Source organism: Otariodibacter oris, from assembly GCF_009684715.1.
GTDB lineage: Bacteria > Pseudomonadota > Gammaproteobacteria > Enterobacterales > Pasteurellaceae > Otariodibacter > Otariodibacter oris.
Genome location: NZ_CP016604.1, coordinates 1,903,156 through 1,960,826, shown reverse-complemented (window position 1 = coordinate 1,960,826; position 57,671 = coordinate 1,903,156). Strand labels below are relative to the sequence as shown.

Genomic DNA, 57,671 nt, shown 5'->3' with positions numbered 1-57,671 from the left:
CAAGTTGCAGCAGAGCGTTGTGCTGAAGTTGTTAAAGAGTTTGGTTTAAAGAATTTAGAGGTTATGGTTAAGGGACCGGGTCCAGGTCGTGAATCAACAATCCGTGCATTAAGTGCAGCGGGTTTCCGTATCACGAACATTACTGATGTGACTCCGATTCCTCATAACGGTTGTCGTCCACCGAAAAAACGTCGTGTATAATTGACGTTAGAATAATTGGAGAAAGAAAATGGCAAGATATTTGGGTCCAAAGCTCAAGCTAAGCCGTCGTGAGGGTACTGATTTATTCCTTAAATCAGGCGTTCGAGCGATCGAGTCAAAATGTAAAATTGATACAGCGCCAGGTCAACATGGTGCTCGTAAACCTCGTTTATCTGACTATGGTAGTCAGCTTCGTGAGAAACAAAAAGTTCGCCGTATGTATGGTATTTTGGAACGTCAGTTCCGTAATTACTATAAAGAAGCTAACCGTTTAAAAGGTAATACCGGTGAGAACTTATTAGTCTTGTTAGAAGGACGTTTAGATAATGTTGTTTACCGTATGGGATTTGCTGCAACTAGAGCAGAAGCTCGTCAGTTAGTTAGTCACAAATCTATTGTGGTAAATGGTCGAGTAGTAAATATTCCTTCTTATCAAGTTTCTGTTGATGATGTGGTTGCTGTTCGTGAGAAATCAAAAAAACAAGCACGTATCAAAGCATCATTAGAATTAGCGACTCAACGTGAAAAACCAACTTGGTTAGAAGTTGATGCTACAAAGATGGAAGGTGTGTTTAAACGTACACCTGAACGTTCTGATCTATCAGCAGATATTAATGAACATCTGATCGTTGAGCTCTATTCTAAATAATAAGTAGTGCTTAAAAGCAAAGAGAGGATAAAATGCAGGGTTCTGTGACAGAATTTTTAAAGCCACACTTAGTGAATATTGAACAAATTAGTTCTACTCACGCAAAAGTGACCTTAGAACCGTTAGAGCGTGGTTTTGGCCACACATTAGGTAACGCACTTCGTCGCATTTTACTTTCGTCTATGCCTGGTTATGCAGTTACAGAAGTAGAAATTGATGGTGTATTACATGAATACAGCAGTAAAGAAGGCGTACAAGAAGATATTCTTGAAGTATTGTTAAACCTTAAAGGTCTAGCGGTAAAGGTGCAAAATAAAGATGATATTATTTTGACACTAACTAAATCTGGAATTGGCCCTGTGACTGCAGCAGACATTACGCACGATGGTGATGTTGAAATTGTGAATCCTGACCATGTTATCTGTCATTTGACAGATAAAAATGCGTCGATTAGCATGAGAATTCGAGTGCAACGTGGTCGTGGATATGTACCAGCTTCTGCTCGTGTACATTTACAAGATGATGATCGTCCAATTGGTCGCTTATTAGTTGATGCACGTTTTAGTCCAGTAGATCGCATTGCTTACAATGTAGAAGCTGCTCGTGTCGAACAACGTACAGACTTAGATAAGCTTATTATTGAGATGGAAACTAATGGAACATTAGATCCTGAAGATGCCATCCGTCGTGCTGCAACGATTTTAGCGGAGCAACTAGCCGCATTCGTTGATTTGCGTGATGTTCGTCAGCCTGAAGTAAAAGAAGAAAAACCGGAGTTTGATCCTATTCTTCTTCGTCCAGTCGATGATTTAGAGCTGACAGTTCGTTCTGCTAACTGTTTGAAAGCAGAGACAATTCACTATATCGGTGATTTAGTACAACGTACAGAAGTTGAGTTATTAAAAACTCCTAATTTAGGTAAGAAATCACTTACTGAGATCAAGGATGTGTTAGCTTCTCGTGGCTTATCACTGGGTATGCGCCTTGAAAATTGGCCTCCAGCAAGTATAGCTGAAGAATAATTTTAGGTATTAGATTTTCTAAGAAGGAATAAGGTTATGCGCCATCGTAAGAGTGGACGTCAATTAAACCGTAACAGCAGTCATCGCCAAGCGATGTTTCGTAATATGGCAAGTTCTTTGATTAATCATGAGATTATCAAAACAACTTTACCTAAAGCGAAAGAGTTACGTCGTGTAGTTGAGCCGTTAATTACTTTAGCAAAAGTTGATAGCGTAGCTAATCGTCGTTTAGCTTTTGCTCGTACACGCAACGTAGATACAGTTGCTAAGTTATTTAATGAATTAGGTCCACGTTTTTCTCAACGTGCTGGGGGTTATACTCGCATTTTGAAATGTGGTTTCCGTTCAGGAGATAATGCTCCAATGGCTTATATTGAGCTAGTTGAGCGTTCAGCGAATGCTGAAGCAGCTGAAGAGTAGTAGTGTAAATAAAATGATAAAGCCCGGAAGTTGTTTCGGGCTTTATTATTTATTAATAGTAAAAACTATTTTTACAATATTTCTATTTATTTCTTTTTTGATAAATAATACACTGCGATTGTAATTTTATTGTTAATTAATAAGAGGTTTCACATGAAAAAAGTATTAGTTTTAAAATCAAGTATTCTTTCGGGTTATTCACAATCTAACCAATTAAGTGATTATTTTGTGTCTAAAGTAAATGGAGATGTAACAACTCGTGATTTAGTTGCTCAACCATTACCATACTTTACTGGTGATGCAGCTGCTGCAACTCGTGGTGAAGCACAATCAGAAGAGCAAAAATCATTATTAGCATTATCAGATAGCTTAGTTGAAGAATTAAAAGGTACTGATGTTGTTGTTATCAATGCTCCTATGTATAACTTCAGTGTTCCTGCACAATTAAAAAGCTATTTTGATTTCGTTGCTCGTGCTGGTGTTACTTTCCAATATACAGCTGAAGGCCCAGAAGGTTTAGTAAAAGGTAAAAAAGCAGTTGTTATTTTAACAAGTGGTGGTATGCATAAAGATGGCCCAACAGATTTAGTTAAACCATTTGTACAAACTTTCCTAGGTTTCATCGGTATTACTGATGTTCAATTCGTTTATGCTCCAGGTTTAGCAATGGCAGACCATGCACCAAAAGCAATTGAAGCTGCAAAACAAGAATTAGATAGCATCGCTGCTGCTCTTTAATTTTAGTTAAAAGAGTATTTTTATATATTGACAAGGGACTTATGTCCCTTGTTTTTTTATTTAAAATAAGTATAATCCGACCGCTTGTTCTCTCTTTTTTATGAGTTCAAGTTTTCGTACCCTCACCTCGAACGAGGGTTTTATTTTTTACTATCAAAAATTAGAGGAAGGTTATGGTAACCATTCGTTTAACTCGTGGCGGAGCTAAAAAACGCCCATTTTATCAAATCGTGGTAGCAGATAGTCGCTCACCACGTGACGGTCGCTTCATTGAGCGTATCGGTTTTTTCAATCCAGTTGCAACAGGTAAAGCAGAACGTTTACGTTTAGATGTATCTAAAGTTGATGAGTGGGTTGCAAAAGGTGCATCACTTTCAGTACGTGTTGCTACTTTAGTTAAAGAAGCGCGTCAAGCAGCTTAATCTTTATTTTTGTTGTAGGTGAATAAATATGAATAAGCAAATTGAAGTTGTCGGAAAATTAGGATCAACCTATGGAATCCGAGGCTGGTTGCGTCTTTATTCATCGACAGAATATTCTGAAAGTATTTTTGACTATCAGCCTTGGTTTTTAAATATTAAAGGTCAATGGCAAGAAGTTGAACTAGAAACTTGGCGTTATCACAATAATGATTTGATTGTTAAATTAGTAGGGACAGATGACCGTGAGTCAGCTCAGCTACTAACTAATATGGAAATTGGTGTTGATTTAAGTTGTTTTCCTAAGCTAGAAGAAGGGGATTATTATTGGCATGATTTAATCGGTTGCGAAGTAATTAACCTTGATGGCTATAATATGGGTAAAGTGACTGAGTTAATGGAAACTGGATCAAATGATGTATTAGTTGTGCAAGCAAGTAGTAAGGATGCTTTTGGTAAACAGGAACGATTAATTCCGTTCTTATACGAACAAGTAGTTAAAAGAGTAGATCTCACCACTAAAATAATTGAAGTGGATTGGGACGCTGGTTTCTAACCTCAGGTATGCGGTTAGCTTTAGGTGTAGCATTTCAGAGAAAATAAAGTATGTGGATTGGTATCATTTCACTGTTTCCCGAAATGTTTAAAGCAATTACCGAATTCGGGGTTACAGGTAGAGCAGTAAAACATAATCTATTACAAGTATCATGTTGGAATCCAAGAGATTTTACGCATGATAAACATAAAACCGTGGATGATCGTCCTTATGGTGGTGGTCCAGGCATGTTGATGATGGTTCAGCCTCTTCGTGATGCAATTCGTGAAGCTAAACTGACCGCTTGTAAAGAAGATGGTGTGGAAGCAAAGGTGATTTATCTTTCTCCACAAGGTCGTAAATTAGATCAAAGTGGCGTGCAAGAACTTGCTACGAATCAGAAACTGATTTTAGTATGTGGACGCTATGAAGGCATTGATGAAAGATTAATTCAATCTGAAGTTGATGAGGAATGGTCAATAGGCGATTATGTTTTAACGGGTGGGGAATTGCCTGCAATGACATTAATTGATGCTGTTGCAAGATTTATTCCTGGTGTATTAGGCAAGCAAGCCTCTGCATTAGAAGATTCTTTTGTAGATGGATTATTAGATTGTCCTCATTACACTCGCCCAGAAGTATTAGATGAGATACCTGTGCCGTCGGTGCTGATGTCTGGACACCATGAGAAAATTCGTCAATGGCGATTAGAGCAATCGCTTGAGAGAACATGGTTAAGACGCCCTGAGCTATTGGATAGCCTAGCTCTGACTGACGAACAAAGGGTGTTGTTGGAAAAAATTAAGAAACAACACAAATCAGTTAATTCTAGGACATAGAAGGTTTTTAAAATGAGTAATATCATCAAACAAATCGAACAAGAACAGTTAAAACAAAACATACCTAGTTTCCGTCCAGGTGACACATTAGAAGTTAAGGTATGGGTAGTAGAAGGTAGTAAAAGACGTTTGCAAGCGTTCGAAGGCGTGGTTATTGCAATTCGTAACCGTGGCTTGCATTCAGCATTTACCCTACGTAAAATCTCAAATGGCGTAGGCGTTGAGCGTGTATTCCAAACTCACTCACCTGTTATTGACAGCATTGCTGTTAAACGTAAAGGTGCGGTACGTAAAGCTAAACTTTACTACTTACGTGAGCGTTCAGGTAAATCTGCACGTATTAAAGAGCGTCTCGGCAATTAATTTGCATTTAGGTAATATGCTAAAGGCTTGGAATTTTCCAAGCCTTTTTTCTTTTTGTGCTTTAAGAACATGCTTTTTCAAATAAAGCGGGCAGAATTGCAAATTTTTTAGTAATCTAAAGCAAGTTTACCTGCTGCTTTAACTGCAACGGAAATTGCTTTTTCTTCAGTACCTTTAATGGTTTCTTCATTAGGAATTTCTTGTTGTGTACGGTTCACTATAACACCTGACACCATACCTGCACGTAATCCTAATGCACCACACATCGTGAAGAGTGTTGCTGATTCCATTTCAAAGTTCATGACATTGAGTTCTTGCCATTGTTTTAATGAACCTTGGAAATGACGATAAACTTTACCTGAGTAAGTATCGTAACGTTCTTGACCAGGATAGAATGTATCAGATGAAGCGGTGATACCCACATAAGGTTTTACATTGTGTTCTAATGCTGAAGCATATAGAGCATTGGTTGCTTCAAAGTTTGCAACTGCTGGATATTCCATTGGTGCAAAGTGTAAGCTTGCACCATCTAAGCGTACTGCACCTGTTGTCACAAGTACATCACCCACGTTGATATGCGGTTGGATTGCACCTGTTGTACCGATACGTAGGAAGGTACGTACACCTAATTGAGCCAATTCTTCTACACAAATTGAGACAGAAGGACCACCGATCCCTGTTGAACATACCACGATAGGTTGACCATCTACATAACCTAACCATGAAGTAAATTCACGAGTGGATGCAAGAAATTCAGGATTATCCATTTTGGCTGCAATACGCTCACTACGAGCAGGATCTCCAGGAACGATAGCAACTTTTGCGCCTTTTAACATGGCTTTTGTTAAGCCTAAATGAAATACTTCTGACATAATTTTTCCCTCAAATATTAATTGTTATATGTAGTAACGCTATTCTACCAACCCATTGAGAGAATAGGCGACTTTTTTCGGTGATGAATCTGTAAATTTGTGAACAAGATCAAAGGGAAACGTTTGCTTATGGGTTGATATCTCGCAAGATTGGATTTTGCATTGAGATTAGCGTTTCCGTTGATTGAATTTCATCAATAAGCTGAATTTTGGTTGCAAGCACCTCATGAAGTTCTTCTATGGTATGCGTCATGACCTTAATAAAAATAGAGTAATTGCCCGTTGTATAGTAAGCCTCCACCACTTGATCAAATTCGCGTAGCTTCGCAATGACACCACCGTAATCTTTTGCACTTTTCAAAATAATACCAATGAAGCAACAAACGTCATAACCGAGTTTACGCTCATTAATACGAATTTTTGTGCCTTCAATAATGCCCGCTTGACGCATTTTTTCCACACGTACATGGATTGTTCCAGGGCTGACATTAAATTTTTTTGCCATTTCTGCATAAGATGTTCGAGCATCTCTGGTTAAGACGCGTAAAATCTGTTGATCGAGCTGGTCAATTTGTAATCGTAATTGGTGATTGGTCTGCAAATTATCCTCCAAATGATATTAAAAATAGATTTTATCTAAAATAATGGGGTATTTTTAGATATTATTTATCATAAATGCTTTTTGTTTGATTATCTATTGAATTTTTTGTGAAATGCTTTAGATTGTATTCATCTTTTGACGAATTAAAAAATTATTTAAGGTATTTATTATGCAAAAATCATTTATTTTACAACAACAAGAAATTAGCTTTGTTAAGAACACATTTACTCAAAACTTAATAGAACAATTAGATATTATTGAAGTGCAAGGCCCAATACTAAGTGAAGTGGGTAACGGGATGCAAGATAACCTTTCTGGCGTTGAAAAAGCGGTTCAAGTTCATGTTAAACAAATTCCAGATGCAACCTATGAAGTGGTTCATTCTCTCGCAAAATGGAAACGTCATACATTATCTCGTTTCCATTTTAAAGAAGGTGAAGGCTTATTTGTTCATATGAAAGCATTACGCCCAGATGAAGATTCTTTAGATCCAACTCACTCTGTTTATGTGGATCAATGGGATTGGGAAAAAGTGATTCCTGAAGGTCGTCGTAATTTCGAATATTTAAAAGAAACAGTAAGTTCGATTTATCGTGCGATTCGTTTAACTGAATTAGCAGTTGAAGCACGTTTTGATATTCCTTCAGAATTACCAAAACAAATTACGTTTGTTCACAGTGAAGATTTAGTAAAACGCTATCCAGATATGACAAGTAAACAACGTGAGAATGCAATCTGTAAAGAACACGGTGCAGTATTCTTAATTGGTATTGGTGGCGAATTATCAGATGGTAAAGCTCATGATGGACGTGCGCCAGACTACGATGACTGGACAACAGAATCTGAGAAAGGTTATAAAGGCTTAAACGGTGATATTTTAGTTTGGAATGAACAATTAGGTACAGCATTTGAATTATCATCAATGGGTATCCGTGTGGATGAGAAAGCATTACGCTTACAAGTTTCATTAACTGGTGATGAAGATCGTTTAGAAATGGATTGGCATAAAGATTTATTAGCAGGTCGTTTACCATTGTCTATCGGTGGTGGTATCGGTCAATCTCGTATGGCAATGTTCTTATTACATAAACGTCACATTGGTGAAGTACAATCTAGCGTATGGCCAAAAGCGATGTTAGAACAATACGAAAACATTTTATAATCGCGAATCGTAAGATAGTTTAGTGACAAGCGGTAAGATTTTTGCAAAATTTTGCAATGATCTTACCGCTTTGCTTTAGAGTTTTTGAGTGAAAATAAGAATTGCCCCACGATTATCTGAGCTTTCGCTATTATCTGTTGCAATATAGATTTTTTTCCCATCAGCGCTAACTAATACAGATTGATAATGGTTGTTAGAATAGAGATGAGCGACAGTATTTCCGTTTGCTTGAGATCTTTCTGGATTAAGTGGAATTTGATATAAAGTACCTGTTTTATGCCCTGTCACAAGTATCGAATTTTGTAGAGCGGTAATTCCCCCAGTCTTTGAATAATAGGCTAAACCACTAGGCTCAATAGTATCTGAAAATGTCTTAATTGGTAGTTGTGTCTGTGTTGAAGTATTTTTTATAGCTTGTTCAGCACAATTCATATTTTCAGAATAACCTAGCATTGTTGGCCAACCATAATTATTTCCTGCACCAATAATATTGATTTCATCATTGATTTGAGTACCTTGATCGACATTAAAAATACGATCCTGACTAAAGATCAGATTTTTAGGACGGTGAAAGCCGTACGCAAAAATATGGCTTTTTATGCCTTGTATTCTCGGATTATCTTCTGGAATCGTGCCATCGGTATTTAGGCGTAATATTTTCCCTCGATAATCACTAAAATCTTGAGTCACAATATCGTTTGCGGATGGAATTGTTTGGGCTACCGTATTTTCACATTGTTGAGCTGAAGTATGATCATCTAATGCGAGGTAAAGTTTTCCATCGGATCCAAAATGTAGTGATCCAAATGGATGATCGACATTTGATGGGATCTTATCGATCAACGTGATCTCATTAACGAATTGTTGCGTTGAACTATCATAAGTTAAACGGGTGATCTTTCCCCATATTTGAGTTTCTCCTTCCTCATTATTAGGTACAGTGTAGCTTTGATAGAGGTATAAATAATCAGATTGCTTATTTTTTAAGAATTCAGGGTGAAATGCAAAACTGAGTAGGGTTGGTCGTTTCGTTTCCGTAGAGATTAATGGCGGAGTATAAATGACATGATGTTCTCCCGTTTCTGGATTCACGGTTGATAACTGATTACTCTCATTTTCGATGAGCCAAATATTATTATCATATCCCCAATCCATATCAGTAGGGCTGTGTAGATTATCGATTAATACTTTAGCATCAAAGTGCTCATCCATAATATTAACAGTCGGGTTTTCTACAGCAGAATAGGCTACTGAGGCATAAAAACTCATTAGGATTGCTAACATTTTTCTTTTCATTACAAGTTCCTTCCTAGCACATTGAAAGCAAAGTTACGTTCTTTTACGTCAATTATTTTACGTCAAATATATAATAAAACAGTAATATTTATGATCAACGGATTATTTTTATTCTGATTAGTTCAGCCTATAGGATCTATTTGTTAAGAGTTACCTTGAGTTTATTGTAAGGTCAGCACAACTTCTATATAATCTATATCCTTTTAGAAATTAAAAATTTACAAAGTGGAGTAAATAATGGCTCGTGTAACAGTTCAAGATGCTGTAGAAAAAATTGGTAACCGTTTTGATTTAATTTTAACAGCAGCACGTCGTGCAAGACAATTGCAACTTCATACTCGTGAAGCGTTAGTGCCAGAAGAAGATGATAAGCCAACAGTCATTGCTTTACGTGAAATTGAAGAAGGTCTTATCGATAATAAAGTGATGGATCAACAAGAAAGTATCGATGCACTTCATCAAGAAGTTGCTGAGCGTGAGGCGATCTCTTTCCTTGCGGATGTTCAAGCAAACTCTTAATTTTATTTGGACAATCTAATTTGCAAGCGGTGAGATCATCACCTCATTTTGCATTTTATATTGTCCATTTTTGTATCTAAATTTAGGTCATTTTAAGTGGGGTATAGTGTGCATCTTTTTGAAAGTCTTCATACCATTATTCAAGAATATTTACCGCCAGACAAAATCGAGCTGGTAAAACGTGCTTTTGAGGTAGCGAAAGATGGTCATCAGGGGCAATTTCGCTCTAGTGGTGAACCCTATATCACGCATCCTGTTGCGGTTGCAGGCATTATTGCAAAGATGAAATTAGATCATGAAGCAGTAATGGCAGCGTTATTACATGATGTAATTGAAGATACTCCTTATACAGAAGAACAATTAGCTGAGGAATTTGGCACTAGCGTGGCAGAGATTGTTCAAGGCGTATCAAAATTAGATAAACTTAAATTTAGAACCCGCCAAGAAGCACAAGTCGAAAATTTTCGCAAAATGATTTTGGCGATGACCAAAGATGTTCGCGTAGTTTTGATTAAATTGGCGGATCGCACTCATAATATGCGGACATTAGGTGCATTACGCCCAGATAAACGTCAGCGTATTGCCAAAGAAACCTTAGAAATTTATACCCCATTAGCCCATCGTTTAGGGATGGAATCGCTCAAATCAGAATTAGAAGATCTTTGTTTTGAGGCAATGTATCCTTATCGCTATAAGGTGATTAAACGTGCAGTTGAAGCTGCTCGAGGTCATTTACAACCATTAATTCAGCGTATCACAGCAGATATGAAAGGTCGCTTAGATGAAGTGGGTATTCGCTCACGCATTTATGGTAAAGAGCGTCCACTTTTCTATCTTTATCAAAAGATGCGTGAGAAAGAGCAGTATTTTAATTCCATTTTAGATATTTATTCCTTTAGGGTTGTGGTGGAAAATATTGATAATTGCTACCGCACCTTAGGCTTAATGCACTCACTGTATAAACCTCGCCCAGGGCAAGTCAAAGACTATATCGCTGTACCCAAAACGAATGGCTATCAGTCGTTACATACTTCAATGATTGGACACAAAGGCGCACCAATTGACGTTTTAATTCGTACTGAAGAAATGGATGAAATGGCGAAATTGGGTGTGGCAGCACATTGGCGTTATCAAGATTATGTTAGTACAAGTGTACAGGTGCGTATTCAAAAATGGCTGAAAAGTATCGTTGAAATGCAACAAAGTGCAGGGAATTCCGCTGAATTTATCGAGAATGTTAAATCAGACCTATTTTCTAGCGATATTTATGTCTTTACGCCAAAAGGTCGAATTATTCAGTTACCTGCTAAAGCGACACCTGTCGATTTTGCTTATGCGTTGCATACTGATATTGGTGATAGATGTATTGGTGCAATCGTCGATCATCAACCTTACCCACTTTCCGAACCATTACAATCAGGGCAAACGGTAGAAATTCAAACGGCAGATTCTGTGCGTTTAAATGCCTTGTGGTTGAATTTTGTGGTGACGGCTAAAGCACGTTCAAGTATTCGCAATACCTTGAAAAACCAAAAACGTGATGCGGCAATTTCGTTAGGGAAACGCCAATTATTGCTTTCATTGAATGCAACTAATTTTTCAAATATCGATCCGACTATTCAGCAATCAGTATTGAAGGAATTAAAATTAGAAACCTTTGATGATTTGCTCGCGGAAATAGGATTAGGTAATCAAGTGAGCGGTATTGTTGCACAACGTTTATCAGGTGAAAAACTAGAAATTGATACAGATGGTAACCCAGAAAATAATCAACCTCTAGCGATTAAGGGCATCGAAAGTAGCTTAATCAGTTTTGCACAATGTTGTTTACCAGTACCCGGCGATGAAATCATAGCGCATATCAGTTCAGGTAAGGGCTTAACAATTCATAATGTGACTTGCCATAATGTGAAAGATCATTTGAATGATAAGCGTGATTACATGGCGGTAAATTGGGAAATCGCTAAAGAGAAAGCCGTTGAATTTGAATCGGCAATCTATATTGATACTTTAAATCAACAAGGCGTATTGGCGGATATAGCAGCAACCTTGGCGAAAATGAATAGCAATATTTTAAATATCAATGGTACACGTTTAGCGGGGGGGATTTATCAGCTTAAACTTGTGATTAGCGTGGTAGATAAATCCCATTTAGAAGCTATCTTACACAAATTATCGCACCTGAATGGCGTAGTCCAAGCGGCCAGATCCATTTAATTTTTTGCGATAAGTCGATTAAACATAAGGGTGTCATTGCGACACCCTTTTTTCTTCTATACAATTGTATTTTTATACAGTTAAGCGGTCAGTTCCTCAGAAAATTTTACGAATTATGAATTCACAACTATTAGACGGTATTCCATTAACAGCTTTATCAGGTGTTGGTGCGGCGATTTCAGAACGATTAAGTCGAATTGGGATCAATAACGTACAGGATCTGTTATTTCATTTGCCTATGCGTTATGAAGATCGTACACGGATCACGCCGATTATCGATTTGCGTCCAGAATCTTATGCAACGATCGAGGGAACGGTTTTAGTCACGGAAGTGCAATTTGGTAAACGCCCGATTCTTTCTACTACGTTGTCGGACGGTACAAGCAAAATAATGCTTAAGTTTTTTAACTTTAATGCAGGAATGAAAAATAGCTTGGTCGCTGGAGCGAGAGTCAAAGCCTTTGGTGAAATCAAACGTGGTCGCTACATGGCAGAAATTCATCATCCAGAATATCAAATTATTCGAGGGGACCAACCGCTTGTACTAGCAGAAACCTTAACTCCAATTTATTCTAAAACCGAAGGGCTAAAACAAGCCTCGCTGAGAAAATTAACGGATCAGGCATTGGGCGTTTTAGCGAATGTACAGGTACCTGAATTATTACCCGATGAATTTAATCCCCATAAATACAGTTTGAAAGAAGCTTTGCAATTCCTGCATCGTCCAACCCCCGATACCAGTATTGAACAATTAGAGAATGGTGAACACCCTGCGCAAAAACGACTCATTTTTGAAGAACTTTTAGCGCATAACTTAGCGATGCAGAAAATCAGAAAAGGGATTCAACAACACCATGCAGAGCCTTTGACCTATAAAACTGATTTAAAACAACGGTTTTTATCCACACTACCTTTTAAACCAACCAATGCACAATGGCGGGTTGCTCAAGAAATCGAACAAGATTTAGCAAAACCTTTTCCTATGATGCGATTAGTGCAAGGGGACGTTGGTTCGGGAAAAACATTGGTGGCGGCATTGGCTGCATTATTAGCAATTGATAATGGTAAACAAGTGGCATTAATGGCACCGACAGAAATTTTAGCGGAACAACACGCAAATAATTTCGCTAATTGGTTAAAACCCTTTGGTATTGAAGTTGGTTGGTTGGCGGGGAAGGTCAAGGGCAAAGCAAGACAAGCACAGTTAGAAGCGATTCAAACAGGGCAAGTGCAGATGATCATTGGGACGCATGCGTTGTTCCAAGATCAAGTTGAGTTTAATCAGCTTGCTTTAGTGATTATTGATGAACAACACCGCTTTGGTGTGCATCAACGTTTAAGCTTACGAGAAAAAGGGGTAAAGGAAGACATTTACCCTCATCAGCTTATTATGACAGCTACGCCTATTCCAAGAACATTAGCAATGACGGTTTATGCTGATTTAGATACGTCTATTATTGATGAATTGCCACCAGGACGCACACCAATTACCACCGTAGCGATTTCGGAAGAACGCCGAGATGAAATTGTTCAGCGGGTGTATCAAGCTTGTAAAAATGAGCATCGCCAAGCCTATTGGGTCTGTACCCTCATTGATGAATCAGAAGTGTTAGAAGCTCAAGCAGCGGAAGCAATAGCAGAAGATTTACAGCGAGCCTTGTCGGATTTACGTATTGGCTTAGTGCATGGCAGAATGAAACTACAAGAGAAACAAGCCATTATGGCGGAGTTTAAACAAGGTAATATTGATTTACTTGTGGCAACCACTGTAATCGAAGTGGGCGTTGATGTACCCAATGCCAGCTTGATGATTATCGAAAATTCAGAACGATTAGGGCTTGCGCAGTTACACCAATTACGAGGACGAGTTGGACGAGGCGCAACAGCATCTCATTGTGTCCTCATGTATAAACCCCCACTGGGAAAAATTTCCTCAAAGCGTTTGCAAGTATTGCGTGATAGCCAAGATGGCTTTGTTATAGCAGAAAAAGATCTTCAAATTCGAGGAATGGGCGAAATTCTAGGGACAAAACAGACAGGAATGGCGGAGTTAAAAATAGCGAATCTCATGCGTGATCGCAAAATGATCCCCTTAGTCCAATCTTACGCAAAACAATTAATCAATAAATACCCCGATATAGCCGAACAGCTGATTTATCGTTGGATTAGTGATAATGCAGAGTATAGTAATGCGTAGATTTTGAAGAAAAAAATAATAGTATGTGTTAGTCACATACTATTATTTTTATGAAATTAATTTGTTGATAAAAAACTTAAATACTATAAGGTGGCTTTATCAATTAAAATCTTACAAGTTCCTGTATGCATAATTGTTTCTAGATATCCCTTAATATTTATATTATTACCTCTTTTTAAACTATCTATATTTACTCCGGGATTTAATGATGCCCCAATGCTAACTCCTCTACCAGCACTTATAATTACGTTAGTGTCTCCCCATTCATCTTCATAAATGGATTCTATTTTTCCTTTAACAGAAACATAACTATTTATCCAATTTCTTTTGGCAACAACTTCATTGTCTAAAAAGTCTTCACATATTTGATTTGAATTAAGTACTTTTGCTTGAGGAGGTTGAGCCACTGAACTGATCGTTTTATTGACGGAATCTAAAGCGGAGTTTAGATCTGCACAAGAAGTAAGAAATAAGGTTGAACATACTAATGTTGCTAATTTTTTATTCATGATTCCTCCTAATGTTCCAATTTGTTCGTTTGAGATAGCACCATAATAGAAAAACGCTAATATTATATTCAGGATTAATGTAAAAACAATGTGTTATAAGTATGAATTTAATAACACTATTTGGATAGATATTCAGAGTATTGTACTAAATATCACTGATTAGGTATTTTGTGCAGTGTTATTAACACAAAAATTACAACAGTAAGCTGAAATATTGCAGATGGCATTAATCAAGCATCTTGGTAAGCGGTGAGTTTATCAAATTATTTTGCAATATATTCCGAGCAATAGACCGCTTGTAACAAAGAGATTCTATTGAAATGAAGAAGAAATACATGTGATGATTAACTATACTCGGAATAGGTGTTTACACAGAATATGGAATAGGTTTTGGATTATAATATAGTTTTTCTGCAACCGTTTGATTATTCTGTCTTTTTAATATTATTTTATAGGGTTGATCGGCAGTATAAGGGAAATCTTTTCTATAATGAGCACCTCTACTTTCATTCCATTAAATGAAATATAACTTCTTTTTGTAGGTACATTTAGATTTCTTTACTCCATAAATTTTATCATTTTTTTGTGGGGATCAATTTCAGTCTTGTGACTGTAATCAAAAAGTAGGCGATTAAAAGTAAAAGCGTGCTTAACCATATAAGTGTGAGAAGAAAGATTTTTTGCTTAAGTGAAGGGCGTTTATAGATGATGAATAAATTTTGAATTACAATGACACCCTATTTTCTTTAAAATAATTATAACTGCAAGCCAGTAGAGAGTTTGTTGTTATCTATACATAATAAAATGAACAAACTTAACTTGTACCGCAATATATTCAAAAACTCTGACTGGAAAACGACACAGAATAATGTCGCTTCAAACATTGCTGATTGGCTATTTCATACGGCATCATTGACCCAAAAATTACAGACTGTGAGCCAAAATATCTCTGTTGAAATTACGCAAGAAGATTGGCAAGCGGTCAGTTTATCCAATAATTTTGCAAAATATTCACAGGAACAGACCGCTTGGGTCAGAGAGATTGTATTAAAGGGAGATAGCTCGCCATGGATTTTTGCTCAAACCGTTTTTCCTCGAGCTACAATTGAAAATGTTGCACAAGAGATTCTTCAATTAGGGGAAAAACCAATAGGCTTATGGTTATTTCCACAAAATCCTATTCGTCAAAGTTTAGAATGGACTTTTGATTCAAAGACAGGGTTATACGCTAGACGCTCTTTATTATTGTTAAAAGATTATCCTTTAGAAATTTATGAACTGTTCTTAGCTGAATTTCCATTTGAACCAAATTCACGAAAAGAGTAGCATGCCGAAAGATTTTAGTAACTATTTATGATATGAAACCAACTATTCTGCTATACGATTCAGGTATGGGTGGATTAACCATCTATGATGCTATTCGCCAAAGTTTGCCTGATGCTCACTATTTATATTGTTTTGATAATGCTTATTTTCCCTATTCTGAAAAAACAGAGGATTTTTTAATTCAGCGAGCAGAATTGATTGTACAAACGATCGCTCGTAACTATCCGCTTGATATGGTCGTAGTGGCTTGTAATACAGCAAGTACGGTAGTTTTACCCACATTACGTGAAAAATTCTCTTTTCATGTAGTTGGCACAGTTCCTGCGATCAAACCTGCGGCAGCGATTTCTAAAACAGGTAAAATTGGATTATTAGCGACAAAGGGAACCGTGAATCGTCAATATGTTTCAGATCTTATCCAAACCTACGCTAGTCATCATCAAATTGAGAAAATCGGCACGACGGATTTAGTCGAACTTGTAGAAGAAAAGCAGCAAACTGGTTTTGTAGATATGCAACGCTTGAAAGAAATTATTCTACCTTGGCGAGATGAAATGGACTTGGATACCGTTATTCTAGGATGTACACACTTTCCATTAGTAAAAGAGGAGTTAATGCAATTGCTTCCTCAGGTAAAATATTTTATTGATCCTGGTAATGGTATTGCAAAAAGAGTGGTTACACTTCTTTCAAATGAATTGAAATTGAATAATAGTGAGAAAGTAGATAAATATAATCAAGCTTTTTGTACGAAGAGAACGGAAGATTTTGAACAAAGAAAGAATGTCATGAAAAATTGGCAGTTTGAGAATTTAACCGTATTAGACTTATAGTAGTAATTTGGATGAGAAATCGCCTGTTTTATAATAGGATTTCGTTTTGTTTTTCATCTTGTTGAGTAAATTTGAGACATTTAACGCAAAAATGAAATTTTTTTACAAAAAGGGCTTGTAAGAGTTTTATTTTACTCTATAATACGCCCCACACAACGACGCGCTGTTGTGAAAGATTTAATGCAGTGCGTCGTTATTTTTTGCTCTTTAACAACATATCAGACAATCTGTGTGGGCACTTGTTGATGATTGATTTTAAAATAAATTTAATTTTGAAGTCTTAATAAGTGTCTATAACTTGAAAATTCATAAAGAATAATAAAGCTAGAAAACAGTTATTGAGCGATTGAACTTTTAATTGAAGAGTTTGATCATGGCTCAGATTGAACGCTGGCGGCAGGCTTAACACATGCAAGTCGAACGGTAACAGGGAAAAGCTTGCTTTTCTGCTGACGAGTGGCGGACGGGTGAGTAATGCTTGGGAATCTGGCTTATGGAGGGGGATAACTACGGGAAACTGTAGCTAATACCGCGTAATATCTACGGATTAAAGTGTGGGACCGCAAGGCCACATGCCATAAGATGAGCCCAAGTGGGATTAGGTAGTTGGTGGGGTAAAGGCCTACCAAGCCGACGATCTCTAGCTGGTCTGAGAGGATGACCAGCCACACTGGAACTGAGACACGGTCCAGACTCCTACGGGAGGCAGCAGTGGGGAATATTGCACAATGGGGGGAACCCTGATGCAGCCATGCCGCGTGAATGAAGAAGGCCTTCGGGTTGTAAAGTTCTTTCGGTGATGAGGAAGGCTATTGTTTTAATAGAACAGTAGATTGACGTTAGTCACAGAAGAAGCACCGGCTAACTCCGTGCCAGCAGCCGCGGTAATACGGAGGGTGCGAGCGTTAATCGGAATGACTGGGCGTAAAGGGTACGCAGGCGGTGACTTAAGTGAGGTGTGAAATCCCTGGGCTCAACCTAGGAATTGCACTTCATACTGGGTCGCTAGAGTATTTTAGGGAGGGGTAGAATTCCACGTGTAGCGGTGAAATGCGTAGAGATGTGGAGGAATACCGAAGGCGAAGGCAGCCCCTTGGGAATATACTGACGCTCAAGTACGAAAGCGTGGGGAGCAAACAGGATTAGATACCCTGGTAGTCCACGCCGTAAACGATGTCGATTTGGGGATTGGGCTATAAGCTTGGTGCCCGTAGCTAACGTGATAAATCGACCGCCTGGGGAGTACGGCCGCAAGGTTAAAACTCAAATGAATTGACGGGGGCCCGCACAAGCGGTGGAGCATGTGGTTTAATTCGATGCAACGCGAAGAACCTTACCTACTCTTGACATCCATAGAAGAACGCAGAGATGTGTTTGTGCCTTCGGGAACTATGAGACAGGTGCTGCATGGCTGTCGTCAGCTCGTGTTGTGAAATGTTGGGTTAAGTCCCGCAACGAGCGCAACCCTTATCCTTTGTTGCTAGCAGGTAATGCTGAGAACTCAAAGGAGACTGCCAGTGATAAACTGGAGGAAGGTGGGGATGACGTCAAGTCATCATGGCCCTTACGAGTAGGGCTACACACGTGCTACAATGGCGTATACAGAGGGAAGCGATATAGCGATATGGAGCGAATCTCAGAAAGTACGTCTAAGTCCGGATTGGAGTCTGCAACTCGACTCCATGAAGTCGGAATCGCTAGTAATCGCGAATCAGAATGTCGCGGTGAATACGTTCCCGGGCCTTGTACACACCGCCCGTCACACCATGGGAGTGGGTTGTACCAGAAGTAGATAGCTTAACCTTCGGGGGGGCGTTTACCACGGTATGATTCATGACTGGGGTGAAGTCGTAACAAGGTAACCGTAGGGGAACCTGCGGTTGGATCACCTCCTTACCAAAGAAATCGACATAGCGAGTGTTCACACAGATTGTTTGATGTAAAGAAGCAACGAAGAAGCGATTCATCCTGTGGGTCTGTAGCTCAGGTGGTTAGAGCGCACCCCTGATAAGGGTGAGGTCGGTGGTTCAAGTCCACTCAGACCCACCACTCAAGAGCGAGTGAGTAGGAGAATTGAAGAATATTGGGGATATAGCTCAGCTGGGAGAGCGCCTGCCTTGCACGCAGGAGGTCAGCGGTTCGATCCCGCTTATCTCCACCAAGATATTCTGCTTGTCGTTAAAGTTAAGTGTAATGGTTGATTAATTATTATTAAGTTAATGATTTTGGATTAATTATATTTACCTATAGCGATAAACGTCGTTATTTCTGTTCTTTAAAAATTGAGAAACAAGCTGAAAAACTGAAGAGACTTTCAAGTCCGAGAGGATAAGAAGAAGTCTGAGTAAGAATAAAATCTTGTCTGAACAAAAGCAGGCAAGTATTAGTAGACTTGCATAAGCTTTGAGTTTTTTATTGTTATTTAATTATTATTTAATATTAATGATTAAATTGATTTAAAAATACTTGAGGTTGTATGGTTAAGTGACTAAGCGTACACGGTGGATGCCTAGGCAATCAGAGGCGAAGAAGGACGTGCTAATCTGCGAAAAGCTTGGATGAGTCGATAAGAGGCGTTTAATCCAAGATATCCGAATGGGGAAACCCAATAGGTGAAGAACCTATTATTACTGAGTGAATACATAGCTCAGTAAGGCAAACCGGGAGAACTGAAACATCTAAGTACCCCGAGGAAAAGAAATCAACCGAGATTCTGTGAGTAGCGGCGAGCGAAAGCGGAGAAGCCAGTTAGTGATAGTGGCAGAGTTAGGAGAATGAGTTGGGAAGCTCAGCGACACAGGGTGATAGCCCCGTATCCGAAGACCAGGCCATGGTACTAAGCTAACGAAAAGTAGGGCGGGACACGAGAAATCCTGTTTGAAGATGGGGGGACCATCCTCCAAGGCTAAATACTCCTGATTGACCGATAGTGAACCAGTACTGTGAAGGAAAGGCGAAAAGAACCCCAGTGAGGGGAGTGAAATAGAACCTGAAACCGTGTACGTACAAGCAGTGGGAGCAAGTTTATCTTGTGACTGCGTACCTTTTGTATAATGGGTCAGCGACTTATATTTTGTAGCAAGGTTAACTGAATAAGGGAGCCGTAGGGAAACCGAGTCTTAACTGGGCGAGTAGTTGCAAGGTATAGACCCGAAACCCGGTGATCTAGCCATGGGCAGGTTGAAGGTTGGGTAACACTAACTGGAGGACCGAACCGACTAATGTTGAAAAATTAGCGGATGACCTGTGGCTGGGGGTGAAAGGCCAATCAAACCGGGAGATAGCTGGTTCTCCCCGAAATCTATTTAGGTAGAGCCTTGAGCGGACACCTTCGGGGGTAGAGCACTGTTTCGACTAGGGGGCCATCCCGGCTTACCAACTCGATGCAAACTGCGAATACCGAAGAGTGATACTCAGGAGACACACGGTGGGTGCTAACGTTCATCGTGAAGAGGGAAACAACCCAGACCGCCAGCTAAGGTCCCAAAATCTATATTAAGTGGGAAACGAAGTGGGAAGGCTTAGACAGCTAGGATGTTGGCTTAGAAGCAGCCATCATTTAAAGAAAGCGTAATAGCTCACTAGTCGAGTCGGCCTGCGCGGAAGATGTAACGGGGCTAAAATATAGTACCGAAGCTGCGGCATCAGAATTTATTCTGTTGGGTAGGGGAGCGTCGTGTAAGCGGATGAAGGTGAATCGAGAGGTTTGCTGGACGTATCACGAGTGCGAATGCTGACATAAGTAACGATAAAACGAGTGAAAAACTCGTTCGCCGGAAGACCAAGGGTTCCTGTCCAACGTTAATCGGGGCAGGGTGAGTCGGCCCCTAAGGTGAGGCTGAAAAGCGTAATCGATGGGAAACGGGTTAATATTCCCGTACTTGTTATAAGTGCGATGTGGGGACGGAGAAGGTTAGGTTATCAGGGTGTTGGATATCCCTGTTTAAGCCGTTAGGTGGAGAGACTAGGCAAATCCGGTCTCTTATTAAACACCGAGAAGTGATGACGAGACTCTACGGAGTCGAAGTAACTGATACCACGCTTCCAGGAAAAGCCACTAAGCTCTAGCTTATAATAAACCGTACTGAAAACCGACACAGGTGGTCAGGTAGAGAATACTCAGGCGCTTGAGAGAACTCGGGTGAAGGAACTAGGCAAAATAGCACCGTAACTTCGGGAGAAGGTGCGCCGGCGTAGATTGTAAGGGCTTGCCCCTGAAGGTTGAACCGGTCGAAGATACCAGCTGGCTGCAACTGTTTATTAAAAACACAGCACTCTGCAAACACGAAAGTGGACGTATAGGGTGTGATGCCTGCCCGGTGCTGGAAGGTTAATTGATGGTGTTATCGAAAGAGAAGCTCCTGATCGAAGCCCCAGTAAACGGCGGCCGTAACTATAACGGTCCTAAGGTAGCGAAATTCCTTGTCGGGTAAGTTCCGACCTGCACGAATGGCATAATGATGGCCAGGCTGTCTCCACCCGAGACTCAGTGAAATTGAAATCGCCGTGAAGATGCGGTGTACCCGCGGCTAGACGGAAAGACCCCGTGAACCTTTACTATAGCTTGACACTGAACATTGAATTTTGATGTGTAGGATAGGTGGGAGCCTATGAAGTAGGAACGCTAGTTTCTATGGAGGCGTCCTTGAAATACCACCCTTTAACGTTTGATGTTCTAACGAAGACTGCGGAACGTGGTCTCGGACAGTGTCTGGTGGGTAGTTTGACTGGGGCGGTCTCCTCCCAAAGAGTAACGGAGGAGCACGAAGGTTTGCTAATCACGGTCGGACATCGTGAGGTTAGTGCAATGGTATAAGCAAGCTTAACTGCGAGACAGACAAGTCGAGCAGGTGCGAAAGCAGGTCATAGTGATCCGGTGGTTCTGAATGGAAGGGCCATCGCTCAACGGATAAAAGGTACTCCGGGGATAACAGGCTGATACCGCCCAAGAGTTCATATCGACGGCGGTGTTTGGCACCTCGATGTCGGCTCATCACATCCTGGGGCTGAAGTAGGTCCCAAGGGTATGGCTGTTCGCCATTTAAAGTGGTACGCGAGCTGGGTTTAGAACGTCGTGAGACAGTTCGGTCCCTATCTGCCGTGGGCGTTGGAGAATTGATTGGGGCTGCTCCTAGTACGAGAGGACCGGAGTGGACACATCACTGGTGTTCCAGTTGTCTCGCCAGAGGCACTGCTGGGTAGCTACATGTGGAAGAGATAAGTGCTGAAAGCATCTAAGCACGAAACTTGCCAAGAGATGAGTTCTCCCTAACTATAAGTTAGTAAGGGTTGTTGGAGACTACGACGTAGATAGGTGTGGTGTGTAAGCGTTGTGAGACGTTGAGCTAACACATACTAATTGCCCGAGAGGCTTAACCATACAACCTCAAGTGTTTTTTCGAAAAAAACTATGGAGAAAACATAAGAGCGTGTAGAAGTTTACTAAGAAAAGATACACAGACTGAAAGAAGTAAAAGGAAGTCGACAGAAAGACAGCTTGTTTTAAGATTTTAGGACTAGGAAGAGTAAAGAAAACCTAGAAAAGAATAGAAAGAAAAAAAGACAGACAGAATAAGACGGAAGTCGTCAACAGGATTATCCTGATGGTCATAGTGCAGTGGAACTACCTGAACCCATCCCGAACTCAGAAGTAAAATGCTGTCACGCCGATGGTAGTGTGGTGATTCGCCATGTGAGAGTAGGTCGTCATCAGGGCTTTATTAAATTAGTTTATTCTTGAGAGTGAACTAACTTAATAGAAAGAATTTTCCTAGCGGTCATAGTACAGTAGAACTACCTGAATCCATCCCGAACTCAGAAGTAAAATGCTGTCACGCCGATGGTAGTGTGGTGTTTCGCCATGTGAGAGTAGGTCGCTGCTAGGTTCCATATTTGCGGAGCGGTAGTTCAGCTGGTTAGAATACCTGCCTGTCACGCAGGGGGTCGCGGGTTCGAGTCCCGTCCGTTCCGCCACTATTATAGCGAGTAATAAACTCGCTTTCTCTTTAGGGGCGTAGTTCAATTGGTAGAGCACCGGTCTCCAAAACCGGGTGTTGGGAGTTCGAGCCTCTCCGCCCCTGCCATTACAATAACTAAAATATTTATTTAATCTACTTAATCAATTAGAATGAAGTAATTCATTTTAATTGATTTTTCTTATGAAAATCCTAGATCCTATTATTGAACAATTTTTAGATATTTTGTGGCAAGAGCATCAGCTATCACAAAATACAATTTCCTCTTATCGTCAAGATCTCATATCTTTTACGGAATGGCTAAAATCCCCCAGAGATTTTTTAACGCTTGATCATTCTGATTTACAAAGTTTTTTATCAGAAAGATTATCTAATGGCTATAAATCAACAAGTTCAGCAAGAATGATGAGCTGTTTGCGTAAGTTTTTCCGTTTCTTAGTGCTAGAGAATTATCGATCAAATGATCCTACAGAAACATTAACATTTCCTAAAGTCTCAATGCATTTACCAAAATCATTGAGTGAATCACAAGTTTTAGATTTACTCAATGCACCAAATACTGAAGATCCTTTAGAATTACGTGATAAAGCCATGTTAGAGCTTTTATATGCCACGGGGTTACGTGTCACGGAGCTTGTTTCTTTAGCTATTGAAAATATGAGTTTAACACAAGGTTTAATTCGTGTTGTGGGGAAAGGAGACAAAGAAAGAATAGTACCTTTGGGTGAAGAAGCGAGTTATTGGATTCGTGATTATTTTCAGTATAGTAGACCCATTTTATTGGGAAATTTGCAATCAGATGTTGTTTTTCCTAGCCGTTTAGGCAGAATAATGACTCGTCAGACATTCTGGCACAGAATTAAACACTATGCATTGCTAGTAGGCATTCCAAGAGATAAACTCTCACCTCATGTATTACGTCATGCGTTTGCCACTCATTTGGTTAATCATGGTGCTGATTTGAGAGTTGTTCAAATGTTATTAGGGCATAGTGACCTTTCTACCACACAAATTTATACTCATGTTGCGAAAGCCCGATTAAAATCACTTCATCAACAATTTCATCCAAGAGGATAAAAAATACATGAATACGACACAAAAAGGTTTTTCTTCATTCGGTTGGGCCTTAGCTTTATTATGTTTACCAAGTGCATTATGGCCATTGGCTCTATTAGTTTCACCAAGTTTTAGCCAACATTCAGAGCTAACATTATTTCAAGCTGATTTCTTTTCTGTGGTTTTTTGGATTTATCCATTCATACTATTGCTAGTGGCATTAGTACTATTTCAAATTCATAAGAAAAATCCATTATTAGCTAAGATATTACTATCATTAAGTTTTATTGTGTTTTATGGCTTAGTCGGGTATATCGTAAGTTTTTTTTAATTCACATGACTGATAAAAATAATGTGACATTTTCTACAGATTTTGTTTTTAATCATGTTAATTTTTCTTATTTTCAGCTAGGCTATAGTAAAGATCCTTGTAGGTTTAGATTGATTTATTGTTAAAAGGAGATATCCATGTCAGAACTTTTTAATTTGGCTAAAAATTGGCTAGAACAAGATCCAGATACAGAAACAAAAACCGAATTAACAAAACTTCTCGAGTTAGCTCAATCTGGAGATTATGATGCAGAGCGTGAGTTAGCAAGTCGTTTTGATGGACGTTTGCAATTTGGTACAGCAGGCTTACGTGGTCGTTTACAAGCGGGACCAATGGGTATGAATAGAGTCCTTGTTGCACAAGCTGCAGGTGGTTTAGCAAATTATTTGAAAGACTATGACAAAGACCAACCTTCTATCGTCATTGGTTATGATGGTCGTAAGAATTCAGATGTTTTTGCTCGCGATACTGCTGAAATCATGGCAGGTGCAGGAATTAAAGCCTATCTATTACCAAGAATGTTACCAACTCCAGTGTTAGCTTTTGCGATTAAATATTTTGATACTACTGCGGGCGTTATGGTCACAGCAAGCCACAACCCTCCAGAAGACAATGGCTATAAAGTCTATTTAGGCAAAGCAAATGGTGGTGGACAAATTGTTTCTCCAGCAGATAAAGATATTGCAAAATTAATTGATAAAGTCGCCGCTGGTTCTATTACTGATTTACCTCGTAGCAAAGATTTCACTGTATTAAGTGATGAAGTGGTTAATGCTTATATTGAGAAAACAGCAAGTCTAGCAAAACAACCAGAAGCTGATATTAACTATGTTTATACTGCAATGCATGGTGTGGGTTATGAAGTATTAACGAAGACTTTAGCAAAAGCAGGTTTACCTCAACCACACTTAGTTAAAGAACAAATTCAACCAGATGGTACATTCCCGACAGTTAATTTCCCAAATCCAGAAGAGAAAGGTGCATTAGATTTAGCGATTAAATTAGCGAAAGAGAAAAATGCTGAGTTTATTATTGCGAACGACCCTGATGCAGACCGTTTAGCTGTGGCAGTACCAGATGCAGAAGGCAATTGGAAATCTTTACATGGTAATGTGGTTGGATGCTTATTAGGTTGGTATTTAGCAAAACAATACCAAGCGGAAGGTAAAAAAGGTGTATTAGCTTGCTCATTAGTTTCTTCGCCTGCATTAGCAGAAATTGCGAAAAAATATGGCTTTGAGTCTCAAGAAACATTAACAGGATTCAAATATATCGGTAAAGTTGATGGGTTATTATTTGGTTTTGAAGAGGCTTTAGGCTATTTAGTTGACCCAGATAAAGTACGCGATAAAGACGGGATTTCTGCAGCAGTTATGTTCCTAGATATCGTACGCTATTTGAAAAAACAAGGTAAAACGCTAGCGGATTACGCGGAAGAATTCACTCAAGAATTTGGTGCTTATGTGAGTAGTCAAATTTCAATTCGTGTTCAGGATTTGAGTGACATTAGTAAATTGATGGCTGCATTACGTAATAACCCACCAAGTGAAATCGGCGGATTTAAAGTAAGCCAATTTGTCGATCATACGAAGACAGATCGTCAAAGTGATATTTTAGTGTTTACCCTTGAAAATGGTAGTCGCTTAATTGTTCGTCCATCAGGTACAGAACCAAAAATCAAATTCTATCTTGATGTGCGTGGTGATAATGCACAACATGCAGAAAAAGTATTAGCTCAATTTGATGAAAGTGTACGCTCACTTTTACGTCAAGAGCAATATGGCAAACAAGATTGCTAAGAAAACAAACTGTATAAAAAGGTTTTAACTTTTATCTGCATCTTCATCAATTGAATTACTCATAGACTGATTAAGGTGCAGATTTTTTATATTTTTACTTTGCTAAAAACTTCCCTTTAAATACAAGTAATAAGGTGCCAATGATTAAACCGCCAATACATAAATTGGCAATAATAAACATAGGTAATCCTAAAATACCAATATTTTGACCTTGCGTTGCAATATATAAATACATGCCTACTTTAGCCATAGAGGCTAATGCAAACGAAAATCCCCATAATGATATGGTAAATCCTCTTACCATAATCCAGTGTATAATTCGCAAGAAAAAGAAAAATTGTAAAATACCGTAACCGATAATAGCCTTTGCAATCAGATCAATTACACCGCCATTGATTGTTAAATAAGTTGCACAAGCCACAAAGGTTGGAGCAAGTGCGATACTAATCACTGGGCGAATTGGCTCTGGAACAGTTTCAATAGTACGAAGGCGATTTAATATGACTGGTTCTAAACTTAGCCAAGAAAGTGTACCTGCTCCCCAGAAAAGATAAGCCCATTCTGTATAGCCGAGCGTAGATAATGCCGTTGCACTCACAAAATTGGAGGCAACAGTAGGTAAATATAAAACAGGGGTTGTTGATTCAATATTGTAAGTTCCTCGCCACATTCCAGCCATATAATAGCTTGCGAAAAGTAGCTGGATAATAATACCCACAAAAATAAGAATCTGCCCCATGATTTCTATATAAGGTAGAACAATTAAACCAACAAATATGGTAGTGATGGGAATTAAACTCACGAAACTCCCTAATAGAGGGTGAGTCAGTTCCTCTTTTGCCATTGCACGATAAGCAATCCATTTCCAAATATAAGCAGAGATAAACACTATCCAAGCAAATCCCGCAACTATCAGTAATGATTCGCTGATAATAGATGGAATAACATTAGGCAAATGATAAAGAGATAATGTTGTTTGTAAAAAGGGCGTTGCATACCGCCAAGCCAATCCTAATGCACTGAGTCCAAGTACAATACCAAAGTAACTGGTAGGAATAGGAAATACTTTTGATTTCGTTGTCATAATGCTATCTCATAAAACTCATTTATTCTTTCACTAAAAAAATGACCTAGCAAAAGCTAGGCCATTTTTTTGTATCAATTCAGAAACAGAATTATAGAATATCTAAAAGTTCTACTTCAAAAACTAATGTGCTAAATGGTGGGATTGAACCACCAGCGCCACGTTCACCGTAAGCAAGGTTATGTGGAATAGTTAAACGCCATTTTGAACCCACTGGCATCATAGTTAATGCTTCAATCCAACCTGCAATCACACCATTTACTGGGAATTCAGCAGGCGTACCTCTTTGTACAGAACTATCGAACACAGTACCATCAATTAAAGAACCTGTGTAATGAACACGCACTTTATCAACTTGTGTTGGAATTTTACCCGTACCTTCAGTTAATACTTCATATTGTAAACCGCTTTCTGTTTCTTTTACACTTGCGTGTTTTTTATTTTCTTCTAAGAATGCTTTTCCTTCAGCTTCAATTGCTTTGAATGCTTCTGCTTGATGTGCTTCTGCACGTTGTTGTAATTCTTGTAATGCTTTTGTCACTACGTTTAAGTCAATTGCTGGTGGGTTTTGATTTAATACGTCAAAAATACCTTTTACAACAGCTTCAGGCTCAACTTCTAAGCCACTAGTTAATAATTGTTGACCAATTTGTAATCCGATACCGTATCCACCTTGTGCTTCTACGCTTTCTAATGCGATTGAATCTAAATTTAAAGACATAATATTTCCTTTTAGTTGTATGAGTTGAAAAATGTGGGGATAAATCTACGGAATACAAGGGCAAGCGGTTAGATTCTGTAAAATTTTTGCAAATTTCAGGTATAATCCTACCGCTTATGTAAAATAAAAAGGAATATGATTATGCAAAATCCAAAAGATGATGTGCTGTATGCACCAGTAGAATGGCAAGATTGTAGCAATGGTTATAGTGATATTTTGTACCATAAATCCAGTGATGGTATTGCAAAAATTACAATTAACCGCCCTGAAGTACGTAATGCGTTTAGACCGCAAACAGTCAAAGAAATGATTCACGCTTTTGCTGATGCACGTTTTGATGCCGATATCGGTGTGATTGTACTAACAGGACAAGGCGAGAAAGCATTCTGTTCTGGTGGTGATCAAAAAGTGCGTGGTGATTACGGCGGTTATAAAGATGAAAGCGGTGTACACCACTTAAACGTATTGGATTTCCAACGTGATATTCGTAGCTGTCCAAAACCCGTTGTGGCAATGGTAGCGGGTTATGCGATTGGCGGTGGACACGTTTTACATATGTTATGTGACCTCACTATCGCAGCGGACAATGCTATTTTCGGTCAAACAGGCCCTAAAGTCGGTTCTTTCGATGGCGGTTGGGGTGCAAGTTATATGGCACGTATCGTGGGTCAGAAAAAAGCACGTGAAATCTGGTTCTTATGTCGTCAATATGATGCACAAGAAGCATTAGATATGGGCTTAGTAAATACTGTTGTGCCTTATGCTGACTTAGAAAAAGAAACTGTCCGCTGGTGTCGTGAAATGTTAAGAAACAGTCCAATCGCTTTACGTTGCTTAAAAGCGGCTTTAAATGCAGATTGTGATGGTCAAGCAGGATTACAAGAATTAGCAGGTAACGCTACAATGCTATTCTATATGACTGAAGAGGGGCAAGAAGGACGTAATGCCTTTAATGAAAAACGCGCGCCTGATTTCAGTAAATTCCAACGTAACCCTTAATTGAATGTCAGTGGGAAAAGTTATGTATTTATGGGGAACGACTCTGATTTTTAGCCTGAGTATTTTGCTTGTAGGATGTGATGCAAAAGATCGCTGTTTAGATCAAGGTGGTTCCTATGATGAAATTTCTCAGCAATGCAATAAGTAAATACGATAAGTAAAAGATGGCACGAGTTTTTAAGAACTTCCCATTAACAAGCGGTCTAATTTGATAAAATTTTTGTAATAAGTGACCGCTTGCCTTATTTTGATGGTGAATAAATATGTCGAAATATTCAGAAACAGAGCAGCAAGCTGATGTAGCTCAAAAGGCTAAATCAGCCAAAAAGAAAAGAAAGTCTTATATCATTCCTACTTTGTTTAAAGTATTCCTGTTGGGGAGTTCTTGTGTTGCTTTGTATGGACTTTATCTTGATGGGCAGATCCGTACAAAAATGGATGGGCAAATATGGCAATTACCCGCAGAGGTATATAGCCGTATTGAAAGTATTCGAGTTCAAGATAATTTAACTCTGGAGCAAGTAAAATTAGCGCTATTGGATAATGGCTATAGGGAAGTCTCGATTATTGCGACGCCAGGTGATTTTAAAATAAATAATGATGGTTCATTAATCCTTCTTCGTCGTGCCTTTTCATTTCCTGACAGTCCAGAAGCACAGCGTGTTTTGCGATTACGTTTTGTGAGTGAGCGATTAGCGAGAATAGAAGATCTTGTCTTGTTAAAAGAAATTGATGAATTTCGCTTAGATCCTAAATTAATTGCAATGCTCCACTCTGATAACGATGAAGAACGTTTAGCACTTCGTTTGCAAGATTATCCTAGTTTATTGATTGATACTTTAATTCTTACCGAAGATCAGCGATTCTTTCAGCATAATGGAATTAGCCCATTAAGTATTGCTCGTGCGTTAATTACCAATTATCAAGCGGGTAGAACTGTTCAAGGGGCAAGTACCTTAACTCAGCAATTAGTAAAAAATTTATTTTTAACCAGTGAGAAATCCATTGAGCGAAAAGTCAATGAAGCTTTGATGTCAGTGATATTGGATGCTCGTTATGATAAAAATCGTATTTTAGAAACTTATCTCAATGAAATCTATTTGGGGCAAAATGGCAGTTACCAAATTCATGGATTTGCATTAGCCAGTCAGTTTTACTTTGGTCGTCCTGTACAAGAGATCAGTTTGTCACAAATGGCATTATTGGTTGGGATGGCAAAAGGAGCATCGCTTTATAATCCTTGGCGGAATCCAGAATTAGCCTTGGAACGTCGTAATGTTGTGCTTAAAATTTTATTAGATCACGATCGAATTTCTCAATCTGACTATGATTTTTTGGTTAAACAACCATTAGGTGTGAATGAAAAAGGAAACGTATATCGTCAACAACCTGCCTTTATGCACGCACTTAATTTAGATATTAAACAAGAGATTGGTGAAAATAGGCTGAATACGCTTTCTGGTGCGAAAATTTTTACTACCTTGGATAGAAAACAGCAACGTTCTGCTGAGTTAGCCGTTATTAATGGTGTGGCCGATCTTGAAAATTCTAGTCGTAGGGTTCACGATTTACAGTCTGCTGTAGTGGTTGCCGAATATTCGACAGGTAAAGTGAGAGCAATTGTAGGTGGCGTACAAACCCAATATGCAGGGTTTAACCGTGCATTACAATCTAAACGACAAATAGGATCATTAGTCAAACCATCTATCTATGCAATTGCACTTTCTCATCCTGATTTATTTAGATTAAATACCCCCATAGAAAATCAACCAATATCCATTAAGGTTGACAATACGTTATGGTCACCTCGCAATTATAACCATCAATTCAGTGGTTCTGTAATGCTAATGGATGCATTGGTTCGTTCATTGAATATTCCTACAGTGAATATTGGGATGAAAGTAGGATTAATGAATGTGATTGCTAAACAGAAAGAAATGGGGTGGGATACGACTGTAATTCCACCGTATCCTGCAACTTTATTAGGTTCATATTCTATTTCACCATACGATGTGACAAAATCTTATCAAGTTATTGCTAATAAAGGTGTAAAAACACCATTGACCACAATTGAGGCGATTATTTCTCATCAAGGAAATATGATTTATCGCCATGATATGGATAATGAAAGTACGCAAGTTTTACCTCCAGAAGCTTCCATTCAAACATTGTATGCGATGCAACAAGTGGTGGAACGCGGAACAGGTAGAAGTTTACAAAGTGATTTTTCATCATTACATTTAGCGGGTAAAACAGGTACGACAAATAATGCACGTGACACATGGTTTGTGGGTATTGATGGGCAGAATGTAACAACGGTATGGTTAGGCAAGGATAACAACAGCGATACCCATCTTACGGGTTCTAGTGGTGCATTGCAGATTTATAAAGAGTATTTAAAACGGGCTTTACCTTCTCCACTTAGATTACCAACAAGTGATAATATTCAGTGGGTTGGGATTAATAGTTATGGTGGTTGGGATTGCTACAGTTCAAGGAAAATTCCAGTTTGGAAAGATCATGGTCAAAGCTATTGCTCGGGAGGCTCTAACAGTATTAAAGCAAAACCGAGTGTATGGGACGCATTATCGTTGGGAAGTGACTCTAACTAATTAACGTATTAGCTGGTAAACATAAAGCCACATATTCTTAAAGATATGTGGCTTTTTTGTTGTATGAATCTTATGTAAGGTTATTTCAATTTTTTAAAATAGCGTACATCTGTTCACTTTTCTATGGCTTTTTAATTTTAGATATTTTATATTAGCTAACAAATGTAAGCCGAAATTTAGTGAGGATAGGCTATATGAGTTTGTTAGACTTTCATATCGTGAATGGATTTATTTCTCGTTCAACAAAACAACCAGAGAGTACTGCATTACGCTTTCTTGAAGAGGATAAATGGCATTCAATTTCATGGGACTCTTTTAAAAAACAAATAGATAGTATTTCTCATGCTTTATTGGCCAATAAAATTGGTATTCAGGATAAAATCGGTATTTTTTCGAATAATACGCCTCGTTGGACAATGACCGATTTTGCAACGATGCAAATTAGAGGTGTTACCGTTCCTATTTATGCAACAAATACCGATAAGCAAGTCGAATATATTATTAATGATGCAGGTATTAAGATTCTATTTGTTGGCTCTCAAGAACAGTATGATCTTGCTGTAAAAATAGCGAACAAGTGTACTCAATTACAAAAAATTGTGTCGATGGATGATTCAATTAATTTATATGAGTTTCCTTTAGCACAATCATGGAACGATTTTTGCCAAGTTGAACCTCAATCTACAGAATTAGAGAAGCGTTTAGCAAGTAAGAAAATGTCAGATTTATTTACCTTACTTTATACTTCAGGGACAACAGGCGAGCCTAAAGGCGTGATGCTTGATTATGCGAATTTAGCCCATCAGTTACAAGTACATAGCCAAACTATCAAGATTTATGAATCAGATGTCTCGCTCTCTTTCTTGCCTTTATCTCATATTTTTGAACGCACATGGTCAATGTATGTATTGTATCGCGGGGCGGTCAATTGCTATTTGGAAGATACAAATCAAGTTCGTGAAGCTTTAACCACATTAAAACCGACATTAATGTGTGCAGTTCCTAGATTTTACGAAAAAATTTATGCAGCAATTTGGGATAAAGTGGAAAAAGCGCCATTTCATCGTAGAGCCTTATTCAAATGGGCGATTAAACAAGGCGAAGCACATTTTAAAGCGGAAAAACCTTCATTCTTCTTACAAAAGCGTTATCAATTAGCTGATAAATTGGTACTTTCCAAGTTACGTAATCTGTTGGGTGGCAATATTCGCTTAATGCCTTGTGGCGGGGCTAAATTAGAGCCTTCGATTGGTTTATTTTTCCATAGTATCGGGCTTAATGTGAAATTAGGTTATGGAATGACAGAAACGACCGCTACCGTTTCTTGTTGGGATGATAAAGGGTTTAATCCAGAATCTATCGGTACAGTGATGCCTAATGCGGAAGTGAAAATCGGCGAGAATAACGAAATTCTGATTCGTGGCGGAATGGTCATGCGTGGGTATTATAATAAGCCCGAAGAAACCGCTCAGGCATTTACCGAAGATGGTTTTCTAAAAACAGGCGATGCAGGGGAAATTGATGAACATGGCAATTTGTTTATCACTGATCGTATAAAAGAATTGATGAAAACGTCTAACGGTAAATATATTGCTCCACAATATATTGAAGGCAAAATTGGTAAAGATAAATTTATCGAGCAAATTGCTGTGATCGCGGATGCGAAAAAATACGTATCCGCATTGATCGTGCCTTGCTTTGAGAGTTTAGAAGAACATGCCAAGCAGTTGAATATTAAATATCATGATAGATTGGACTTGATTAAACATTCTGAAATCGTGCAAATGTTTGAGAAACGACTAGGAGAACTTCAAAAAGAGCTGGCAAGTTTCGAGCAAGTGAAAAAATTCACACTGTTATCGGAAGCCTTCTCAACTAAGATGGAAGAAATTACCCCAACATTGAAATTACGCCGAAAAGTGATAATGAAACGCTATAAAGATCAAATTGAAGCTATGTATCGCAAAACAGATAAAGGAAATTCGTAAAAAAATCATTGATTTCTTTTTCAGATTTGGCTTTAATGCTCGCCCAGATTTTGATTATAAGAAAATATAGATAAAAGAGGCATATTATGGCAGATAGTTTTAGTGTAACCCGTCGTTTTTTTGATGATAAAAATTACCCACGTGGTTTTTCTCGTCATGGAGATTATACCATTCGTGAATCACAGGCGTTAGAGCAATTTGGACAGGCTTGTTTGGCATTAGAAAATGGTGAACGTAAGCCTGTTACAAATGAAGAAAAAGAGTTTGTAAAAGTGATGACAGGTAAAAAAGTACCTGAAACATTTCTTGAAAAAGTGTGGGTAAAATACCGTACTTTAACGAGCAAAACAAAACGTATCTACACTCTTTCTGGTGATGTGAGTGATGCGAGTAACAGTGACGATACAGAATAATCTAGTGAAGTGGGCATTTCGCCCACTTTCTATTTTATCCATTATTTATTAAGCTTAACGCTTTCATTTCATATAAACCTAATCATGAATTTACCTATCTCAGACTACCCTAATTTATTAGCAAAAAAAGCAGACAATCTTACCGCTTTACTTGCCCCTTTTTCTCCGCCTGAACTTGAGATTTTTGCATCGGAAACGAGCCATTTTCGCTTAAGGGCAGAATTTCGGATTTGGCACGAGCAAGGCGATCTATTTCATATCATGTTCGATAAAGCGACAAAACAGCGTTATCGGGTCGATCAATTCCCTATTGCGAGCCAGCTTATCAATCAAATGATGACATTATTGTTAGATGAAGTTAGAGATAATGCTTTACTGTCTCATAAACTTTTCCAAGTGGATTATTTAACGACATTAAGCGGACAAATCGCCATTTCGTTGCTATACCATAAAAAATTAACGGAAGAGTGGATTGAACAAGCCAAAGTACTTAAAGCTAATCTGATACAAAAAGGCTTTGACGTAAACATTATTGGGCGAGCAACTAAGCAAAAAATTGCATTAGATAATGATTATATTGAAGAAAAGTTGATGGTATCGGGCAGAGAGTACATTTATCGTCAGGTTGAAAATAGCTTTACTCAACCAAATGGCAAAATGAATATAAAAATGCTTGAATGGGCAAAGGGCTGTACTGAAAATAGTGAGGGTGATTTACTTGAGCTGTATTGTGGCAACGGCAATTTCTCGATTGCCTTAGCGAGTAATTTCCGCAAAGTGCTTGCGACAGAAATTTCTAAATCATCTGTTGAATCAGCTCAATATAATATTGAGAAGAATCATATCGATAATTTACAAATTATCCGTATGTCAGCGGAAGAGTTCACTCAAGCCCTCAATGGCGAGCGTGAATTTTACCGTTTGCGAGGAATAGATTTATCTAGCTATCAATGTAATACTATTTTTGTTGATCCACCAAGAGCAGGGTTAGATCAAGCAACGTTAGATATGGTGCAAGGGTATGACAGAATTTTATATATTTCGTGTAATCCGAATACTTTAGCGGATAATTTACAACAATTATGCCAAACGCATCGCATCGAAAAATGTGCGATGTTCGATCAGTTCCCTTATACGGATCATATCGAAAGTGGGGTTTGGCTAATTAGAAAATAAAATAATGACGAAAAATAGAGCATTTAAGCAATTTACTCTATTTTATACTTGACCGATTTCGTTGTTATCTATATTATTTTGCCTGTTTTCAGCGGAGGAATGGTCGAGCGGTTGAAGGCACCGGTCTTGAAAACCGGCGAGGGTTTACGCCCTCCGTGAGTTCGAATCTCACTTCCTCCGCCATCTTATTTTAACCTGTTGATTAGTTTAACTATCAGCAGGTTTTCTTTGTCAGAAACAATTCAATAGTCAAAGAATACAATTTGTTTTCAACACGGAGGAATGGTCGAGTGGTTGAAGGCACCGGTCTTGAAAACCGGCGAGGGTTTACGCCCTCCGTGAGTTCGAATCTCACTTCCTCCGCCATATTTTATAAGCCGCTTATTAGTTGATAATAAGCGGTTTTTTTATGTACTCTATCAGTATTTTGCTAAACTTCGCTTTATTACCGCGATTTATGTCATTTTGCTAGTAGAGGATTTTTACAAAATTCTCGAGTTTTCTGACCGCTTGTAATCCTTTTACTCATCTGTTTCCAATACTCAAAAGTAATATAAACCCCACTTAATACCAAAATATAACAATAGTCATTGCATAAACAATATCATAAAATAAACGAGATTTTTGCTTCTCTATTAAGGAGTTATTATGATTTTCAAAAAAATTGTATTAGGCTCAATGCTTTTATTAGGCTTTACCACTTCGATAACAGCATCTGAATTTGATGATACCCTTAAGCTTGCAGAGCAAGGCAATGCACAGGCTCAATATGAGCTTGGAAGAATGTACATTACTGGAGAAGGATACATACAAGATTATCCCAAAGCCCTTGAATGGTTTCAAAAGGCAGCTGAGCAAGGGAATGTAGAGGCTCAATTCAATCTTGGGGATATATACTTTTATGGATATGGAGTCAGACAAGATAACGTAAAAGCCTTGGAATGGTATCAAAAAGCGGCTGAGCAGGGATATACAGATGCTCAATTCAATCTTGGGGAGATGTATTTCTATCAAAAAGATTTCGCAAAAGCCTTAGAATGGTATCAAAAAGCGGCTGAGCAAGGACATGCAGAGGCTCAAACAAATCTTGGAGTAATGTACGCTAATGAACAAGATTACACAAAAGCGAAGGAATGGTTTCAAAAAGCCATTGAGCAAGGAGATGCAGAAGCTCAATTCTATCTTGGATGGATGAACAACTATGGAAAGGGAGTCAAACAAGATTCCGCAAAAGCTTTGGAATCGTATCAAAAAGCGGCTGAGGCCGGAAATTTATCGGCTCAATTAGCGCTCGGAAAGATGTACTACTTTGGAGAGGGTATCCAACAAGATAATGCGGAAGCTGTAAAATGGCTTCAAAAACCAGCAGAGGTGGGAATTGTAGAGGCTAAATTCTATCTTGGGGTGTTGTATTCCGAGGGAAAAGGTATAAAGCAAAATATCTCAAAAGCAAAAGAATATTTCTCTCTTGCTTGTCAAAATGGTTACTCGGATGCTTGTGATAATCTAAAAAAATTAAAATAATAATTGTAGTAAAACAAATCACTGATCTAACCGCTTGTCGTAACAAGCGGTTATTTTTTATAGAAATTTTGTAAAAATTGTATTTTTAAAAGGAGTTTAGATCTGTATATCACAAATATAAAAAATCATCATACTTGAATCAAAAATATCATAAAATAAACAAAATTTTCTCTTTCCTCTTAAGGAGTTACTATGCTTTTTAAAAAAACTGTATTAGGCACAATGTTGCTATTAGGCTTTACCACTTCGATAATGGCATCCGAATTTGATGATACGCTTAAGCTTGCGGAACAAGGAAATATTGAAGCTCAATTTAATCTTGGATCTATGTACTATAAAGGAGAGGGGGTTAAAGAGGATAAGAGAAAAGCTTTTGAATGGTTTCAAAAAGTCGCTGAGCAAGGTGATGTAAACGGTCAGATTATACTTGGAGATATGTATTACAAAGGAGAGGGAGTTAAACAGGATAAGACAAAAGCTTTTGAATGGTTTCAAAAAGCTGCTGATCAGGGAAGTGTAAGAGGTCAAATTGTACTTGGGGAGATGTACTACAAAGGGGAGGGCGTTGAACAGAATAATGAAAAATCTCTGGAATGGTATCAAAAAGCGGCTGAGCAGGAAGATGCAATGGCTCAATTTATACTTGGAGCGGTGTATGAATTTGGTCAAGGCGTGAAGAAGGATAACAAAAAAGCAGTGGAGTGGTACCAAAAATCGGCTGAACAGGGGTATGCAGATGCACAATTGAATCTAGGTTTGATGTATCGTAATGGAGCGGGAGTCAAACAGGATAAGATAAAGGCTTTTGAGTTATACCAGAAAGCCGCTTCACAAGAATTGGTTACTGCTCAATTTAATCTTGGAAATATGTATCTTATAGGAGATGGAATAAAACAGGATCATAAAAAAGCTTTTGAATGGTATCAAAAAGCGGCTGAGCAAGGATATGTGGCGGCTCAACAAAATCTTGGGAAGATGTATCACGATGGGGATGGAGTCAAACAAGATAAAGCAAAAGCGGTGGAGTGGTATCAGAAAGCCGCAGAGCAAGGACTTGCAGTAGCTCAATACAGTCTTGGGGTCATATATACTAATGGAGATGGTGTAAAATTAGATAATGAAAAAGCATTTGATTTATTTAAAAAATCAGCTGAACAAGGGTATGGTGATGCCCAATTTAATCTTGGGAAAATGTATCATCAAGGTGAAGGTATCAAACAGGATTACCAAAAAGCAGCTGAATGGTATCAAAAAGCGGCTGAGCAGGGTGTTGTAGAGGCTCAATTTAATCTTGGGCTAATGTATCTTATAGGAGATGGAATAAAACAGGATTATAAAAAATCTTTTGAATGGGTACAAAAAGCAGCAGATCAAGGATATAGTGATGCTCAAGTGAATCTTGGAAATATGTTCTATCAGGGATATGGAATCAAGCAGGATTATAAAAAAGCAATGGAGTGGTATCAAAGAGCTGCTCAGAGGAGAAATGCTGAGGCTCAATTTGGGATTGGAATATTGTATTATTACGGTAAAGGTGTAGAACAAAATACCCAAACAGCCATATCTTATTTCTTTCTAGCTTGTCAAAATGGCTCATCGGAAGCTTGTGAGGTGATAGAGCAATCAAAATAATTTAATTCACAATTTTAGTAAAACAGTCCACCAATCTAACCGCTTGTCGTACTTACAAGCGGTTATTTTTTATAGAAATTTTGCAAAAGATAGGTTATTTACCTAGATGAGATAAATACACATCAAACCGATGATTTTTGGTTTGTTGGCTAAAATCGGGTTTTTGTTCGGCTATAAATGGGGCGTAATCGGGGCGTTTTACTACCACACGTTTTTTGGCTAATTGTTTGGCGGGGGTAAGGAAATTATCGGCATCTAAATCTGCCCCGACTAAGTGCTGGAATACTCGCATTTCTTTTTTGACTAAGGCACTTTTTTGCTTGTGAGGATACATTGGATCGAGGTAAACCACGTCGGCACGATCATTATTTGGATCGAGATCGGCAATAGAATGGGCGGAAGATAGGATCATACGATCTTGCATAAATTGCCCGATTTCAGGATCTTGATAGGCTCGATTTAAACCATCTTCCAATAAGGCACAGACTACTGGGTGTCGCTCAACTAATGTCACTCGGCAACCTACGGATGCTAATACAAAGGCATCTCGTCCTAAGCCTGCGGTGGCATCAATCACAGTGGGTAGGTAATCGCCCTTAATCCCTACGGCTTTTGCTACGGCTTCCCCTCGACCACCGCCAAATTTGCGTCTGTGGGCTAAAGTACCTTCGACAAACTCTACGGCAATCGCCCCTAATTTCGGCTCGTCTAATTTACGCAATTCTAAGCGTTCGTTGGTTTTCACTAAGGCTAAGATTGCCTCGCGATTATGGGTTAATTGCCATTTTTCACAGGTTGCTTGAAATTCGGTAGCGAAGTCGCTTTCGTTAATTAATTGGATCATAAAATAAAGTGTTTAAAAAGATCGTCTAAATGAGAGATTAAGCAAGCCTTGCCGTGTAGATCTTCATCTTGCCAAGCAAATTGCAAAATCTCAGGAGAAAATGACCGCTCGTAGTGTTCGGCTATCGGAAAATAACTGAGATGCCAAGGCTCTTGCCCGATTTGCTTATCATCACGTTCTAAAAATGGAAAATAGAACCCGAACTGTTCGGCATTGACGAGTAACCAGTTTGTAAGTTGTTGAAAATAACCGCCTGTTTGATATTCCCAAGGCTCAAGTTGTAACGATTGCCCTTGCGGTAATAAATCGGGGTCAAAAATATCAATTTCGGTTCCCCAATGGTGTCGGCTTGCCCCCGCCACCGCAGACCAACGCAAAATAGCTTGGCATTTTTGCCATTCATCTAATTGGGCTAAATCGAGGGGGTTGCCTTGATCATCGTGGACTTTTCGATTGCCAGAAAATTTGGCATTCCAAATCATTTTTTGACGGTCGAAATCCCGAAAGGTACTGGCAGGCTGAAGATTAAATCCAGCCTGTTTTGCTGCGGTTTGCAGTTGCAAAAAATGCTCGACCACTTCGGCTTGTAGGAAGTGTTTATCCGATAAATCATTTGGTAATGAAACCAAATGGGTGCGAGTTTTGCCTGTGAGAATTAAGCCTAAATTTGCGTTTTTTTGCATTTATCTTACCGCTTGTAACAGTGAGTGAGCGATGTGGTAATACACTTCGCCACATTTCGCTAAATCTTCAATGGCGACACATTCGTTTACTTTATGAATGGTTTTATTCAATGGACCAAACTCAATCACTTCTGCTCCCATTTGTGCGATAAAACGCCCATCAGACGTGCCTCCACCCGTTTCGAGAAGCGGTGAGATCCCAGTGATTTTTTGCACTGCTTTGACCGCACTTTCCACCAGCAGACCTTTCGCAGTCAGGAATGGCTTGCCCGATAAATTCCACTCAATACGGTATGAGAATTGGTGTTTTTCTAACATTTCTGCCACTTTCGCTTTGATGATTTCATCATTCACTTCTGTTGAGTAACGTAAATTGAATTGCACATAAAGCTCACCTGGGATCACATTATTACTGCCTGTACCTGCGTGAATATTGGCAATTTGTAAGCTTGTTGGTGGGAAAAATTCGTTGCCTTGATCCCATTGGTATTGGGTAAGTTCCGTTAAAAAAGGTAGGGCTTTATGTACGGGATTATCGGCTAAATGCGGGTAGGCAACGTGTCCTTGAATGCCTTGAATATAAAGGTTGGCGGTAATTGAACCTCGGCGTCCATTTTTAATCGTATCGCCTAATTGTTTTGCACTGGACGGCTCGCCCACAACGCAATAATGAATCGGCTCTTGGCGTTGCATTAGGGTTTCTACCACTTTTACTGTGCCATCTTTAGCGACTGCCTCTTCATCGGAGGTAATTAACAAACCGATTTTGCCGATGTGATTTGGATTATCTCGCACAAATTGCTCACAAGCGACCACCATTGCAGAGAGAGAGCCTTTCATATCTGCCGCCCCTCGCCCATAGAGCATATCATCGATAATTTCAGCACTAAATGGCGGATGATCCCAGTGGGATTCATCGCCAACAGGCACAACATCGGTGTGGCCTGCAAAGGCTAAACAAGGCTCGCCTATTCCGTGAGTTGCCCACAAATTTAAGGTGTCCCCAAAGGGCAACCATTCGATATTAAAACCGACCGCTTGTAGTTTTTCAGCAATCAGTTGTTGGCAGCCTCCATCTTTCGGGCTAATTGATGGACGTTGAATTAACGCTTGAGCAAGGGCAATAATGTTATTTTTCATATTATTTGAATGAGTTTTGGTACTCTTTTTCGTTAAAACCTAATAGGGCAATTTGATCTTTAATCACAATCGGGCGTTTGATCAGCGTAGGTTGTTCATTCAGCACTTTCATTGCGATCTCTTTGGTGAGATTTTGTTTGATTTCTTCATCTAAATTACGCCAAGTTGTACTACGTTTATTGACGAGTTTTTCCCAACCAAACTTTTCTGCCATTTCAGCTAGCCAAGCAGAATCTAAACCATCTACACGATAATCGTGTAATTGTGGTTCTTGACCATTATCTACCAGCCATTTCATCGCTTTTTTCACTGTATCACAATTTTTTATACCATAAACGGTTACCATTTTATTTTCCTTACTTTTTCTTATTTCGTTGTTATTGTTGCAAAATAGATTAAATATCTTACCGCTTATTATTCACAATCTTGCATTGCTTGCCAGATTTTTAATGCATCGGCAGTTTCTGCGACATCGTGGACACGCACAATTCTCGCTCCATTTTGAACGGCGAGTAGTGCTGCTGTTACGCTACCAATCACACGCTGATCGACGGGTTTATTTAATACGTGACCTAGCATTGATTTACGAGAAAGCCCCGCTAGCACAGGATAGCCTGATTCAACAAAAATAGAGAGATGTTTGAGTAATTGGTAATTGTGTTGCACGGTTTTACCAAAACCAAAGCCCATATCCAAAATAATGTACTCTTTCGGAATCCCTGCGGTTAAACAAGCGAAAATACGTTGATTCAAAAATTCTGCGACTTCTTCTACTACATCATCATATTCTGGATTATGTTGCATAGTTTGAGGTTGTCCTTGCATGTGCATTAAGCAGACGGGCAGAGCCAGTTTAGCGGCGGTGTCTAACGCATTCGGTTCTTGTAAGGCTCGAATATCATTAATAATGTCCATTCCTGCTTTAGCGGCCTCATTCATCACTTCCGCCTTAGAAGTATCCACTGAAATTAAGCAGTCAAAACGTTTTCTCACCGCCTCAACTACAGGAATTACACGATGCAATTCTTCTTCAGTGGTAACAAGAGGAGCATTAGGGCGAGTAGATTCGCCACCAATATCAATAATACTCGCCCCTTCGTTAATCATTTTTTCTGCTTGAAAAAGGGCTTTGTCGAGGGAGAAAAATTTGCCTGAATCTGAGAAAGAATCGGGAGTGAAATTTAAGATCCCCATAATTTGAGGGGTGTCGAGATCTAACAAGCGGTCAGATCCCAATTGGTTTTTGTAAGCAATTTTCATAGTTATTGAATGGTTAAAAAAGCTCACATGATACAGAGATGAATTTAGGTACCAATAGGAGCTTTATTGTGTATATGGGGAAGGTTATTCCACAATAATTTCAGAATTGTCTGAAAATACAATCTTTTTTGCTTGAAATTGAGCTTGGATATTGCTATTTAATAATCCTGTTTTTACCTCTTCAGGTAAACTTGTAAAATTAATTGGCAATTCTACTGTAATTTCTTGACCTACTGCTAATAAATTATCCTCAAAAACCAAAGGTTCATTAATTGTTAATACTTGATTATTAGTAAGTAATATTGTTACCCATTCAATTTCTTTGATTTCTTTTTGAGAAATATTTTTTAAATAGTATGTGAAATTAATAGCCTGTTGTTCTTCAGGACCAGTGATTGATACTCCAGAAAATCTTAGTTCAATACTTTGAGTAAAATTTTGTAGACTTTGATTAGTTATTTGTTGAGCTTGTGTTGAATTAGACTCATCTGCCGCATATGTATAGGTCGTTGCAAGCAAAGTTGATAAAGAAAGTACCAGTAATGATTTTAAAAATTTCATGAATTCCTCAATGTAAAAGTTAATAGACTCGTATTTTATCGTATTTAGTAGATTTTATCTAAAATTAAAAATCGCCTAATATGAAAATATTAAGCGATTTTAATTATTTCTATCTATAAATCATTATTCTTTTGGTAAGCGAGCTACTGCAATCAATAACCCCCCCCAGATGATGATCAATGATGCTGACATCATAATAATTGCGCTACCACTCATTATTCTTCCTCCACAAATTTTTCTTCATTTTTCCATTTAGTACGCGATAAGATAAATGAAATTACCACAAGACCGATAGCCATTCCCCAACCAAAGACATTAACGAACCATGTTGGGTAACCACCGTAGCCTTCTTCAATCACTTTAAATACTTCACTGAATAACATATAACCTAATACGATTGGGGTGATAATGCCCACTACGGTACGCCAGATAAAGCCTAATTTATTTGAAGAGGTTTTATTAATATGATCAGCTAACATTGGTAATCTACGGCTAAATGAAATTGCAACTAGAGAGAAGAATGCCACAGCTACGATACCAAAGTTATTCACAAATTTATCTAAAACATCTAATACTGGTAAACCGGTTGTTGTACCAAATAGTATCGTAGAAATAATTCCCATTGGTACACAAACGATAGCAGTTGATTTTACACGACCAAATTTCAATTTATCTTGCACCGCAGCGATGATTACTTCAAGAATTGAAATTAACGACGTAACACCTGCAAATAATAATGAACCGAAGAACAATACGCCGATAGCTTGACCAAATGGTGCTTGGTCAATAATTGCAGGGAATGCAATAAAGGCTAGCCCGATACCAGAGGTTGCAACTTCACTGACTTCTTTACCTGCTGCTGTTGCCATAAATCCAAGGGCAGCAAATACTCCGATACCTGCAAGTAATTCAAAACTACTATTTGCAAAACCAACTACTAAACCTGAGCCAGTTAAATCAGTATCTTTTTTCAAGTAAGATGAATAAGTGATCATAATACCGAAACAGATAGAGAGTGAGAAGAAGATCTGGCCATAAGCTGCAATCCAAACACTTGGCTCTGTCAATTTTTCCCAGTTCGGTGTGAAGAGTGCATTTAAACCCTCAGCTGCTCCTGGTAAGAATAGTGCTGTGATAACAAGTACGACGAACATCACCATTAAAAGTGGGATGAATACAACAGAAGTTTTTCCTACCCCTTTTTGAACACCTAAAGCTAATACTGCAAGAATCCCGATCCATACAACGATTAATGGGCCTGTGATAACGCCAACAAAGTCTAGGCTAACCGATGCACCATCTGCCATTTGTAAGAAATCTTTGAAGAAGAAACTAGAAGGATCTGAACCCCAAGCACTATCTAATGAATAGTAAGTATAAGAGGCAGCCCAACCTAAAATTACCGCATAATAAATTGCAATAATCACATTGATTAAAACTTGCCACCAACCAAATGTTTCAAACTTTTTGCTAAAACGACGAAAAGCTAATGGTGCAGAACCACGATATTTATGCCCTAATGCATAATCTAAAAAGAGCAGTGGAATCCCCGCAGTAAGTAAGGCGACAAGATATGGGATGATAAAAGCACCGCCACCATTATCATAAGTAATATAAGGGAAACGCCAGATATTTCCCAAACCAACAGCTGAACCGATAGCAGCTAAAATGAAAACACCACGACTAGAGAAAGTTTCTCTTTTGGGTGAGTTTGATGATTGAACGCTAGACAAAATACACCTCACAAAAATAGAAAAATAAAAATTTTTTGTACAATATTTATCAATATGCCTAATCAAACAAAAAATGTAAACAGTTAAAAATAAAAAAAACTATATCATTTTAATATTTTTATAGATTTTAATTTTGATTATTTTTATTTATTTAGCAATAAATGTTAATTTTTGTGTTTTTTTAGGGTTTTATGGTAGGTGCAAGGGGGTAAATTAAGTTTTATATTTTTATTTTATTTTTAACAATTAGTTCACATTTTAAAGAAAAAGAAGTAACACTAACTGCTCTTCAAAAAAGACAAGCGGTATACGAGAACGTAACCAAACGGGAACTTGGTGCTGTTGCCAAATTTTCTTCATTTCTTCTCGATGGGCTTTGCCATAGACTTTCACTTTGCTCGGGGCAGATAGCGTAATAGTTAAAGCTTGGTTATGTAACGAGGTAGGTAAAGAGAAGTGGTAAGATTCTTCACTTATTTTGTAAAAAATTTCACTTCCAGTGCGTTTAACCTCGCCTAAATCAGCTGGTAGCTGAATCTTTTGCATTGGTTCGAGAGATAGACAAAAATCCAGAATATCAGGCAAAGAGTGTGTGATAAAAATAGCCTGTTGATAGCGACGTAAAATATACTCGCCTAACACCACTTGCGGATTTTTATCATGATCGGCGGAAATTAATTGGTGGATAATTTGCGAAAGTTGCGCTGTGCTTGGCATTTCAATACCTGATTTTTCTAACCATAAACGTAATAATTGTTGCTGTTTTTGGATAGAAAACTGTTCAAAACCTGCTATGGATATTTTTTGCCGTTTCGCATCAATTCGGCGAGTAAGTTCTTCCTCTAGTAGTTCTTCAATCAAGCTCTGTTGTTCTGCACAATGTTGACTTGCCCGTGCAACCATTTGATTAAATTGTTGCCAACGTTGGTTGAGTAACGGTAGGATTTTTTGGCGGAGGAAATTGCGATCATAATCCGTATTGCTATTACTTTCGTCCTCTATCCACGATAACTTTTGGCTCTTCGCATATTGCGTAATCTCTGCTTTTGAACAAGCAAGCAAGGGACGAAAAAGTGTAAATCCGTGAGCAAAACTGACCGCTTGCATAGCGCTTAATCCTTTGATACCACTACCTCGTTTGAGAGCGAGGAAAAAGGTTTCTGCTTGATCATCTAGATGGTGAGCAGTCGCTAACACTTCATTTAGGAAGATATTTTGCTGAATGGCTTGATAGCGAGCTTTACGAGCCTCTGCCTCAATTCCATCTTTGCCTGACACCTTTACTCGACAAACCGTTAAAGGCACATTCCATTCTTGGCAAAGTTGCTGGCAAAATTCGACCCAACTATCTGCATTAGGGCTAAGTCCGTGATGAATATGAATGGCACGAAGTGTTAAGTCGAGCGATTGGCGAGCTTGAACAAAAAGATGTAGTAATGCCACGGAATCAATCCCACCACTTAAACCAATCAAAAATTCACGTTGATTCGCTTGGTATTGACTCAGTTGTGATTGAAAAATCATTTGCATATTTTTGTTCATAAGTGACCGCTTACATTGCTATGATTGATTACACTTGTAGCCAGAAAGTGACAGGTCCATCATTCTGTAAACTGACTTGCATATCTGCTGCAAATTGTCCTGTTTGCGTTGGGATTTTATGGCTCGCTTGCTGATGAAAATAAGTATATAAGCGTTCTGCCTCTTGTGGCGAAGCACCTTTAGAAAAGCTAGGTCTAAGCCCCTTTTGCGTATCCGCCGCTAAAGTGAATTGGGAAACAACAAGTAAGTATCCATTTACTTGTTGCACATTCAAATTCATTTTGCCGTTTTCATCGCTGAACACACGATAATTTAATACTTTCTCAAGTAAGCGATCGGCTTTGCTTTCGTCATCGCCTTGCTCAACACCAAGTAATACTAGTAAACCTGTTGGAATTTCACCAATGACTTGATTTTCAACTTCGACTTTTGCCCATTTTACTCGCTGAATTAATGCAATCATATTGCATCCTGTTGTAGTGGATTTTTAAATATCCCTTGGTCAATCATATCAATATCTTTAAGCACCGAAGCAACCTGCCCTCCTAATAGTACAACTTGCCAACTTAAATGGATCCATACAATCATAATTGGAATCGTAGCTAGTACGCCGTAAATTGCCTGATAAGATGGGAAAGTGGTGATATACCACACAAAGGCTTGTTTACCTAATGTAAAGAAAAGGGCAGCAATCAATGCGCCAATACTGGCATGTTTAATACTAACTTTTGTATTTGGCACAATAACATAAGCAAGAGTAAACATTAACCAGATCAGAAAGAATGGCATAAATTTCAATAGATAGGTGCTAAAGGAAAAAATCCCTTCTTTACCAAACATTTCCATCGAAAGAATATAGGAACTGACAGCGATACTTGCTCCTGCTAGCATTGGTCCAAAAATTAACACGCAGAGGTAAATAATAAAAGATAACACGACAGAACGTTTTTCGGTGTTGTGCCAAATTTCATTTAGTGCATCGTCGATACTGGAAATGAGAAGAAGCGCGATAAAGACTAAGCCCAATATGCTGATAATTCCCATTTTCTTGGAGTTTTCCACAAACAGATCTAAATATTCCTCAACCAAATGGCTTGCATTCGGTGCAAAATTATCATAAGCAAATTGTTTTAATTGAATAGTCGCTTCATCAAATATCGGCAATAAAGTAAAAATAGAAAACGCCACCATAATTAATGGAACCATCGCCAACATCGTACTGTAAGTCAAATGCCCCGAATATACGCTGATTTTGTTTTGTTTAAACCGATAGAAAAATAATCGAATAAAAAAAATTGTTTTTTCCCACATGTTAATTATGCCCTTGAAAGATAATCGCCTTCACATACCCATTTGTATGTGGTTAATGCTTCTAGCCCCATTGGGCCCCTTGCATGCAATTTTTGCGTACTCACTGCGACTTCTGCCCCTAAGCCAAATTGCGCCCCATCCGTAAAGCGAGTGCTTGCATTGATATATACCGCAGCAGCATCCACCTGGTGTACAAATTTTTGAGCTAAGGCGTGGTTACTGGTTAAAATAGATTCAGAATGTTGGCTACCAAAGGTGCGAATATGTTCGATAGCGTGATCGATACCATCCACAACCACTACACTCAGATCTAGCGATAACCATTCTTGACTTAAGTGATCGTGATCAAGCGGTTGGATCTGCCATTGATTTTGCACATTTTCAGCAAACGCATCACTATGTAGCGTGACTTTTTTATCTGATAAATATTCAGCTAATTTTGGCAAGAATTGATCGGCAATGGCTTTATCGACTAATAACGTTTCAAGGGTGTTGCAAGTACTTGGACGTTGTGTTTTCGCATTGCTAATTACCCCTAAGGCTTTGTCTAAATCGGCACTGGCTTCTACATATAAATGACACACGCCAATTCCACCGACAATGACAGGAATGGTTGAGTTTTCTTTACAGAATTGGTGCAAACCCGCCCCGCCACGAGGGATCAACATATCAATATAGCGATCGAGTTTTAATAGTTCTAACAATAAGGCACGATCAGGATTGGTTACTGCTTGCACCGCTAATTTTGGTAAGCCTGATTGCTCTAAGGCAGTTTGCACCACTTCAACTAAAATTGCATTAGTTAGAGTGGTTTCTTTACCCCCACGCAAAATGACTGCGTTGCCTGTTTTTAAACACAACGAGGCAACATCAATGGTCACATTTGGGCGAGCTTCATAAATCGTTAAAATCACACCGAGCGGTACACGTTGTCGCTGAATGCGTAAGCCACTGTCTAACATCCCACCATCAATAATCTGCCCAACGGGATCGGCTAAACTCGCTACATTCCGCACATCATTAGCAATACCGATAATACGCTCTGGAGTCAGTAACAAGCGGTCAATTATTGCCTCGGAAATACCTTGTTGTTTAGCTTTTTCCACATCTTGCTGATTAGCGGTTAATATCTCATCGGTACGGCTTTCTAATGCCTCTGCAATCGCAAAAAGCGCCTGATTTTTTTGTTGATTACCAAACTGAGCAAGCTCAATACTCGCTTGTTTAGCCTGCTTTGCAATATTGATCATAGATACACTCTCTTAATTCTCAAACTTTGAATTCTCAAAACCGAGAAAGTTTATCATAGAGAGGTTACGTTGTTGAGTTATCAATCCTTGATACTATAAGATTGAACAATTTTACCCTCAGACTTATTTTTTTTTAAGATAATGTGTAGTAAGCGATAAACTGCCATCAGATCTGTTCCAAGTATTGATTTAATTGGCTTAAGTAGCGAATAAACAAATTTATATTTAGTGACTAGCTGAATAAAAGCCTGCCATAATTGTGGATCACATATATTTTCATATTGTTCCATCGCATACTGGATTTCATCATCGGAAATAAAATCTTTACGGCAAAGTCCATGAAAGAAGATTGCCATATCCCTGATTTTTTGCCATTGAAGATCTTGTTTTCGTGAACTGACTTCAAAATCAATAAAAAGGACTTTATGGTTATTCCAAGTCATATCTCTAATAGCGGGTCTGCCATGAATTAAATTGGCTTTATGCAGATCATTTAAGGCTTTTACGCTGTCTAGTAATAATTCTTTTTTAAATGCCAAATTGTTAGCATTTTCTGAAAGTAAATCACTTACTGTTTTTCCACCATCTTCTAATATTAAAAAATCATTATCAAACAAAACTAATCGAGGAACTGGGGCATGTTTACTAGAAAAACATTGGAGTTTTTTAATTTCTTTTAAAAATGATTTTTTAGGGTAGGGTTTTAATAGTCTGAATATACCATGTAAATGTTCGGGTTGTTTTAGCCAAAACAGTTTTCCATGAAAATCAAATTGAAAAACCCGTTCGTCTTTATGCTCAATTAATAGTTTATGAGCATACTCATTCAATGAGATTACATCTTTGCTCATGATGTTTCCTATTTTTTATGTTATCAATAAGAAAGGGGCTTAGTTATGCATAAGCCCCAAATATTTTATCAAGAAGTTAATTATGATTTATAGAGTAAAATCATTAAAGTCATCTAAGTCTATTTTTGAGTCAATTTGGCCCACTAAGTATGAACTTATTTCAACTTCTTGTGGTGCGACTTGCACATTGTCTGATGTTAGCCATGCATTAATCCAAGGAATAGGATTTGATCTTGCTGCAAAAGCTAGTGGTAATCCTATCGCTTGCATACGGTTATTTGTAATATATTCGATATATTGGGCCAAAATATCTTTATTTAAACCAATCATTGAACCATCTTTAAATAAATATTCTGCCCAAGCTTTTTCCTGTTCAGCTGCAGCAACAAATATATCGTAGGCTTCTTGTTGGCATTCTTTGGCAATTTCATTCATTTCTGGATCATCATGACCATACGCCATTAGATTTAAAATATATTGCGTGCCTGTTAAATGAAGCGCTTCATCTCTTGCAATCAGTTTAATGATTTTAGCATTACCTTCCATCAACTTACGTTCCGCAAAGGCAAAGGAACACGCAAAACTCACATAGAATCTAATCGCTTCCAATACATTAACACTCATCAAACAGAGGTAAAGTTGCTTTTTCAAACTGCGAGAGGTAACGACACATTCTTTACCATCCACAGTGTAAGTACCTTCGCCATAGAGTGTATAAAGCTGTGTATCACGAATTAAATCATCATAGTAAGCTGAAATATCTTTAGCGCGCTTAATGATTTCTTCATTCGTGACAATATCATCAAACACAACAGATGGGTCATTCACAATATTACGAATAATATGCGTATAAGAACGAGAGTGAATCGTTTCAGAGAATGTCCATGTTTCAATCCACGTTTCTAACTCGGGTAGTGATACAATAGGCAACAACGACATATTTGGACTACGACCTTGAATTGAGTCCAAAAGCGTTTGATATTTTAAGTTGCTGATGAAAATATGCTTTTCATGCTCAGGTAAATTTTGATAATCAATTCTATCCTGTGAAATATCAATCTCTTCAGGTCGCCAGAAAAATGAAAGTTGTTTTTCGATCAACTTTTCGAACATTTCGTATTTTTGTTGATCGTAACGGGCAACATTTACATTTTGCCCAAAAAACATAGGTTCTTGTAACTGATCGTTCTTTGTTTGTGAAAATGTTGTGTAAGCCATAATAATCCTTCAATTTCAAATGTTCGGTTAAAATTTATGTATAAGCGGTTAGATGTTCATTATATCTTACAAGCACCGCTCTCACAGCTTAAGTCTTCTTGAGTATCGTCAGCACCATCTCGAGTATTATGATAATAAAGTGTTTTTACACCATATTTATAGGCTAATAATAACTCTGATAATAGGCGTTTCATTGGTACTTTACCATCAGGGAAACGTTGAGGATCGTAGTTAGTATTTGCAGAAATAGATTGATCCACAAATTTTTGCATAATACCAACTAATTGTAAGTATCCTTCATTGTTTGGAATATCCCATAACAATTCATATTGGTCAGCAAGTTTCTCATATTCAGGAACAACTTGTCTGAGGATACCATCTTTTGATGCTTTCACACTGACGAATCCTCTTGGTGGTTCAATACCATTGGTCGCATTAGAAATTTGTGAAGAGGTTTCTGATGGCATTAATGCTGTAAGCGTAGAGTTTCTTAAACCATATTGTTTAATCTCTTGGCGTAGTGTTTCCCAATCATAATGAAGTGGTTCTTTAACAAGGTTATCTAACTCTTTTTTGTACGTATCAATCGGTAAAATCCCTTTTGAATACGTGGTTTCATCAAAAGCTTCACAAGGTCCAAATTCTTTTGCTAATTGGTTTGAGGCTTTTAATAAATAATATTGGATGGCCTCGAAAGTTGCATGAGTTAAATTATTTGCACTACCATCAGAGTAACGCACGCCATTTTTAGCTAAATAGTAAGCATAGTTAATCACGCCAATACCTAATGCTCTACGTTTTAGTACACCATTATGAGCAGCTTTAATCGGGTAGTCTTGATAGTTAAGTAATGCATCGAGCGCACGAACCACTAAATCGGCTAAATTTTCCAGCTCATCTAAATTTTCTAATGTACCTAAATTAAATGCCGAGAGTGTACAAAGGGCAATTTCCCCTTGTTCATCATTTAAATCATTTAGAGGACTTGTTGGAAGTGCAATTTCTAAACATAAGTTCGATTGGCGTACAGGTGCTACTGTAGGATCAAATGGTGAATGTGTATTACAGTGATCGACATTCTGCACATAAATACGTCCAGTTGAAGCACGTTCTTGCATTAATAATGAAAATAATTCAGTCGCTTTAACTTTACGTTGACGAATATTTGGATCATTTTCATATTGAGTATAAAGGGCTTCAAATTTGTCTTGATCAGCAAAAAATGCTTCATATAATCCAGGTACATCAGAAGGGCTAAATAACGAAATGTCTAAGCCTTTAATTAAACGTTGGTATAGCGTTTTATTGATCTGAACACCATAATCCATATGACGTACACGGTTTTCTTCAACACCACGATTGTTTCTTAATACTAGTAAGTTTTCTACTTCTAAATGCCACATTGGATAGAAGATAGTGGCTGCACCCCCACGAACCCCACCTTGTGAACAAGATTTAACAGCAGATTGGAATAATTTATAGAACGGAATACAACCTGTATGAAAAGCTTCACCATTGCGAATAGGGCTACCCAATGCACGAATTGCACCTGCATTGATACCAATTCCTGCACGTTGTGAAACATATTTTACAATTGCTGAAGAAGTTGTATTGATTGAATCTAAGCTATCACCACATTCAATAAGTACACAAGAACTAAATTGACGAGTTGGTGTTCTTACCCCAGACATAATTGGTGTAGGTAATGAAATTTTGAAGGTAGAAACTGCATCATAAAAACGACGAATGTAACTTAAACGTGTTTCAGCTGGATATTTTGAGAATAAACAAGCAGCAACTAAAATGTAAAGGAACTGTGGGCTTTCGTATACTTCGCCAGTCACACGATTTTGAACTAGATATTTCCCTTCTAACTGCTTAACTGCAGCATAAGAAAAATTCATATCACGTTGGTGATCAATGAAGGTCTCAATTTCATCCAGTTCTTCTCGCGAATAATCGGTAAGTAATGCAGCATCGTATTTACCCATACGAACCATTTTTTTTACTTGCTCATATAAATGAGGCGGTTCAAAGCGTGAATACGCCTTTTTGCGTAAGTGGAACATAGCCAAACGAGCAGCAAGATACTGGTAATCTGGTGTATCTGATGAAATTAAATCAGCGGCTGCTTTAATAATGGTTTCATGGATATCAGAGGTTCGAATACCCTCGTAGAATTGAATGTGTGATCTAAGCTCAACTTGCGAAACAGATACATTTTGTAGCCCTTCAGCCGCCCAAGTAATAACTCGATGGATTTTGTCTAAATCCAAAGGCTCTAAACGTCCATCGCGTTTAGTCACCATCAATTCTTTGTCCATTTAACCATTGCTCCTCGTTGATGAATTTTAATGTTCTCAAAAACAAAATATACAAGATATAGTGCCTCATCGTATTATATTAAACAATATATTGTAATTTTCCAATATTAAGATATGAATTATATATTTTGACTTTATCTAATACTTTGTTTGATAAAAAGAAAATTTTTACTTTGATTTATAAATTTTTTGTTCAAATGCTATTGTTGATTTGTGCTAATATTTTAGCAATTTTTTGATAGAGTAGATACAGCAATGACGACTTCTAACGCAATATCAGCAAAAGTAAAATCGCTTATTCATATTCTTCCACCCCAACTGACTAACCAAATAGCAGCCGGTGAGGTCGTTGAGCGTCCATCTTCTGTTGTGAAAGAGCTGGTAGAAAATAGCCTAGATGCGGGAGCAACGCAGATTCAAATTGATATTGAAAAAGGTGGTTCTCAGCTCATTCGGATAAGAGATAATGGGTGTGGTATTGGCAAACAAGATCTCTCCTTGGCACTTGCTCGCCATGCAACGAGTAAAATTGCTAGCTTAGAGGATCTCGAATCCATTCTCAGTTTAGGTTTTAGAGGCGAAGCTTTAGCCAGTATTAGTTCGGTTTCTCGTTTAACTTTAACGTCCAGACCTGAATATCAATCGGAAGCATGGCAAGCCTATGCTCAAGGTAGAGATATGGAAGTTGAAATTAACCCAGCTTCTCATCCAGTAGGCACGACAATTGAAGTCGCTAATCTATTTTTTAATACACCCGCTCGTCGTAAATTTTTGCGTACAGATAAAACAGAATTTATGCATATTGATGAAATTGTGCGACGAATTGCTTTAGCTAAGCCTAATGTGACTTTTACGCTAACTCACAATGATAAAAAAGTACGTCATTATAAGGCGGTAGATAACCAGAATATTGAGCAACAACAAAAGCGAGTTGCGGCAATTTGTGGTGATGAGTTTATTCAACATTCTGTTCATTTGGATTGGCAACACGATGATTTACACCTTTACGGCTGGGTCGGCTCGCCCACATTACTCCGCACTCAAAATGATCTAAATTACAGCTATGTGAATGGTCGAATGATGCGAGATAAAACCATTAATCATGCGATTCGTCAGGCTTATGGTGAATACCTCACAAAAGATCATTACCCTGCCTTTGTGTTATTTTTGGATATTGAACCGAGCCAAGTGGATGTGAATGTGCATCCCGCTAAACATGAAGTGCGTTTTCATCAAGGGCGGTTAGTTCATGACTTTATTTATCAAGGTGTATTAAATGCTCTTGAAAATAATCTACCTGAATCTTTGAGTGGTAGGGTGGCTGAATCTACTCCCAATTATGTACGTGATACAAATTATGCAGCATCAGGCAAAAATATTTTTGCACCATCTTATGATGGCACTAATGTAGATAATCATTCTGTTAGATTTTCTGATTATGCTAAATCGAATTATACAAAGGATCGGTATTCAGGGTCTAACCGTCCTAGTATTAATGCTAAAGAGCAAAAGCTGTATGGAGAATTATTATCGAAGCCAGTAGATCTCGCTGAGAGTAAAGCAGAATTGAGTCAGGATAGAGTCGTAACTTCACCTAAATTTAATGATATTCCCATTTCTCCACAATATCTGCAAGCCTTAGCTATAGTAGAAAATCGTGCATTATTAATGAAACAGACTGATGATTTTTATTTAATCAGTTTAGAAAAATTGGCTCGTTTACACATTCAATTACAGTTAAGACAAGCTGAAAAACGCGGTCTATTGATTCCATTGAATTTAACTTTAGATATGGAACAAAAATCACAATGGGATGAACTCAAAGAATCCTTTGTGCAAATAGGTTTCGAGATTCAAGAAAAACTGTGGCAAGGTAAACTACGTTTGACCATCCAACAAGTACCGGTGTGTTTACGTGAACAAAATTTGCAACACTTGATATTGAGTGCATTAGATCAACAAGCGGTGAGTTTAGTGGAGTTTTTTGCAAAACAATTGGTGTTACCGACCGCTTGGAGCTTAACGGAGGTCGTTGGAATTTTATCTTATATTGAACAACATGCTGAAGGGAAAATTGAATTGGACAAATCGAGAATGAAAATTGATTTATCTCAGTATATAAATCAATTAGATTAAAGTTTAGCAAAATTATCTTTAAAAATGCGGTACATTTCGCATTTTTAAAGATTGCCTACTGACAAGTTGATAGAAATCAGTAGAGTATTGCTCTACTTTTACATTTTTACATAGAGTAACACTTGATATGAAAGGTGCTTACGAATTGCCAAGTGCTTCACCAATTGTACGTATATTACAAATTACAGACCCTCATTTGTTTGCAACACCTGATGGACAATTGCTTGGGGTACCTACCGTAAAAAGTTTCCAAGCGGTATTGGATGCTATTCAAAAAGAAGCATTTGATTATGAAATAATTTTGGCAACTGGCGATTTAGTTCAAGATCACAATAGAGAAGCTTATCATCGATTTGGTCAAATGGTTAAACAATTAAAGAAGCCATTATTCTGGATTGAAGGTAACCATGATTTACAACCTCAAATGAGTAATGCATTGGGGATTTATGCTCAGATTCAACCGCATAGACATATTCTTTTATCGAATAATTGGCAAGTTGTTTTATTGGATAGCCATGTTTTTGGTAAACCCGGTGGTAAGTTGAGTAAATCTCAATTAGCTTGGTTAGCGGAAACATTAAAAAACAATGCTGAGCGTTATACCTTAGTTGTATTACATCACAATATTTTGCCAACAAATTCTGCTTGGCTTGATCAGCATAGTTTGTCCAATCCAGAGCAACTCGCAGATGTTTTATCTGATTTTCCAAATGTGAAGGCTATTTTACATGGGCATATCCATCAAGAAGTGGATAAAAAATGGATGGATTATCGTGTTTTAGCTACCCCTTCAACTTGTATTCAATTTAAGCCTAACTGCGATAAGTTTACTTTAGACATAAAATCTCCTGGTTGGCGTGAATTAAACTTGATGCCTAATGGAGTAATCAAAACTGTGGTGAAAAGATTAGAGGATGCTTGTTTTTTACCTAATTTTAGTGCGACAGGCTATTGATAGCTGATATATAATGAAATAATCCGTTATATTGAGTCATGCATACACTAATTTTAGGAGTGGAATGAATATTAAAAATTTTCGCCGACTATATCGTATTATTCACACTTTCCTTCGTTATGGAATAGATGAAGTTATTCCCGATATTCCATTAACTCGAAACGCACGTTTAGGTCGAAAGGCTTTCTTTTGGATTAAAAATGAGTTTCCGAATAAACCACTCGGTTTACGTTTACGTTTAGCTTTGCAAGAGTTAGGTCCTGTTTGGATAAAACTAGGACAAATGCTCTCCACCCGTCGTGATCTTTTTTCCCCAGAACTATCCGATGAATTAGCCTTATTACAAGATTCGGTTGAGGCTTTTGATGGTAAATTAGCCCGTCAAATTATTGAAGAGGCATTAGGTGATAAGCTTGAAACTTGGTTCGATGATTTTGATGAAACGGCACTTGCCTCAGCATCTATTGCACAGGTACATACGGCAAAATTTAACCAGAACCAACCGCTTGCAGGTAAAGACGTGGTATTAAAGGTTATTCGTCCTGAGATTGAAAACGTCATCAAATCTGATCTTGAATTAATGTATCGTCTTGCGCATTGGATCCCTCGTTTATCTCCAGATGGAAAAAGATTACGTCCCGTTGAAGTGGTTCGAGAATATGAAAAAACATTACTGGATGAATTGGATTTACGTAAAGAAATGGCAAATGCGATTCGTTTACGTAATAATTTTGAAAACAGTGAAATGTTATATATCCCTGAAATGTATCAAAATTTATGCCGTAAAAATGTGATTGTGATGGAACGTATTTACGGGATTCCAGTCTCTAATATTGAAGAACTTAAAGCCAATGGGACTGATATGAAAGTATTGGCGGAACGTGGTGTACAAGTTTTCTTCACCCAAGTATTCCGTGACAGTTTTTTTCATGCCGATATGCATCCAGGCAATATTTTTGTAAATTATGATCACCCAGAAAATCCACAATATATTGGGATTGATTGTGGCATTGTTGGGCAACTTAATTATCATGATAAACGTTACTTAGCAGAAAATTTCGTTGCTTTCTTTAATCGTGATTATCGTCGAGTGGCGATTATGCACGTTGAGTCGGGATGGACGCCAGAAGATACGGATATTGATGGTTTTGAACAGGCATTTAGAGAAGTTTGTGAACCTATTTTTGCCAAGCCGTTGTCTGAGATCTCTTTTGGTCATGTGCTTTATAATTTATTTAATGTCGCTCGCCAATTCAATATGGAAGTGCAACCTCAGTTAGTGTTGTTGCAAAAAACTTTGCTTTATATTGAGGGATTAGGTAGACAAATTTATCCTGAATTGGATTTGTGGAAAACGGCTAAACCTTTTTTACAAGATTGGTTAGATGAGCAAGTAGGTGTTAAATCAATGTTGCGTCAAATTAACCAACATTTACCGCAATTTAGAGAGCATTTTGCTGAGTTTCCAGAGTCATTATTCCAAGCTTTAAAGCAACAAAAACAGATTAATGTGAGATTAGCAGAAATTAATAAAAGTATCAAAAAACAAAATAACAGCGGACGAAGTGCAACTCGCTTAATTGTTATTGGATGCGTGATTTGCGGAATATTGTGGCGGTTTGATACATTACCTATTTGGTTGAGCGTAATATTATTGGTCGGTTTTTTTGCATTGTTTGTTCGAGAAAGTGGTCAAAAAGCAATTGATGATTAATAAATTTTCGTGTTTTAATTGTTAAAAACTCGTATAATCGATGGGTTTTATTTTATTAACTTTAAAAAGAGGTCTTATTTATGGGCGGTATTAGTGTTTGGCAACTTCTGATTGTTGCAGT

The 57,671-nt window shown here is 38.1% G+C and carries 51 protein-coding genes, 6 tRNA genes, 4 rRNA genes and 1 pseudogene (2 of these 62 only partly in view); 40 read left to right on the top strand and 22 right to left on the bottom strand.

What is annotated here, in order from left to right; translation table 11 throughout:
* From rpsK to rplS, 9 genes are all read left to right on the top strand, one after another.
* Positions 1–201, top strand: the 3' portion of a protein-coding gene (rpsK, locus tag A6A10_RS09200; RefSeq protein WP_121123621.1) for a 30S ribosomal protein S11. 189 nt of this gene lie to the left of the window's left edge; 201 of the gene's 390 nt are visible here — the last part of the coding sequence; its start codon lies off the left edge, out of view; the stop codon is at positions 199–201.
* A 28-nt stretch (positions 202–229) separates the two neighbouring features.
* The gene (rpsD, locus tag A6A10_RS09195) at positions 230–850 is read left to right on the top strand and encodes a 30S ribosomal protein S4 (protein ID WP_121123619.1); all 621 of its coding nucleotides are present in this window, start codon (positions 230–232) and stop codon (positions 848–850) included.
* A 32-nt stretch (positions 851–882) separates the two neighbouring features.
* Positions 883–1,872: a DNA-directed RNA polymerase subunit alpha gene (locus A6A10_RS09190; protein WP_121123617.1), complete on the top strand. Its 990-nt coding sequence runs from the start codon at positions 883–885 to the stop codon at positions 1,870–1,872.
* A 36-nt stretch (positions 1,873–1,908) separates the two neighbouring features.
* Positions 1,909–2,292, top strand: a complete 384-nt coding sequence (gene rplQ, locus A6A10_RS09185; RefSeq protein ID WP_121123615.1) for a 50S ribosomal protein L17 — start codon at positions 1,909–1,911, stop codon at positions 2,290–2,292.
* 153 nt (positions 2,293–2,445) lie between these two features.
* Positions 2,446–3,030 carry an FMN-dependent NADH-azoreductase gene (locus tag A6A10_RS09180; RefSeq protein ID WP_121123612.1) on the top strand — a complete coding sequence of 195 codons (585 nt, stop codon included), beginning with the start codon at positions 2,446–2,448 and terminating at the stop codon, positions 3,028–3,030.
* 173 nt (positions 3,031–3,203) lie between these two features.
* A complete protein-coding gene (gene rpsP / locus A6A10_RS09175) occupies positions 3,204–3,452 on the top strand; it encodes a 30S ribosomal protein S16 (protein ID WP_121123610.1) in 249 nt (82 codons plus the stop codon).
* 28 nt (positions 3,453–3,480) lie between these two features.
* A complete protein-coding gene (gene rimM / locus A6A10_RS09170) occupies positions 3,481–4,005 on the top strand; it encodes a ribosome maturation factor RimM (protein WP_121123608.1) in 525 nt (174 codons plus the stop codon).
* A gap of 50 nt (positions 4,006–4,055) precedes the next feature.
* Entirely contained in the window at positions 4,056–4,823 is a 768-nt protein-coding gene (trmD, locus tag A6A10_RS09165; protein WP_121123606.1) for a tRNA (guanosine(37)-N1)-methyltransferase TrmD, read from the top strand.
* 12 nt (positions 4,824–4,835) lie between these two features.
* On the top strand, positions 4,836–5,186 hold the full coding sequence (rplS, locus tag A6A10_RS09160) for a 50S ribosomal protein L19 (protein ID WP_121123604.1): 351 nt from the start codon (positions 4,836–4,838) through the stop codon (positions 5,184–5,186).
* 107 nt (positions 5,187–5,293) lie between these two features.
* Here rplS and udp read toward each other — a convergent pair whose 3' ends face one another.
* Positions 5,294–6,058 carry a uridine phosphorylase gene (gene udp / locus A6A10_RS09155; protein ID WP_121123602.1) on the bottom strand — a complete coding sequence of 255 codons (765 nt, stop codon included), beginning with the start codon at positions 6,056–6,058 and terminating at the stop codon, positions 5,294–5,296.
* A 127-nt stretch (positions 6,059–6,185) separates the two neighbouring features.
* Complete coding sequence (gene asnC, locus A6A10_RS09150; RefSeq protein ID WP_121123600.1) at positions 6,186–6,659, bottom strand: transcriptional regulator AsnC; 474 nt, start codon at positions 6,657–6,659, stop codon at positions 6,186–6,188.
* A gap of 169 nt (positions 6,660–6,828) precedes the next feature.
* Between asnC and asnA the strand changes: the two genes are divergently transcribed.
* Positions 6,829–7,821: an aspartate--ammonia ligase gene (gene asnA / locus A6A10_RS09145; protein WP_121123598.1), complete on the top strand. Its 993-nt coding sequence runs from the start codon at positions 6,829–6,831 to the stop codon at positions 7,819–7,821.
* Positions 7,822–7,896: 75 nt separating this feature from the next.
* Here asnA and A6A10_RS09140 read toward each other — a convergent pair whose 3' ends face one another.
* Positions 7,897–9,117 (bottom strand): PQQ-dependent sugar dehydrogenase, encoded by a 1,221-nt coding sequence (locus A6A10_RS09140; RefSeq protein WP_121123596.1) that lies wholly within the window; start codon positions 9,115–9,117, stop codon positions 7,897–7,899.
* A 237-nt stretch (positions 9,118–9,354) separates the two neighbouring features.
* Between A6A10_RS09140 and rpoZ the strand changes: the two genes are divergently transcribed.
* The 3 genes from rpoZ to recG all read left to right on the top strand — a co-directional run bounded on the left by rpoZ (position 9,355) and on the right by recG (position 14,050).
* Positions 9,355–9,636 (top strand): DNA-directed RNA polymerase subunit omega, encoded by a 282-nt coding sequence (gene rpoZ / locus A6A10_RS09135; RefSeq protein ID WP_121123594.1) that lies wholly within the window; start codon positions 9,355–9,357, stop codon positions 9,634–9,636.
* A 108-nt stretch (positions 9,637–9,744) separates the two neighbouring features.
* Positions 9,745–11,853: a bifunctional GTP diphosphokinase/guanosine-3',5'-bis pyrophosphate 3'-pyrophosphohydrolase gene (gene spoT, locus A6A10_RS09130; protein ID WP_121123592.1), complete on the top strand. Its 2,109-nt coding sequence runs from the start codon at positions 9,745–9,747 to the stop codon at positions 11,851–11,853.
* A gap of 115 nt (positions 11,854–11,968) precedes the next feature.
* Positions 11,969–14,050 carry an ATP-dependent DNA helicase RecG gene (gene recG / locus A6A10_RS09125; protein ID WP_121123590.1) on the top strand — a complete coding sequence of 694 codons (2,082 nt, stop codon included), beginning with the start codon at positions 11,969–11,971 and terminating at the stop codon, positions 14,048–14,050.
* 83 nt (positions 14,051–14,133) lie between these two features.
* Here recG and A6A10_RS09120 read toward each other — a convergent pair whose 3' ends face one another.
* Together A6A10_RS09120 and A6A10_RS09700 are read right to left on the bottom strand one after the other, a co-directional pair.
* Positions 14,134–14,559: an OB-fold protein gene (locus tag A6A10_RS09120; RefSeq protein WP_121123588.1), complete on the bottom strand. Its 426-nt coding sequence runs from the start codon at positions 14,557–14,559 to the stop codon at positions 14,134–14,136.
* A gap of 367 nt (positions 14,560–14,926) precedes the next feature.
* Positions 14,927–15,019 (bottom strand): annotated as a pseudogene (locus A6A10_RS09700) (hypothetical protein); the annotation flags it as partial.
* A 344-nt stretch (positions 15,020–15,363) separates the two neighbouring features.
* On the opposite strand from A6A10_RS09700, the gene A6A10_RS09110 reads away from it, so the two are divergent.
* The 13 genes from A6A10_RS09110 (at position 15,364) to A6A10_RS09050 (ending at position 25,879) form a co-directional block, all read left to right on the top strand.
* The gene (locus A6A10_RS09110) at positions 15,364–15,885 is read left to right on the top strand and encodes a chorismate--pyruvate lyase family protein (RefSeq protein ID WP_121123586.1); all 522 of its coding nucleotides are present in this window, start codon (positions 15,364–15,366) and stop codon (positions 15,883–15,885) included.
* A 32-nt stretch (positions 15,886–15,917) separates the two neighbouring features.
* Complete coding sequence (gene murI, locus A6A10_RS09105; protein ID WP_121123584.1) at positions 15,918–16,718, top strand: glutamate racemase; 801 nt, start codon at positions 15,918–15,920, stop codon at positions 16,716–16,718.
* A 355-nt stretch (positions 16,719–17,073) separates the two neighbouring features.
* Positions 17,074–18,614 (top strand): 16S ribosomal RNA (locus A6A10_RS09100).
* A 76-nt stretch (positions 18,615–18,690) separates the two neighbouring features.
* Positions 18,691–18,767: transfer RNA gene (locus A6A10_RS09095), tRNA-Ile, on the top strand.
* A 36-nt stretch (positions 18,768–18,803) separates the two neighbouring features.
* Positions 18,804–18,879: transfer RNA gene (locus tag A6A10_RS09090), tRNA-Ala, on the top strand.
* Between the two features lie 317 nt (positions 18,880–19,196).
* Positions 19,197–22,098, top strand: a 23S ribosomal RNA gene (locus tag A6A10_RS09085).
* A gap of 219 nt (positions 22,099–22,317) precedes the next feature.
* Positions 22,318–22,433 (top strand): 5S ribosomal RNA (rrf, locus tag A6A10_RS09080).
* A 54-nt stretch (positions 22,434–22,487) separates the two neighbouring features.
* Positions 22,488–22,603: ribosomal RNA gene (gene rrf / locus A6A10_RS09075) — 5S ribosomal RNA — on the top strand.
* The 16S, 23S and 5S rRNA genes sit together here with 4 tRNA genes alongside, the layout of an rRNA operon.
* 11 nt (positions 22,604–22,614) lie before the next feature.
* Positions 22,615–22,691 (top strand) — tRNA-Asp (locus A6A10_RS09070).
* A 34-nt stretch (positions 22,692–22,725) separates the two neighbouring features.
* Positions 22,726–22,801, top strand: a tRNA-Trp gene (locus tag A6A10_RS09065).
* 75 nt (positions 22,802–22,876) lie between these two features.
* Positions 22,877–23,770, top strand: a complete 894-nt coding sequence (xerD, locus tag A6A10_RS09060; RefSeq protein WP_121124028.1) for a site-specific tyrosine recombinase XerD — start codon at positions 22,877–22,879, stop codon at positions 23,768–23,770.
* Between the two features lie 7 nt (positions 23,771–23,777).
* Positions 23,778–24,080 (top strand): DUF5389 family protein, encoded by a 303-nt coding sequence (locus A6A10_RS09055; protein ID WP_121124026.1) that lies wholly within the window; start codon positions 23,778–23,780, stop codon positions 24,078–24,080.
* Positions 24,081–24,217: 137 nt separating this feature from the next.
* Positions 24,218–25,879 carry a phospho-sugar mutase gene (locus tag A6A10_RS09050; RefSeq protein WP_121124024.1) on the top strand — a complete coding sequence of 554 codons (1,662 nt, stop codon included), beginning with the start codon at positions 24,218–24,220 and terminating at the stop codon, positions 25,877–25,879.
* Between the two features lie 94 nt (positions 25,880–25,973).
* On the opposite strand, the gene tehA is transcribed toward A6A10_RS09050, so the two are convergent.
* A complete protein-coding gene (gene tehA / locus A6A10_RS09045) occupies positions 25,974–26,963 on the bottom strand; it encodes a dicarboxylate transporter/tellurite-resistance protein TehA (RefSeq protein ID WP_195759399.1) in 990 nt (329 codons plus the stop codon).
* Between the two features lie 91 nt (positions 26,964–27,054).
* Positions 27,055–27,684: an FKBP-type peptidyl-prolyl cis-trans isomerase gene (locus tag A6A10_RS09040; protein ID WP_121124020.1), complete on the bottom strand. Its 630-nt coding sequence runs from the start codon at positions 27,682–27,684 to the stop codon at positions 27,055–27,057.
* A gap of 141 nt (positions 27,685–27,825) precedes the next feature.
* Here A6A10_RS09040 and menB point away from each other — a divergent pair, with 141 nt between their 5' ends.
* The 10 genes from menB (at position 27,826) to A6A10_RS08995 (ending at position 38,028) form a co-directional block, all read left to right on the top strand.
* Positions 27,826–28,683: a 1,4-dihydroxy-2-naphthoyl-CoA synthase gene (menB, locus tag A6A10_RS09035; RefSeq protein WP_121124018.1), complete on the top strand. Its 858-nt coding sequence runs from the start codon at positions 27,826–27,828 to the stop codon at positions 28,681–28,683.
* Positions 28,684–28,705: 22 nt separating this feature from the next.
* Positions 28,706–28,831 carry a hypothetical protein gene (locus A6A10_RS09680; RefSeq protein ID WP_257792059.1) on the top strand — a complete coding sequence of 42 codons (126 nt, stop codon included), beginning with the start codon at positions 28,706–28,708 and terminating at the stop codon, positions 28,829–28,831.
* Between the two features lie 115 nt (positions 28,832–28,946).
* Positions 28,947–31,295 (top strand): penicillin-binding protein 1B, encoded by a 2,349-nt coding sequence (gene mrcB, locus A6A10_RS09030; RefSeq protein ID WP_121124016.1) that lies wholly within the window; start codon positions 28,947–28,949, stop codon positions 31,293–31,295.
* Positions 31,296–31,489: 194 nt separating this feature from the next.
* Complete coding sequence (locus tag A6A10_RS09025) at positions 31,490–33,283, top strand: AMP-dependent synthetase/ligase (RefSeq protein WP_121124014.1); 1,794 nt, start codon at positions 31,490–31,492, stop codon at positions 33,281–33,283.
* Positions 33,284–33,369: 86 nt separating this feature from the next.
* Positions 33,370–33,696, top strand: a complete 327-nt coding sequence (locus A6A10_RS09020) for a MaoP family protein (protein ID WP_121124012.1) — start codon at positions 33,370–33,372, stop codon at positions 33,694–33,696.
* Between the two features lie 84 nt (positions 33,697–33,780).
* The gene (trmA, locus tag A6A10_RS09015) at positions 33,781–34,872 is read left to right on the top strand and encodes a tRNA (uridine(54)-C5)-methyltransferase TrmA (RefSeq protein ID WP_121124010.1); all 1,092 of its coding nucleotides are present in this window, start codon (positions 33,781–33,783) and stop codon (positions 34,870–34,872) included.
* A 93-nt stretch (positions 34,873–34,965) separates the two neighbouring features.
* Positions 34,966–35,055, top strand: a tRNA-Ser gene (locus A6A10_RS09010).
* A gap of 93 nt (positions 35,056–35,148) precedes the next feature.
* Positions 35,149–35,238 (top strand) — tRNA-Ser (locus A6A10_RS09005).
* Positions 35,239–35,520: 282 nt separating this feature from the next.
* A complete protein-coding gene (locus A6A10_RS09000; RefSeq protein WP_121124007.1) occupies positions 35,521–36,396 on the top strand; it encodes a tetratricopeptide repeat protein in 876 nt (291 codons plus the stop codon).
* 192 nt (positions 36,397–36,588) lie between these two features.
* Positions 36,589–38,028: an SEL1-like repeat protein gene (locus A6A10_RS08995; protein WP_121124005.1), complete on the top strand. Its 1,440-nt coding sequence runs from the start codon at positions 36,589–36,591 to the stop codon at positions 38,026–38,028.
* A gap of 94 nt (positions 38,029–38,122) precedes the next feature.
* Here the strand turns inward: A6A10_RS08995 and A6A10_RS08990 are convergent, their stop codons facing one another.
* The 15 genes from A6A10_RS08990 to nrdA form a co-directional block, all read right to left on the bottom strand.
* Positions 38,123–38,872 carry a class I SAM-dependent methyltransferase gene (locus A6A10_RS08990; RefSeq protein WP_121124003.1) on the bottom strand — a complete coding sequence of 250 codons (750 nt, stop codon included), beginning with the start codon at positions 38,870–38,872 and terminating at the stop codon, positions 38,123–38,125.
* A complete protein-coding gene (locus A6A10_RS08985; protein WP_121124001.1) occupies positions 38,869–39,555 on the bottom strand; it encodes a M15 family metallopeptidase in 687 nt (228 codons plus the stop codon). Before A6A10_RS08985 ends, A6A10_RS08990 begins: the two co-directional genes overlap by 4 nt.
* The gene (gene dapE / locus A6A10_RS08980) at positions 39,556–40,695 is read right to left on the bottom strand and encodes a succinyl-diaminopimelate desuccinylase (RefSeq protein ID WP_121123999.1); all 1,140 of its coding nucleotides are present in this window, start codon (positions 40,693–40,695) and stop codon (positions 39,556–39,558) included.
* 1 nt (position 40,696) lies between these two features.
* Positions 40,697–41,041, bottom strand: a complete 345-nt coding sequence (locus tag A6A10_RS08975) for an ArsC family reductase (RefSeq protein ID WP_121123997.1) — start codon at positions 41,039–41,041, stop codon at positions 40,697–40,699.
* Positions 41,042–41,109: 68 nt separating this feature from the next.
* Positions 41,110–41,955, bottom strand: a complete 846-nt coding sequence (gene folP, locus A6A10_RS08970) for a dihydropteroate synthase (protein WP_121123994.1) — start codon at positions 41,953–41,955, stop codon at positions 41,110–41,112.
* An 84-nt stretch (positions 41,956–42,039) separates the two neighbouring features.
* Entirely contained in the window at positions 42,040–42,516 is a 477-nt protein-coding gene (locus A6A10_RS08965) for a copper resistance CopC family protein (protein WP_121123992.1), read from the bottom strand.
* 123 nt (positions 42,517–42,639) lie between these two features.
* Entirely contained in the window at positions 42,640–42,732 is a 93-nt protein-coding gene (locus A6A10_RS08960) for a methionine/alanine import family NSS transporter small subunit (RefSeq protein ID WP_121123990.1), read from the bottom strand.
* Positions 42,732–44,249, bottom strand: coding sequence for a sodium-dependent transporter (locus tag A6A10_RS08955; RefSeq protein WP_121123988.1), 1,518 nt, complete (start codon positions 44,247–44,249; stop codon positions 42,732–42,734). Before A6A10_RS08955 ends, A6A10_RS08960 begins: the two co-directional genes overlap by 1 nt.
* A 258-nt stretch (positions 44,250–44,507) precedes the next feature.
* A complete protein-coding gene (tilS, locus tag A6A10_RS08950) occupies positions 44,508–45,791 on the bottom strand; it encodes a tRNA lysidine(34) synthetase TilS (protein WP_418789094.1) in 1,284 nt (427 codons plus the stop codon).
* A gap of 28 nt (positions 45,792–45,819) precedes the next feature.
* A complete protein-coding gene (gene dtd / locus A6A10_RS08945; protein WP_121123986.1) occupies positions 45,820–46,254 on the bottom strand; it encodes a D-aminoacyl-tRNA deacylase in 435 nt (144 codons plus the stop codon).
* On the bottom strand, positions 46,251–47,102 hold the full coding sequence (locus A6A10_RS08940; protein ID WP_121123984.1) for a virulence factor BrkB family protein: 852 nt from the start codon (positions 47,100–47,102) through the stop codon (positions 46,251–46,253). Before A6A10_RS08940 ends, dtd begins: the two co-directional genes overlap by 4 nt.
* Positions 47,103–47,107: 5 nt before the next feature.
* Positions 47,108–48,352 (bottom strand): glutamate-5-semialdehyde dehydrogenase, encoded by a 1,245-nt coding sequence (gene proA / locus A6A10_RS08935; RefSeq protein ID WP_121123982.1) that lies wholly within the window; start codon positions 48,350–48,352, stop codon positions 47,108–47,110.
* Between the two features lie 80 nt (positions 48,353–48,432).
* Positions 48,433–49,203: a BUD32 family EKC/KEOPS complex subunit gene (locus tag A6A10_RS08930; RefSeq protein ID WP_121123980.1), complete on the bottom strand. Its 771-nt coding sequence runs from the start codon at positions 49,201–49,203 to the stop codon at positions 48,433–48,435.
* 87 nt (positions 49,204–49,290) lie between these two features.
* Positions 49,291–50,421 carry a class Ia ribonucleoside-diphosphate reductase subunit beta gene (gene nrdB, locus A6A10_RS08925; protein ID WP_121123978.1) on the bottom strand — a complete coding sequence of 377 codons (1,131 nt, stop codon included), beginning with the start codon at positions 50,419–50,421 and terminating at the stop codon, positions 49,291–49,293.
* A gap of 59 nt (positions 50,422–50,480) precedes the next feature.
* Positions 50,481–52,745, bottom strand: coding sequence for a class 1a ribonucleoside-diphosphate reductase subunit alpha (gene nrdA, locus A6A10_RS08920; protein ID WP_121123976.1), 2,265 nt, complete (start codon positions 52,743–52,745; stop codon positions 50,481–50,483).
* 255 nt (positions 52,746–53,000) lie between these two features.
* Between nrdA and mutL the strand changes: the two genes are divergently transcribed.
* The 4 genes from mutL to tatA all read left to right on the top strand — a co-directional run.
* Entirely contained in the window at positions 53,001–54,881 is a 1,881-nt protein-coding gene (gene mutL / locus A6A10_RS08915) for a DNA mismatch repair endonuclease MutL (protein WP_121123974.1), read from the top strand.
* Between the two features lie 127 nt (positions 54,882–55,008).
* A complete protein-coding gene (gene cpdA / locus A6A10_RS08910) occupies positions 55,009–55,836 on the top strand; it encodes a 3',5'-cyclic-AMP phosphodiesterase (protein WP_121123972.1) in 828 nt (275 codons plus the stop codon).
* A 64-nt stretch (positions 55,837–55,900) separates the two neighbouring features.
* Positions 55,901–57,550, top strand: coding sequence for a ubiquinone biosynthesis regulatory protein kinase UbiB (gene ubiB / locus A6A10_RS08905; protein WP_121123970.1), 1,650 nt, complete (start codon positions 55,901–55,903; stop codon positions 57,548–57,550).
* An 80-nt stretch (positions 57,551–57,630) separates the two neighbouring features.
* Positions 57,631–57,671 carry the 5' portion of a Sec-independent protein translocase subunit TatA gene (gene tatA, locus A6A10_RS08900; RefSeq protein ID WP_121123968.1) on the top strand. It continues 187 nt past the right edge of the window, so 41 of the gene's 228 nt are visible here — the first part of the coding sequence; the start codon lies at positions 57,631–57,633; its stop codon lies beyond the right edge, outside the window.

What these genes read in the sequence shown, in the direction of transcription:
- udp (WP_121123602.1), bottom strand. Translation starts at nt 6,058, where the DNA reads ATGTCAGAAGTATTTCATTTAGGCTTAACAAAAGCCATGTTAAAAGGC.
- proA (WP_121123982.1), bottom strand. Translation starts at nt 48,352, where the DNA reads ATGATCAATATTGCAAAGCAGGCTAAACAAGCGAGTATTGAGCTTGCT.
- trmA (WP_121124010.1), top strand. Translation starts at nt 33,781, where the DNA reads ATGAATTTACCTATCTCAGACTACCCTAATTTATTAGCAAAAAAAGCA.
- nrdA (WP_121123976.1), bottom strand. Translation starts at nt 52,745, where the DNA reads ATGGACAAAGAATTGATGGTGACTAAACGCGATGGACGTTTAGAGCCT.
- A6A10_RS09000 (WP_121124007.1), top strand. Translation starts at nt 35,521, where the DNA reads ATGATTTTCAAAAAAATTGTATTAGGCTCAATGCTTTTATTAGGCTTT.
- xerD (WP_121124028.1), top strand. Translation starts at nt 22,877, where the DNA reads ATGAAAATCCTAGATCCTATTATTGAACAATTTTTAGATATTTTGTGG.
- rpsP (WP_121123610.1), top strand. Translation starts at nt 3,204, where the DNA reads ATGGTAACCATTCGTTTAACTCGTGGCGGAGCTAAAAAACGCCCATTT.
- ubiB (WP_121123970.1), top strand. Translation starts at nt 55,901, where the DNA reads ATGAATATTAAAAATTTTCGCCGACTATATCGTATTATTCACACTTTC.
- mrcB (WP_121124016.1), top strand. Translation starts at nt 28,947, where the DNA reads ATGTCGAAATATTCAGAAACAGAGCAGCAAGCTGATGTAGCTCAAAAG.
- asnA (WP_121123598.1), top strand. Translation starts at nt 6,829, where the DNA reads ATGCAAAAATCATTTATTTTACAACAACAAGAAATTAGCTTTGTTAAG.
- cpdA (WP_121123972.1), top strand. Translation starts at nt 55,009, where the DNA reads ATGAAAGGTGCTTACGAATTGCCAAGTGCTTCACCAATTGTACGTATA.
- rplS (WP_121123604.1), top strand. Translation starts at nt 4,836, where the DNA reads ATGAGTAATATCATCAAACAAATCGAACAAGAACAGTTAAAACAAAAC.
- A6A10_RS09120 (WP_121123588.1), bottom strand. Translation starts at nt 14,559, where the DNA reads ATGAATAAAAAATTAGCAACATTAGTATGTTCAACCTTATTTCTTACT.
- A6A10_RS09055 (WP_121124026.1), top strand. Translation starts at nt 23,778, where the DNA reads ATGAATACGACACAAAAAGGTTTTTCTTCATTCGGTTGGGCCTTAGCT.
- A6A10_RS08930 (WP_121123980.1), bottom strand. Translation starts at nt 49,203, where the DNA reads ATGAGCAAAGATGTAATCTCATTGAATGAGTATGCTCATAAACTATTA.
- dapE (WP_121123999.1), bottom strand. Translation starts at nt 40,695, where the DNA reads ATGAAAAATAACATTATTGCCCTTGCTCAAGCGTTAATTCAACGTCCA.
- murI (WP_121123584.1), top strand. Translation starts at nt 15,918, where the DNA reads ATGAAACCAACTATTCTGCTATACGATTCAGGTATGGGTGGATTAACC.
- menB (WP_121124018.1), top strand. Translation starts at nt 27,826, where the DNA reads ATGCAAAATCCAAAAGATGATGTGCTGTATGCACCAGTAGAATGGCAA.
- A6A10_RS08975 (WP_121123997.1), bottom strand. Translation starts at nt 41,041, where the DNA reads ATGGTAACCGTTTATGGTATAAAAAATTGTGATACAGTGAAAAAAGCG.
- A6A10_RS09040 (WP_121124020.1), bottom strand. Translation starts at nt 27,684, where the DNA reads ATGTCTTTAAATTTAGATTCAATCGCATTAGAAAGCGTAGAAGCACAA.
- tehA (WP_195759399.1), bottom strand. Translation starts at nt 26,963, where the DNA reads ATGACAACGAAATCAAAAGTATTTCCTATTCCTACCAGTTACTTTGGT.
- A6A10_RS09180 (WP_121123612.1), top strand. Translation starts at nt 2,446, where the DNA reads ATGAAAAAAGTATTAGTTTTAAAATCAAGTATTCTTTCGGGTTATTCA.
- rpoZ (WP_121123594.1), top strand. Translation starts at nt 9,355, where the DNA reads ATGGCTCGTGTAACAGTTCAAGATGCTGTAGAAAAAATTGGTAACCGT.
- A6A10_RS09050 (WP_121124024.1), top strand. Translation starts at nt 24,218, where the DNA reads ATGTCAGAACTTTTTAATTTGGCTAAAAATTGGCTAGAACAAGATCCA.
- dtd (WP_121123986.1), bottom strand. Translation starts at nt 46,254, where the DNA reads ATGATTGCATTAATTCAGCGAGTAAAATGGGCAAAAGTCGAAGTTGAA.
- nrdB (WP_121123978.1), bottom strand. Translation starts at nt 50,421, where the DNA reads ATGGCTTACACAACATTTTCACAAACAAAGAACGATCAGTTACAAGAA.
- trmD (WP_121123606.1), top strand. Translation starts at nt 4,056, where the DNA reads ATGTGGATTGGTATCATTTCACTGTTTCCCGAAATGTTTAAAGCAATT.
- A6A10_RS08990 (WP_121124003.1), bottom strand. Translation starts at nt 38,872, where the DNA reads ATGATCCAATTAATTAACGAAAGCGACTTCGCTACCGAATTTCAAGCA.
- A6A10_RS09190 (WP_121123617.1), top strand. Translation starts at nt 883, where the DNA reads ATGCAGGGTTCTGTGACAGAATTTTTAAAGCCACACTTAGTGAATATT.
- tilS (WP_418789094.1), bottom strand. Translation starts at nt 45,791, where the DNA reads ATGAACAAAAATATGCAAATGATTTTTCAATCACAACTGAGTCAATAC.
- A6A10_RS09025 (WP_121124014.1), top strand. Translation starts at nt 31,490, where the DNA reads ATGAGTTTGTTAGACTTTCATATCGTGAATGGATTTATTTCTCGTTCA.
- A6A10_RS09680 (WP_257792059.1), top strand. Translation starts at nt 28,706, where the DNA reads ATGTATTTATGGGGAACGACTCTGATTTTTAGCCTGAGTATTTTGCTT.
- A6A10_RS09110 (WP_121123586.1), top strand. Translation starts at nt 15,364, where the DNA reads ATGAACAAACTTAACTTGTACCGCAATATATTCAAAAACTCTGACTGG.
- mutL (WP_121123974.1), top strand. Translation starts at nt 53,001, where the DNA reads ATGACGACTTCTAACGCAATATCAGCAAAAGTAAAATCGCTTATTCAT.
- rpsD (WP_121123619.1), top strand. Translation starts at nt 230, where the DNA reads ATGGCAAGATATTTGGGTCCAAAGCTCAAGCTAAGCCGTCGTGAGGGT.
- A6A10_RS08965 (WP_121123992.1), bottom strand. Translation starts at nt 42,516, where the DNA reads ATGAAATTTTTAAAATCATTACTGGTACTTTCTTTATCAACTTTGCTT.
- rimM (WP_121123608.1), top strand. Translation starts at nt 3,481, where the DNA reads ATGAATAAGCAAATTGAAGTTGTCGGAAAATTAGGATCAACCTATGGA.
- A6A10_RS08985 (WP_121124001.1), bottom strand. Translation starts at nt 39,555, where the DNA reads ATGCAAAAAAACGCAAATTTAGGCTTAATTCTCACAGGCAAAACTCGC.
- rplQ (WP_121123615.1), top strand. Translation starts at nt 1,909, where the DNA reads ATGCGCCATCGTAAGAGTGGACGTCAATTAAACCGTAACAGCAGTCAT.
- A6A10_RS09020 (WP_121124012.1), top strand. Translation starts at nt 33,370, where the DNA reads ATGGCAGATAGTTTTAGTGTAACCCGTCGTTTTTTTGATGATAAAAAT.
- folP (WP_121123994.1), bottom strand. Translation starts at nt 41,955, where the DNA reads ATGAAAATTGCTTACAAAAACCAATTGGGATCTGACCGCTTGTTAGAT.
- A6A10_RS08995 (WP_121124005.1), top strand. Translation starts at nt 36,589, where the DNA reads ATGCTTTTTAAAAAAACTGTATTAGGCACAATGTTGCTATTAGGCTTT.
- A6A10_RS09140 (WP_121123596.1), bottom strand. Translation starts at nt 9,117, where the DNA reads ATGAAAAGAAAAATGTTAGCAATCCTAATGAGTTTTTATGCCTCAGTA.
- A6A10_RS08960 (WP_121123990.1), bottom strand. Translation starts at nt 42,732, where the DNA reads ATGAGTGGTAGCGCAATTATTATGATGTCAGCATCATTGATCATCATC.
- A6A10_RS08940 (WP_121123984.1), bottom strand. Translation starts at nt 47,102, where the DNA reads ATGTGGGAAAAAACAATTTTTTTTATTCGATTATTTTTCTATCGGTTT.
- recG (WP_121123590.1), top strand. Translation starts at nt 11,969, where the DNA reads ATGAATTCACAACTATTAGACGGTATTCCATTAACAGCTTTATCAGGT.